35 protein-coding genes are annotated in these 45,559 nt (G+C 74.8%); 13 read left to right on the top strand and 22 right to left on the bottom strand.

What is annotated here, in order from left to right; all coding sequences use genetic code 11:
- The 3 genes from ABT106_RS13605 to ABT106_RS13595 all read left to right on the top strand — a co-directional run.
- On the top strand, window positions 1-1,304 hold a 1,304-nt coding region (locus ABT106_RS13605), incomplete at its 5' end, for a condensation domain-containing protein (RefSeq protein WP_351276222.1).
- A 10-nt stretch (window positions 1,305-1,314) separates the two neighbouring features.
- Window positions 1,315-2,505, top strand: a complete 1,191-nt coding sequence (locus ABT106_RS13600) for an acyl-CoA dehydrogenase family protein (RefSeq protein ID WP_351276220.1) — start codon at window positions 1,315-1,317, stop codon at window positions 2,503-2,505.
- The gene (locus tag ABT106_RS13595) at window positions 2,502-3,647 is read left to right on the top strand and encodes an acyl-CoA dehydrogenase family protein (protein WP_351276218.1); all 1,146 of its coding nucleotides are present in this window, start codon (window positions 2,502-2,504) and stop codon (window positions 3,645-3,647) included. The genes ABT106_RS13600 and ABT106_RS13595 overlap by 4 nt, the downstream gene beginning before the upstream one ends.
- Window positions 3,648-3,766: 119 nt before the next feature.
- On the opposite strand, the gene ABT106_RS13590 is transcribed toward ABT106_RS13595, so the two are convergent.
- The 6 genes from ABT106_RS13590 to ABT106_RS13565 all read right to left on the bottom strand — a co-directional run bounded on the left by ABT106_RS13590 (window position 3,767) and on the right by ABT106_RS13565 (window position 12,896).
- The gene (locus tag ABT106_RS13590) at window positions 3,767-4,348 is read right to left on the bottom strand and encodes a GNAT family N-acetyltransferase (RefSeq protein WP_351276216.1); all 582 of its coding nucleotides are present in this window, start codon (window positions 4,346-4,348) and stop codon (window positions 3,767-3,769) included.
- Between the two features lie 25 nt (window positions 4,349-4,373).
- Window positions 4,374-5,495 carry a threonine aldolase family protein gene (locus ABT106_RS13585; RefSeq protein ID WP_351276214.1) on the bottom strand — a complete coding sequence of 374 codons (1,122 nt, stop codon included), beginning with the start codon at window positions 5,493-5,495 and terminating at the stop codon, window positions 4,374-4,376.
- On the bottom strand, window positions 5,492-6,181 hold the full coding sequence (locus ABT106_RS13580; protein WP_351276212.1) for a DUF2461 domain-containing protein: 690 nt from the start codon (window positions 6,179-6,181) through the stop codon (window positions 5,492-5,494). The genes ABT106_RS13585 and ABT106_RS13580 overlap by 4 nt, the downstream gene beginning before the upstream one ends.
- The gene (gene glyA / locus ABT106_RS13575) at window positions 6,178-7,587 is read right to left on the bottom strand and encodes a serine hydroxymethyltransferase (RefSeq protein ID WP_351276210.1); all 1,410 of its coding nucleotides are present in this window, start codon (window positions 7,585-7,587) and stop codon (window positions 6,178-6,180) included. Before glyA ends, ABT106_RS13580 begins: the two co-directional genes overlap by 4 nt.
- A 46-nt stretch (window positions 7,588-7,633) precedes the next feature.
- Complete coding sequence (locus ABT106_RS13570) at window positions 7,634-10,933, bottom strand: non-ribosomal peptide synthetase (RefSeq protein WP_351276208.1); 3,300 nt, start codon at window positions 10,931-10,933, stop codon at window positions 7,634-7,636.
- A 94-nt stretch (window positions 10,934-11,027) separates the two neighbouring features.
- A complete protein-coding gene (locus ABT106_RS13565) occupies window positions 11,028-12,896 on the bottom strand; it encodes an AfsR/SARP family transcriptional regulator (RefSeq protein ID WP_351276206.1) in 1,869 nt (622 codons plus the stop codon).
- A 210-nt stretch (window positions 12,897-13,106) separates the two neighbouring features.
- On the opposite strand from ABT106_RS13565, the gene ABT106_RS13560 reads away from it, so the two are divergent.
- Window positions 13,107-13,352 carry a hypothetical protein gene (locus tag ABT106_RS13560; protein WP_351276204.1) on the top strand — a complete coding sequence of 82 codons (246 nt, stop codon included), beginning with the start codon at window positions 13,107-13,109 and terminating at the stop codon, window positions 13,350-13,352.
- Window positions 13,353-13,412: 60 nt separating this feature from the next.
- Here the strand turns inward: ABT106_RS13560 and ABT106_RS13555 are convergent, their stop codons facing one another.
- Together ABT106_RS13555 and ABT106_RS13550 are read right to left on the bottom strand one after the other, a co-directional pair.
- Window positions 13,413-16,544, bottom strand: coding sequence for an AfsR/SARP family transcriptional regulator (locus ABT106_RS13555; protein WP_351276202.1), 3,132 nt, complete (start codon window positions 16,542-16,544; stop codon window positions 13,413-13,415).
- 90 nt (window positions 16,545-16,634) lie between these two features.
- The gene (locus ABT106_RS13550; RefSeq protein ID WP_351276200.1) at window positions 16,635-17,171 is read right to left on the bottom strand and encodes a MarR family winged helix-turn-helix transcriptional regulator; all 537 of its coding nucleotides are present in this window, start codon (window positions 17,169-17,171) and stop codon (window positions 16,635-16,637) included.
- Between the two features lie 385 nt (window positions 17,172-17,556).
- On the opposite strand from ABT106_RS13550, the gene ABT106_RS13545 reads away from it, so the two are divergent.
- On the top strand, window positions 17,557-18,165 hold the full coding sequence (locus ABT106_RS13545; RefSeq protein ID WP_351276198.1) for a response regulator transcription factor: 609 nt from the start codon (window positions 17,557-17,559) through the stop codon (window positions 18,163-18,165).
- 102 nt (window positions 18,166-18,267) lie between these two features.
- Here the strand turns inward: ABT106_RS13545 and ABT106_RS13540 are convergent, their stop codons facing one another.
- From ABT106_RS13540 to ABT106_RS13520, 5 genes are all read right to left on the bottom strand, one after another.
- Window positions 18,268-20,109 (bottom strand): ATP-binding cassette domain-containing protein, encoded by a 1,842-nt coding sequence (locus ABT106_RS13540; protein WP_351276196.1) that lies wholly within the window; start codon window positions 20,107-20,109, stop codon window positions 18,268-18,270.
- Entirely contained in the window at window positions 20,106-21,947 is a 1,842-nt protein-coding gene (locus ABT106_RS13535; RefSeq protein WP_351276194.1) for an ATP-binding cassette domain-containing protein, read from the bottom strand. The genes ABT106_RS13540 and ABT106_RS13535 overlap by 4 nt, the downstream gene beginning before the upstream one ends.
- 156 nt (window positions 21,948-22,103) lie before the next feature.
- A complete protein-coding gene (locus tag ABT106_RS13530; RefSeq protein ID WP_351276192.1) occupies window positions 22,104-22,235 on the bottom strand; it encodes a SapB/AmfS family lanthipeptide in 132 nt (43 codons plus the stop codon).
- Window positions 22,232-24,886 (bottom strand): class III lanthionine synthetase LanKC, encoded by a 2,655-nt coding sequence (lanKC, locus tag ABT106_RS13525; RefSeq protein WP_351276190.1) that lies wholly within the window; start codon window positions 24,884-24,886, stop codon window positions 22,232-22,234. Before lanKC ends, ABT106_RS13530 begins: the two co-directional genes overlap by 4 nt.
- A 212-nt stretch (window positions 24,887-25,098) precedes the next feature.
- Entirely contained in the window at window positions 25,099-25,608 is a 510-nt protein-coding gene (locus ABT106_RS13520) for an NUDIX hydrolase (RefSeq protein WP_351276188.1), read from the bottom strand.
- Window positions 25,609-26,015: 407 nt separating this feature from the next.
- Between ABT106_RS13520 and ABT106_RS13515 the strand changes: the two genes are divergently transcribed.
- Complete coding sequence (locus ABT106_RS13515; RefSeq protein ID WP_351276226.1) at window positions 26,016-27,503, top strand: FUSC family protein; 1,488 nt, start codon at window positions 26,016-26,018, stop codon at window positions 27,501-27,503.
- A 24-nt stretch (window positions 27,504-27,527) separates the two neighbouring features.
- Here the strand turns inward: ABT106_RS13515 and ABT106_RS13510 are convergent, their stop codons facing one another.
- Window positions 27,528-29,846 carry a HelD family protein gene (locus ABT106_RS13510; RefSeq protein ID WP_502979347.1) on the bottom strand — a complete coding sequence of 773 codons (2,319 nt, stop codon included), beginning with the start codon at window positions 29,844-29,846 and terminating at the stop codon, window positions 27,528-27,530.
- Window positions 29,847-30,000: 154 nt separating this feature from the next.
- On the opposite strand from ABT106_RS13510, the gene ABT106_RS13500 reads away from it, so the two are divergent.
- The 3 genes from ABT106_RS13500 (at window position 30,001) to ABT106_RS13490 (ending at window position 33,068) form a co-directional block, all read left to right on the top strand.
- Complete coding sequence (locus tag ABT106_RS13500; protein WP_351276182.1) at window positions 30,001-30,579, top strand: GNAT family N-acetyltransferase; 579 nt, start codon at window positions 30,001-30,003, stop codon at window positions 30,577-30,579.
- A 209-nt stretch (window positions 30,580-30,788) separates the two neighbouring features.
- A complete protein-coding gene (locus tag ABT106_RS13495; RefSeq protein ID WP_351276181.1) occupies window positions 30,789-31,925 on the top strand; it encodes a nitric oxide synthase oxygenase in 1,137 nt (378 codons plus the stop codon).
- Between the two features lie 57 nt (window positions 31,926-31,982).
- Window positions 31,983-33,068, top strand: coding sequence for a lactonase family protein (locus tag ABT106_RS13490; protein WP_351276179.1), 1,086 nt, complete (start codon window positions 31,983-31,985; stop codon window positions 33,066-33,068).
- A gap of 90 nt (window positions 33,069-33,158) precedes the next feature.
- On the opposite strand, the gene ABT106_RS13485 is transcribed toward ABT106_RS13490, so the two are convergent.
- From ABT106_RS13485 to ABT106_RS13475, 3 genes are all read right to left on the bottom strand, one after another.
- Window positions 33,159-34,073 carry a sirohydrochlorin chelatase gene (locus tag ABT106_RS13485; protein WP_351276177.1) on the bottom strand — a complete coding sequence of 305 codons (915 nt, stop codon included), beginning with the start codon at window positions 34,071-34,073 and terminating at the stop codon, window positions 33,159-33,161.
- Window positions 34,074-34,169: 96 nt separating this feature from the next.
- Window positions 34,170-34,856: a uracil-DNA glycosylase gene (locus ABT106_RS13480; protein ID WP_351276175.1), complete on the bottom strand. Its 687-nt coding sequence runs from the start codon at window positions 34,854-34,856 to the stop codon at window positions 34,170-34,172.
- 11 nt (window positions 34,857-34,867) lie between these two features.
- The gene (locus tag ABT106_RS13475; protein WP_351276173.1) at window positions 34,868-35,959 is read right to left on the bottom strand and encodes a WD40/YVTN/BNR-like repeat-containing protein; all 1,092 of its coding nucleotides are present in this window, start codon (window positions 35,957-35,959) and stop codon (window positions 34,868-34,870) included.
- Window positions 35,960-36,226: 267 nt separating this feature from the next.
- Between ABT106_RS13475 and ABT106_RS13470 the strand changes: the two genes are divergently transcribed.
- The 3 genes from ABT106_RS13470 to ABT106_RS13460 all read left to right on the top strand — a co-directional run bounded on the left by ABT106_RS13470 (window position 36,227) and on the right by ABT106_RS13460 (window position 39,227).
- Window positions 36,227-37,549 (top strand): wax ester/triacylglycerol synthase family O-acyltransferase, encoded by a 1,323-nt coding sequence (locus ABT106_RS13470; RefSeq protein WP_351276171.1) that lies wholly within the window; start codon window positions 36,227-36,229, stop codon window positions 37,547-37,549.
- An 80-nt stretch (window positions 37,550-37,629) separates the two neighbouring features.
- Window positions 37,630-38,730, top strand: a complete 1,101-nt coding sequence (locus tag ABT106_RS13465) for an NADH:flavin oxidoreductase/NADH oxidase (RefSeq protein ID WP_351276169.1) — start codon at window positions 37,630-37,632, stop codon at window positions 38,728-38,730.
- 152 nt (window positions 38,731-38,882) lie between these two features.
- On the top strand, window positions 38,883-39,227 hold the full coding sequence (locus ABT106_RS13460) for an ArsR/SmtB family transcription factor (protein ID WP_351276167.1): 345 nt from the start codon (window positions 38,883-38,885) through the stop codon (window positions 39,225-39,227).
- 45 nt (window positions 39,228-39,272) lie between these two features.
- On the opposite strand, the gene ABT106_RS13455 is transcribed toward ABT106_RS13460, so the two are convergent.
- Complete coding sequence (locus tag ABT106_RS13455; protein ID WP_351276165.1) at window positions 39,273-40,631, bottom strand: FAD-dependent oxidoreductase; 1,359 nt, start codon at window positions 40,629-40,631, stop codon at window positions 39,273-39,275.
- 53 nt (window positions 40,632-40,684) lie between these two features.
- A complete protein-coding gene (locus ABT106_RS13450; protein WP_351276163.1) occupies window positions 40,685-41,344 on the bottom strand; it encodes a DUF305 domain-containing protein in 660 nt (219 codons plus the stop codon).
- Between the two features lie 76 nt (window positions 41,345-41,420).
- On the opposite strand from ABT106_RS13450, the gene ABT106_RS13445 reads away from it, so the two are divergent.
- The gene (locus ABT106_RS13445) at window positions 41,421-42,902 is read left to right on the top strand and encodes an LVIVD repeat-containing protein (protein ID WP_351276224.1); all 1,482 of its coding nucleotides are present in this window, start codon (window positions 41,421-41,423) and stop codon (window positions 42,900-42,902) included.
- Between the two features lie 31 nt (window positions 42,903-42,933).
- Here ABT106_RS13445 and ABT106_RS13440 read toward each other — a convergent pair whose 3' ends face one another.
- From ABT106_RS13440 to ABT106_RS13430, 3 genes are all read right to left on the bottom strand, one after another.
- On the bottom strand, window positions 42,934-43,566 hold the full coding sequence (locus ABT106_RS13440; protein ID WP_351276161.1) for a TetR/AcrR family transcriptional regulator: 633 nt from the start codon (window positions 43,564-43,566) through the stop codon (window positions 42,934-42,936).
- Between the two features lie 40 nt (window positions 43,567-43,606).
- Window positions 43,607-44,293: a phosphatase PAP2 family protein gene (locus tag ABT106_RS13435; RefSeq protein ID WP_351276159.1), complete on the bottom strand. Its 687-nt coding sequence runs from the start codon at window positions 44,291-44,293 to the stop codon at window positions 43,607-43,609.
- A 79-nt stretch (window positions 44,294-44,372) separates the two neighbouring features.
- Window positions 44,373-45,311 carry a M56 family metallopeptidase gene (locus tag ABT106_RS13430; RefSeq protein WP_351276157.1) on the bottom strand — a complete coding sequence of 313 codons (939 nt, stop codon included), beginning with the start codon at window positions 45,309-45,311 and terminating at the stop codon, window positions 44,373-44,375.
- Window positions 45,312-45,559: the final 248 nt, after the last annotated feature.

Raw genomic sequence — 45,559 nt, 5'->3', positions numbered from 1 at the left:
TGCGGTACGTGCTCGGCGTGCCGGCCGGCGAGGGCGGCGTGGCAGCGCTCCTCCAGGCCGGGCCGGTCCTCCGGCGCACCCACCCCGCCGTCGCGACCGGCTCGCACGCGCTCCGGCTGACGGGACCGCTCGACACCCGGCGGCTGCGGGACGCCCTGACCGGGGTGCTCCGCCGCCACGAGGCGCTGCGCACCCGGCTGACCGGGGCCGCCGCCGGGCGGCCGCTGCTGGAGGTGGATGAGGAGCCGGTCCTGCGGTTCACCGAGGCCGACCTCAGCGGTTTCACCCCGGAGGCCGCGGCCGCCCGTACCGCCCTGCAGATCACCGAGAGCGCCTCCACCGTCCTGGACCTGGAGAGCGGCCGCACCAGCGCGTTCCGGCTGCTGCGGACCGCCCCCGACGAGCACGTCCTGATCCTCGCCTCGCACCTCGCCGTCTTCGACGGCTGGTCCTCGGGGGTCTTCCTCGCGGACCTGGCCGCCGGCTACCGCGAAGGCGCCGGTCATCTCCCGCCGCCCGAACTCCAGTTCCCCGACTACGCGGCCTGGCAGCACCGCTGGCTCGACGGCCCCGACGGCTCCGCCGAACTCGCGCGCCGCCGGGCGGTGTTCGCGTCCGACCCGCGCGCCCGCCGGGCCGCCGGCGGGTTCGAGCGCGGCCACCTGCCGGTACGCCTGGCCCGCGGGCCGGTCGCCCGGGGGCTGGAGCTCGGCGCGGCCGAGGGTGCCACCCCGTTCATGACCCTGCTGGCCGCGCTGGCCGTCGTACTGGCCCGCCGGGAGGGCCGTACCGCGGTGGTGATCGGCACCCCGGCCGCGGGGCGGTTCGCCGGCGCGCTCGAAGGCGCCGTCGGGCAGTTCACCACCGTCGTGCCGATCCGGCTCGACCTGACGGGCGGGCCCGTCTTCCGGGAGCTGCTGCACCGCACCCGGGCCGCCGTCGCCGACGCCCTCGGCCACCAGCGCCTGCCCGTGGACGTCCTGTTCTCGGACGGCACGCCGCCGCCCTACGACGTGCTGTTCGCCCTCCACAACTATCCGGCCGTCCCCCTGGACCTGCCCGGCATCGAGGTGGGCCAGCTGCCCGGGCCGCCCGCCCGCCACCTGGAGCTCTACAGTCCCGACCCGTCCGCCGCCCTCGCCTGCGTCGGCCTCGTCGAACGGGACGGCGAGATCGGCGGCACCGCCGAGTACAACCGGCACGCGGCCGCGCCCGAGGACGTGCGGGGCCTGCTCACCGGAATCGAGGAGGTGCTGGACCGGGCCCACACCGCCCCCGCATCCCCGCTCACCCCCCGGCACTAGGGAGTTGCCCGTGCTCACCACCGAGTTCTACCGCGCGCCCGCGGACTGCGGGCTCGTACGGAGCGGGGCCGACGTGCCCCGCACCCCCATGCGGGCCCTGCGCGAGGACGTCCACGACATCCTGGTCGCCGCGCCCGTCGCCGAGGCCCGCCGCACCCGCGACCCGAGACCCGTCCACCGGGCCCTGGGAGAGCGGGGCCTGCTCGCCCCCCAGTGGCCGCTGGAGTACGGGGGGCGCGGCGTCAGCCAGGTCGCGGCCGCCGTGCTGGTCGAGGAACTGGCCATGCACGACGTGCCCGACCTGCTGCACACCCTCACCGTGCAGATCGTCGGCTCCACCCTGCTCAACGTCGCCAGCCCGGCGATGAAGGCCCGCCACCTGCCGGGCTTCGCCGCCGGCACCGCCTTCGGCTGCGTGCTGTTCAGCGAACCCCAGGCCGGCTCGGACCTCAACATCCTCTCCACCCGCGCCGTCTCCGACGGGAAGGGCGGCTACAAGCTGTACGGCACCAAGGTCCACTCGCTCTTCGCCCGGATGGCCGACTACGGGCTGTGCCTGGCCCGCGGCGAGGACGACGCCTTCAGCCTGTTCCTCGTCCCCCTGGCCCAGCGGGGCGTCACCATCCGGCAGATCCCGGGCATCATGGACGACGCCTTCCACGAGGTCACCCTGGACGGCGTGGCCGTGACCGCCGACGACGTGGTCGGCGAGAGCGGCCAGGGCTGGGCGATCGTCGTCAAGACCCTCGCCTTCGAGCGCACCGGCCTGGACTACTACGTCAAGGCGCTGCGCTGGTACCGGGCCGCCGTGGAACGCCTGGAGGCCCACACCGACCGGCTGGAGGCCGGCCAGCACGACCAGATCGGCCTGGCCAAGCTCAACGCCCGGCTGCTCGCGGCGGGCACGCTGGTCCGCCGCGTCCTCACCCGCCTGGACCGGGGGGAGCTGAACGAGGACGAGGCCGCCGCGGCCAAGTGGTACACCACCGAACTCGCCGCCGAGGTGGCCTGGTGGGCCGCGGAACTCGACGGCGACCGCAGCATGACCCTCGACGACCCCGAGGTCGACGGGGTGGCACACCCACTCGATTCGGCGATGCGCGAAGCCCCGGGAATGCGCATATCCGGCGGCACCGCCGAAATGATGCTGGAGACGCTGGCCCGGCTGCGTCTCGACTCAGGGGCGGAGGTACGGCCGTGACACCACAGGCGGTCAACGGGAACGGGACGGGCGGCGGAGCGCCGGCGGCGCCCGAACGCTGGCGCGAGCGGGAGGACGAGGACTCCCTCTTCCGGCAGCTCCGGCTCACCGTGCGCCAGGGCCTGGAGGTCGACGGGGACACCCCCGGCGGCGCCTGGGAGGCGCTGACGCAGGTCGGCGCGTGGGAGTTCGCGCTGCCCATCGAGAAGGACGGCCTCGACCTCGGCCAGGCGGTCCTGGCCATGGTCTGCGAGGAGGCGGGCAACTCCATGCAGCCCGTACCACTGCCCGACACCCTGCTCGCCCTGGACCTGGTCTCCGGGCTCGGCCCGCTCGCACCGGAGTCGGCCGACGCCCTGCTCGACCGGGTGCGGACCGGGGAACTGCCCCTCGCCGTCCCCGGCCGGCTGCCCGACCCGCGCGGCGTCGTACCGCCGGGCATCACCTGGAAGCCCGACGGGGACACCGGCGGCGTCGTGCTCACCGGCGCGGGCGGCCCCTTCGCCGCGGGCGTCGGCGCGGGCGCCCTGCTGGTCCTGGCGAGCGGCCCCGACGGCCCGTGCGTGGTGCTCGTCGAGCTGCCCGCGGCGGGCGTGCAGGTACGCCCGCTGCGCGACCACGGCGGCGGCGCCGTCTCCAGCGCCGTCTTCGACGAGACCCGGATCCCGGCGGAGTCGGTGCTGCTGCGCGGCCTCGCCGCCGAGCACGCCCTCGCCCGCGTGGGGCTGCGGGCGGCGGTGCACCAGGCGTCCCTGCTGGCGGGGATCACGGCGGCCGCGCTCACCGCGGTCGTCTCCCGGATCCGGGGCCGGCAGCAGTTCGGCCAGGCCCTCGTCAAGCACCAGGGGCCGCGGCTGCGCGTCGCGGGACTGCTGGCCCGGCTGGACGCCGTCCGCTGGGCCGTGGGCGACGCCGCCCGCGACCTCGACGAGGGGCGCCTCACCCCGGGGGAGGCCGCCGGACTGATCGCGCTCACGGCGGAGACCACCCTCGACGTGACGCGCGACGCGGTCCACCTCCACGGCGCCTCCGGCCTGGTCCGCGACGGCCTGGTGGCCGGCTGCTACCGGCGCGCGGCATGGGAGGCCATGCGCTGCGGGCGCCCGGCCCAGCTGTGGGACACCGCGGCGCACACCCCCTGAGGACCGGCCCCGTACGGGACGCCGTGCGGCCGTACGGGAAAGGGGCCCCCGCCCAGCGGGAACCCCTGCCCCTGCGCCTCCCGGGCGGGGCCGGATCCGCCGGCCCCGCCCGGGACACCTCACTCCAGGTCGCGGCGCATGACCCAGCGGTGCCGCTTGTCGCTCTTGGCCTCGGTCCGCGTGATCCGGCGGAAACCGGCCCGCTCGAACATGTCCATCGTCCCGACGTAGGCGAGCGTGGGATTGACCCGGCCGCCCTCCGGGTCGACCGGATACCCCTCCACGGCCGGCGCGCCGTGCGAGCGCGCGTGTTCGACGGCCCCCTCCAGCAGACCGGAGGCGACCCCCTTCCCGCGGAACTCCTTGCGCACGACGAAGCAGGTCACCGACCACACGGGCAGGTCGTCCACCGGTGTGATGGTCTTGGAGGCGGTGAGCCGGTCGAGCTGGCGGCGCGGCGCCACGTTGCACCAGCCGGCCACCTCGCCGCCCACGAAGCCGAGGACCCCGGGCGGGGGATCGGCCTTCTCGGCGAGGGTGCGCAGGTGTTCGCCCCGCTCGTCCGCCGTCATCCGGCCGTAGTCGCCGGTGGACAGCCGCCACGCCATGCACCAGCACGTGTGCGCGCTCTTCTTCGGCTGGAGCACCTTGCGGACGTCGTCCCACAGATCCGCCGTGGCGGGCCGTACTTCTAAACTCATGGCGCTACTTCACTCTCTTCCGCTCTTACAAGTGCCCCGCGGGTGCGAAGTTGCGCACCCCGGGGACGACTTCGATCCTGACCGCGGCCAGGACCTCCAGGGCACGCTGACACGCTTCCCGTCCTACATCCAGATGGGTGACCAGCCGGATCACGTCCGGTCCGGGCGCGGTCACCAGCACTCCCTTCCGTGCGGCGCGTGCGACGACCGCCTCGGCGCCGGGCGCCTCGACGAGGACGATGTTGGTCTCGGGCGGGCGGCGCACCGCGAACCCCGCGTCCCGCAGACCCGCCGCCAGCAGGCTCGCGTGGGCGTGGTCCTCGGCGATCCGCTCCACGTGGTGGTCCAGGGCGTACAGTCCGGCGGCCGCCAGGATGCCCGACTGCCGCATGCCGCCGCCCAGGCCGTGCCGCAGCCTGCGCGCCCGCGGCAGGTGTTCGGCCGCCAGCAGCAGGACGGAGCCGACCGGTGCGCCCAGCCCCTTCGACAGGCAGACGGCGAGCGAGTCGGCCGTCGCGCCGTACGCCGCCGCCGACGTCCCGCTCGCGGCCATGGCGTTCCAGATCCGGGCGCCGTCCATGTGGACCGACACCCCGGCCCGCGCCGTCAGCTCCCGCACCGCGCGCAGCGTCTCCAGCGGATGGACCGTACCGCCGGCCCGCGTGTGGGTCTGCTCGACCTCCACCGCGCGGGTGCCCAGGGTGTACGGGTTCCCGCGCCGGACCACCCCGGCCAGCGCGGCCGCGGTGATCACCCCGCGGTCCGCCGCCACCGTCCGCGTCTGGATCCCGCCGTAGCGGGCCGGGGAAGCCTCCTCGTGCGCCAGGATGTGCGCCTCGGCGTCGCACACCAGCTCCTCGCCCGGGCCCACGAGCAGCTGGAGCCCGATCTGGTTGGCCATCACCCCCGACGGCACGAACAGGGCGGCGCCGAAGCCGAAGAGCCCGGCGAGCCGGTCCTCCAGGGCGCGCACCGTCGGATCCTCGCCGAACAGGTCGTCACCGACCTCGGCGGCCGCCATGGCGGCCCGCATCCGAGGGCCCGGCCGGGTCACGGTGTCGCTGCGCAGGTCGACCGCCGGGGGGGCCGCGGCCCCCGCGCCGGGGTGGGGCCCGGAGTGGGGCCCGGGGTGGTTCGGGTTCGTCATGACGGTAGGTCAGCTCCTCGTTCGCGTGGGCGTGGGGTCAGGTCGCGGGCCGCCACCCAGTCCAGCAGGGGGCGCACCAGCAGCCACGTCTCCCGCACCAGGTCCGCGGCGCGGGCCGTGTGCAGGCCGGCGTCCGGCCCGAAGCGGCGGCCCGCGTCGATCTTGCGGTGGCGCAGCAGGTCCAGCCTCGGGTGGTCCGCCGGGACGCCCCGTGGACGGGACTTGAGCCGGTCGCCGCCGATGGTGAACCCGTGGGTCTCCAGCCGGGCCGTGACGGCCGCCAGCTCCGCGCCGCCGCCCTCCTCCTCGACGGCGGCGCGGTAGCGGGCGACCTCGGCGCCGCCGTACGGGTAGTAGCGCCCGGAGGCGTACAGTCCGTGCCGGTCCAGGTGCACCCACAGGCCCAGACAGGGCAGCAGGTCCAGGTAGGCGCCCTGATAGGTCTTGTACGGCGACTTGTCGTGCGACATCCGGGTGTCGCGGACCGGGCCGAGCACCCGCACGCCGCCCGGCCCGGACGACTCCCCGAAGGTTCCGTTCAGTTCGGCGGCCAGTTCGTCCATCGGCCCGCGCACGTCGCGCTCGTACCGTTCGCGGTGGCGCAGCCGCCAGGAGTCCCTGTCGTTGTCGTCCGCGAGGTCCTCGTACAGGCGCAGTGCCGAGGGCGGGAAGCCGCCGAAGGTCACGGAAGGTACCCCGGCAGGGGGTGACGGGCGCACAGCTCGCTGACCCTGGCGCGCACCCGGTCCCGCACCGCGTCCGGCAGGACGCCGCCCGGCTCGCGCAGTTCCTCCAGGACGTCGGCGACCAGGTCGGCGCACTCGGCGGCCACGGTGCGGTCCATCCCGCGGGCGGCGAGGGTGTTGGTGCCGAGGCGCAGCCCGCCGGTCACCCTTACGGGGGTGGTGTCACCGGGCACCCGGTTGCGGTTGACGACGATCCCGCAGGACTCCAGGGCCTGTTCGGCCACGTCACCGGTGACCCCGGTGCCCCGCAGGTCGAGCAGGACCATGTGGGTGTCGGTGCCGCCGGTGACCAGGCGCAGACCCCGGTCGGTCAGCCGCTCGGCGATGGCCTGAGCCCCGTCGGCGAGGCGCTTGGCGATCTCGGCGAAGTCGGGGCTGGCCACGAAGTCCAGCGCCCGCGCCTTCGCCGCCACCGAGGCCAGGTCGGGGGTGCCCTGGGTGAAGGGGAACACGGCGCGCCGCAGCGTCGCGGCCAGGGTGCCGCGCTCCGGACCGGAGGTGCGGGCGTCGCGGCCCAGCAGGATCAGCCCGCCGCGGGGGCCGTACAACTGCTTGTAAGTGCTGGTCGTCGTCACGTGGGCGTGGTCGACGGGGCTCTGGTGCAGCCCGGCCGCGACCAGGCCGGCGATGTGCGAGATGTCGGCGAGGAGGTAGGCGTTGGCCTCGTCGGCGATCTCCCGGAAGCGGGCGAAGTCGATGCTGCGGGGGTAGGCGCTCGCCCCGCACACGATCAGCTTCGGGCGGTGCTCCAGGGCCAGTTCGCGGATCTGGTCGTAGTCGAGCAGCCCGTCCGGCGTCACCCGGTAGCCGTGGGCCCGGTAGTAGCGGCCGGTCACCGAGGCGGGCGAGCCGTGGGTGAGGTGGCCGCCGCAGTCCAGGTCGAGGCCGAGGAGGCTGTCGCCGGGGCTGAGCAGCGCCGTGATCACGGCCAGGTTCGCGGAGGAACCGGAGTGCGGCTGCACGATCGCGTCCTGCGCGCCGAAGGCCGCGCACGCCCGCTCGATCGCCAGGCGCTCGATGTCGTCGGCGACCCCGCACCCGGCGTGGTACCGGTTCCCCGGGAATCCCTCGGCGGTCAGGTTGCCGAGGGCGCTGCCCTCGCAGGCCAGGACGGAGGGGTCGGCGACGCTGGACGCCGCGACCATCATCAGGGTGTCGCGCTGGCGGGCCGACTCCCGGGCCAGCAGCGCGTACAGGACGGAATCGCGCTCTCTCAGTCTGCGCGTGGCGTGGCCGGCGAAGTCGACCAGGTCGGGATCGGCTCCGGGAACGGGCGGCGCCACCGCGACGGGCGGCGCCTCCTCGTCCGCGGGACCGGTGACGGGCGCGGGCAGGGTGAGACTCATGACTGTCCCCTCTCGGATGGGTCGTGATGACCGTGCGGGCTGTGCTCTACGGGGCGACGGCGGCGCCCCCCGCGGCCTCGTCCGCCTCGTCCGCCTCCAGTTCGCCGAAGACCTCGGCGGCCGTGACGGCCTCCGCGCCGTGCTGCTCGTCCGCGGCGATCTTCCCGGCCAGCTCGGAGATCAGCGGGTTCTGGAACACGGTCTTGACGGGTACCGGAACCCCGAGGAGCTCCTTGAGGAGGCCCGCCAGCCGGGTGCCGCTGAGCGAATCGCCGCCCAGGCTGAAGAAGTTGTCGCCGGGCGTCACCCGGTCCAGGCCGAGGATGTCGGCGACCGCCGCGCAGAGCACGAGTTCCAGGGCGCTGCCCGTTCCGGCCGGCGCCTCGTCGGCGGCCGAGTCCGAGGCGGACTGCTGCCGACCGGCGGACTCCGCCAGCCGCAGCCGGTCGACCTTGCCGTTGCGGGTCAGGGGCAGCTCCGCCAGCACGGTGAGCGCGGACGGCACCATGTACGCGGGGAGCTGCGCGGCGAGCCGCTCCAGCACCGGCCCGGCCGCCCCGGGGCCCGATTCCGACACGACGAACGCGTGCAGCCGGCGCACCCCGTGGGCACTGGCCGGGGCCACCACCACGGCCGCCTCGACGTCGGCGTCCTGGCGCAGCACGGACTCGATCTCGCCGAGCTCGATCCGGTGGCCCTGGATCTTCACCTGGAAGTCGTCGCGGCCCAGGATCTCGATGGCGCCGTCGGGCAGGTAGCGGCCCAGGTCGCCCGTCAGGTAGGCCCGTTCCCCGGTCTCGGGCAGGTTCACGAAGCGGCTGCCGGTGCGCTCCGGGTCGTTCCAGTAGCCGAGCGCGAGCCCGACATCGCTGGCCACGGCCATCTCGCCGACCACGCCGAGGGGGCGTTCGTACGCGGTGGCGTCGACGATGTAGTACCGCTGGTTCGTGATGGGCCTGCCGTACGGGATGCTCGTCCAGGACGGGTCGACCTCGCCGATCGGCTGGAACAGCGACCAGCAGATCGTCTCGGTCGGACCGCCCGAGCCCACCACCTCGATCCGCGGGCTCTGTGCCCTCAGCCGGTCGGGCAGGGTCAGCGGGATCCAGTCGCCGGACAGCACCGACAGCCGCAGGGACTCCAGGGGCCGGGCGCCGTCTCGCCGCTCGCGCACCTCGGCCTCTCCGACGAGCAGCTCCATCAGGACCGGCACCGAGTTCCACAGCGTGACCCGCTCCGCCCGCACCAGGTCGGCCCAGACGTCGGGCTCCGCGTGCTCGAACGGCGGCGGGACCACCACGGTCCCGCCCTGGGTCAGCACCCCGAACACGTCGTAGATCGACGCGTCGAAGTGCAGCCCCGAGATGGCCAGCAGCCGGTCCCGTTCCCCGACGCCGAAGCGGGCGGCGACGTCCTGGACCAGGTTGACCACGCCGATGTGGTCGACCATCACGCCCTTGGGCTCACCGGTGGAGCCCGAGGTGAAGATCGTGTACGCGAGGTCCGCCGGCGTCTGCGCCGTGTCGGGCCGGGTGGCGTCGCCGGACTCGAAGTCGCGGTCCACGCGGTAGCGGCGGGCCGTGGGCGGCCAGCTGACCCGGGACTCCAGGGACGACTGCGTGAGGATCCGGTCGACGCCGGCCTCGGTGAGCAGCCGGCGCAGCCGCTCCGGCGGCACCGACGGGTCCAGCGGCAGGTAGGCGGCGCCGGAGGCGAGGACGCCGTAGACGGCGGCGTACTGCTCCCAGCCCTTCTCCATCACCACGGCCACCAGCTCGCCGGGGGCCGCCCCGTGGTCGCGCAGGGTGCGCCCGATCCGCCAGGCGTACGCGGCCAGTTCGGCGTAGCTCAGGCGCCGGTCGCCGTCGACGACGGCCTCGGCTTCGGGCGTGCGCTCGGCCTGCGCGGCGAACAGCTCGTGCAGGGTGGTGTACGGGATCCGCCCGGCGGTGTCGTTGACCTCGCGGCGCAGGGTGCGCTCGGCCGGCGGGATCAGGTCGAAGCGTTTGGTGTGCAGGCTGTCCGGGTCCTCGGTCAGCCGCCCGAGGAGGTCCACGTACACGCCGAAGGCCGCGTCGACGAAGCCGGGGGAGAAGGCCCCGTCGACGAAGTCCCAGATGACGCGCAGTTCGCCGTCGAGTTCGCGCAGCTGTACGTCGAGCGAGACCTGCGGGGTCTGCGAGATCGAGTACACCTCGCGGCCCAGGTCGGTGACCGGTCTGCGCACCGGGTAGTCGAGCAGGCTCGTGACGACGACCGGCATCCCGGCCTGCGCGCCCATGCCGTGCAGCCGGGTCAGCTCCCGCAGGACCCGGACGCCGTTGAAGGAGCCGTGTTCCACGTCGCGGGAGAGCTGGTCGCGCAGGGCGTGCGCCCGGTCCAGGAAGGTCGCGCCCGAGCCGTCGGCGGCGAGCATCACCGCGTTGGTGAAGTCGCCGAGCACGCCGGTGATGTCCGGGTGCACGGCGGGCCGCTGGAACACCGGGTAGTTGAGGGTGAAGTCGGTCTCCTCCGCCCAGCAGCGGACGACTTCGGCGAACGCGGCGGTGAGCAGGACCGACGGCGTCAGGCCCGCCCCGTGCGCCCGCGCCGCGAACCGCTGCCAGTCGGCGGGGGAGAGGCGGTGCTCGCGCCGGTCGAAGCGGACCTCGTGGCCGTCCCCGCCCTCCGCGGCGCCGGCGGTGGGCAGCGAGGGGGCGGGCGGCAGGGTGGGGATCCGCTCGACCCAGTACTCCCGCGCGGCGCGGAACGCCTCGGTGTGCGGGAGGGCGTCGGCGCGCCAGCGGGCGTACTCGGGAAAGGAGATCCCGGGCTCCGGGAGCACGGCGTCCGGGTTCTCGTACAGGTCGACCAGTTCCGGGAAGAGCACCTGGAAGGCGCTGGAGGCGTCCAGCACCTGGAGGTCGATGCCCAGGTGGATCCGGCCGGGGCCGTCCGGGCCGCCCAGCCGGATGATCCGCAGGTCGAACAGCGGCCAGCTGCCGACGGGGAAGACCACGTGGCTCATCTCGTCGCGCAGCGCGGCCAGCCGCCCGGACGCCTCGTCCTCGGACAGGTCGCGCAGGTCGACGACCGGTATGTCGAAGGGGAGCGGGTCGGACGGGACCCACGAGGTGCCGTCCGGCCCGCCGATGGCGCGCAGCATGTCGTGGCGGGCGACCACCGTGCGCCAGGCGTGCGCGAAGCGCTCCGGATCGAGGTCCGGGCGCTCCCACTCGAAGTACCCGTAGCAGCCGATACCGCCCAGGTCGACGGCTTCGCTCCGCCCGATCATCAGCGCCTGCTGCGTCTCGGTCATCGGGAAGGACACGGCACTGTCCGCGCGAGCGGGCAGGAGCTCGGTCATGGTCCAACTCCATTCGGTGTTACGGGTACGGATACGGGCCGGCGGCCCCGGGACCGGTGCGGCCCGGGGTGTCGTGCTGCGGGGCAGGGCGAGGCTAGGGGCGGTGAGTTAGCCGCCGGTTATGCTCCGCGCGGTCGGCGGGCTCGGCGGGGGCCGCGGCGTCCGCGCCGAGGGAGAGCGCGAAGAGCCGTACGAGCGGGTGGAACAGATAGCAGGGCTGGCCCCGTTCGTCCGCGCCGCTGACCTCCAGCAGCGCGGCGTCGGCGAGCGCCTCGAGCAGCCGCTCCGCCTCGGCCTCCGGCCGGTTCAGCGCGAGCGCGGCGTCCGCGGCGGGGAACGGCTGGGGCCCGAGGCCGGCCAGGACCGGGAACACCTCGCGCACCTCGGGGACCAGCGCCCGCCAGGACGGCAGCAGCGAGGTGTGCACGTCCAGGTCGCCGGAGTGCAGCTCCCGCAGCCGGGTCGCCGGATCGGCGAGGCGGCCCGCCAGCCGGTCGGGACTGCACCGCGGCCGGGCGGCGATCCGCGTCCCGACGATCCGCAGGGCCAGGGGGAGGCCGGCGCAGTGTTCGACGATCGCCGAGGCCGCGCGGGGTGCGGCGGCCAGCCGGTCGGGTCCGGCCGCGGCGGCGAGCAGCTCCAGCGAGTCCCGCGCCTCCAGGGGCGCGAGGGCCACGGTGTGCGCCCCGGCCACGGTGGGCAGGGCCGTACGCCCGGTGACCAGCACGGCCGGCTCCGGGGTGTTGGGCAGCAGCGGGCCCAGCTGGGCGGCCCCGGAGGCGTTGTCCAGCACGATCAGCAGCTGCCGGCCCCTGGTCCGCTCGCGGTAGAGGCGTACGAGGTGGTCCTGGTCCGCGGTGACCGGTACGTCGTCCATCGGGCCCAGCGCGCGCAGCAGGTGCAGCAGGACCCGGGTGGGGTGCCGCGGCGTGCCGTCGGGGGAGCGGAGGTCGGCGTACAGCTGCCCGTCGGGGAAGTCCCGCTGGCAGCGGTGGGCCGCGTGCACGGCCAAGGCCGTCTTGCCGAGCCCGGCCATACCGGTCACCAGGACTCGCCGCGGCCGCCCGGCGCTCTGTCTCTCGGGGGCCAGCGCCCGGCACAGCAGGCCCAGTTCGCGCTCCCGGCCGGTGAAGTCGACGGTGTCCGGGGGCAGCATGGCGGGCGCGGGCGCCGGATGGCCGGAACCGTCCGGCCCGCTCGGCCGGGTCGGCGAGAGCAGGGCCGGGGAGGGGCGCGGACGCCGGTCCAGCGTGCCGTCGAGCAGGGCCCGGTAGGTCGACTGGAGCCCTTCGCCGGGGTTCACGCCCAGCTCCTCGGAGAGCACCGCGCGGCCGTGGTGGTAGAGGTGGATGGCGTCCGCCTGGCGCCCGGACCTGTACAGAGCCGTCATCAGCTGGCAGCGGATGCGCTCGCGCAGGGGGAACTCGGCCACCAGGCCGGTCAGTTCGCCCGTGATCTGCTCGTGCCGGCCGAGCGCCAGGTCCGCGGTGATGCGGAGTTCCAGGGCCACGGCCCGGGCTTCTATCAGACGCGGTGCCTCCGCGTCGGCGAGATATTCCGTCGCGTTGGCGAAAGGCAGGCCGTTCCACTGGGCGAGGGCGTCGCGCAGCAGGTCTCCGGCCTTATCGAAGTCCTCGCGGAGCAGTGCTTCCCGGCCATCGCGCGCCAGGCCCTCGAATTCCCGCAGATCCAGCGTGGAATTTCCAATGCTCATGGCATATCCAGGCGGCCTGCGGTCGATGAGGACGTCGGTGCCCAGGATCTTGCGCAAGCGCGAAATGTAGGTGTAGAGCTGTGCGCTGACGGTGGCCGGGGGAGCCCAGCCCCACAGCAGGCGGCACAGCCGTTCGTCGGAGACCACCTCTTCGCGGGCCACGAGGAGCGCCGCGAGCACGGTGTGAAGCTTCGCCCCGGAGAACGGCGCCCGCCGGCCGTCCCGCCGTACCTCGACTGGCCCGAGCACTCGGAATTCCATCTACCGCCCCATCCGTGATTCATGGGAAGAATCTCTGAACGAAGCTAGAGGAGTCCGTTGTTCCCTCGATATCGTGGCGATTTCGTGGGCGGCGCGCGTCATGAAATCGATGGAACATTGAACGAAAAGGAGGCGTCCCTACTGTTCCATTCATGCCGCAGCGAGCGGCGCAGATGCTCCACCGAGAGGGGATTCCCGATGCGTAGCACCCACGCGGCGAAGACGGCGAAGACGACCAAGACGGCGGCGGCCTGCCTGGTGGTACTCGCAGGAGTGTTCGTGGGATCGGGGGGCGCGCTGGCCGCCACGGAGGGGAGGGGCACCACCGTTCTGGCGGACGACATGCCCTGGGGCGTCGTCAAGCCGCTGGACCCGCCGCGCCACGGCGGCGCCGGCCACCACGCCCGGCACGGCGACCGCACCCAGGACATGCCCTGGGGCTGACCCCGCCCGGCAGATCCCCCCGGGTCGACCGGACCGCGACCGCCGCGGAACGCCGCGGACTCAGTTCGCGGGGTCGACCAGCAGCCGGGTCAGCTCCTCCGGAGTGAAGGAACGATGCGCCCGCCCTTCCAGGGCCCGGCTCCCCGCATCGCCCCGGCCCCCCGCACCACCGGCACCCCCCGGGCCACCGGCACCGTCCCGGCTCCCGGCACCGTCCCGGCCCCCCGCGCCGCCCGTCCCCGAACCGTCACCCGGTTCCCCGGCCGCGCCGCGCACCGCCGCCAGCAGCCGGCCCGCCTGGGCCCGCCAGGGCTGAGCCCCGACCTCGCCGAACGCGGCACACGCACGCCGGAACCGCTCCGCCGCCTCCGCGGTACGGCCGCCGAGCGCCTCGACGCACCCGAGATCGGTCTCCACCCGTGCGTAAAGGAAACGGTCCGCCAGCTCCCCCGTGATCTCCAGGGCCTGTTGCAGCGTCACCCCCGCCGCTGACAGCAGGCCCTGGCTCCACTGGGCCTGGCCGATGCCGCGCAGGGCGTGCGCCTCCCCGACCCGGTCGCCCTCGCCCCGGGTCAGCCGCAGCACCGCGCGGAACGACTCGGAGGCCTCGTCGAAGTCCCCGCCGCGCAGCCGCACCTCGGCCAGCCGGTACAGGGACTGAGCCTCCGCCCGCACCGACCCGGTGCGCCGGCTCAGCGCCAACGCCCGTTCCGCGAGCGGCAGCGCGGCCCCGGCGTTGCCCCGGTCCAGCTCGATCTGGGCCTGGAAGCCGAGCAGGTGCGCCTCGTTGCCCGTGTCTCCGGACGCGTGGAAGCCACCGAGGGCCGCCTCGCAGAACTCCAGGGCCCGTTCCCAGTCCCCCTGGAACCGGGCGCACATCGCCAGGTTCCGCTGCGCGAGCGCCGCGCCGCCCGTGTCCCCGGTGCTGCGCAGCAGCCGCAGGGCGGCCATGTTCCAGCCCTCCGCCTGCTCGTAGCGCCGCTGGTAGATCGCCAGGGACCCCAGCAGCCGCAGCATCGTCGCCTCGCCGGGCACGTCACCGGTGCGCCGCGCCGACGCCAGGGCCTGTTCGGCGCACCGCTGCCAGTCCTCCAGGTAGTTCTTCGTCTCGAAGTGCGGTACGGCGCTCTCCGTCAGCATCCACGCGTACCGCATCCGGTCCGTCTCCGCCGCGTGCGCCACCAGGTCCGTCACGGCGGTGCGCTCCGACTCGAACCAGTCCATCGGCGAGGCCAGCAGCTCGTCGGCGAGTTCGGGAAGGTTGCGGGGGGCGGTCGCCGCCGCCCGCCCGACCGGGAACTCCCGCCCGTCCATCCGCCGGTGCGCCTCCTCGGCCAGCCACAGCCAGGCCGCGAACGCCCGCTCCAGGGCGGCGTCGATCTCGCCCGGCGGCTCGTCCGATTCCGCCCGCTCCCGGGCGAACAGCTTCAGCAGGTCCTGGAACCGGTAGCGCGCGGCCCGCCCGGGCTCCGTCTCGGCGACCTCGAGCAGCTGCGCGTCGACCAGCTGGTCGATCAGCTCCTCCGCGTGCCATACGTCGGTGTCCAGTACGGCCGCCCCCGCCCAGGAGGCGAAGTCCGCCGTACGCAGCAGCCCGAGCCGCCGGTACATGCGGGCCGCCTCCGGTGGCAGGTCCCGGTAGGTGAGCCGGAACCCGGCCCGGACCCCGCCCTGCCCCGGGCTCAGCACGTCGAGCCGGCGGCGCTGGTCGCGCAGCCGGTCCACGAGGTTGCGTACGCTCAGGCCCGGTTTGGCCGCCAGCCGGGCTCCCGCGATCCGCAGCGCCAGCGGAAGGCAGTCGCACAGCGCGCCCAGCTGCTCCACCGCCACCGGGTCGCTGCCGAAGCGCTCGGCGCCCGCGAGCTTGGTGAGCAGGGCCGTCGCCTCGCTCGGATCCAGCATCGGCAGCCGGATGCGCAGCGCGGTGTAGTCCCCGGTCAGGTCGCCCAGGCTCTCCCGGCTGGTCGCCAGCACCACGCTGCGGCCGCCGCCGGGGAGCAGGGGTCTGAGCTGGGGGAAGGAGCGGACGTTGTCCAGGACGATCAGCGTCTTGCGGGTACTGAGGAGGCTGCGGAGCAGGGAGGAGCGCTCGTCGGGGTCCGCCGGGATCTGCGGCGCGCCGATCCCGAGGGCGCGCAGGAACCGGTCGAGCACGGCGGCGGGGGAGACCGGGGCGTTCTCCTCGTCGTAGCCGCGCAGGTCCGCGAAGAGCTGGCCGTCGGGGAACCGGTCGGCGACCTGGCTGGCCCAGTGGACGGCCAGCGCGGTCTTGCCCACCCCGCCCACCCCGACGATCGTCGCCAGGGCCGGAGTGTGCGGGGTGTACGGTTCGCGCAACAGCCGGTCCAGGGCGGCCATTTCCCGCTGCCGTCCCGTGAACGCCATGACGTCCGGGGGCAACTGGGCCGGAATGGTGTGCAGGGCGGTCGGCGCGGCGGGCTCGGCGGTCGTGGGCCGGGTCAGCTCGGGGGAGTCCCGCAGGATCAGGTCGTGCAACTGCCGCAGGCCCGGACCGGGTTCGATCCCGAGTTCCTCGATCAGCAGCCGCCGTCCGTGCAGGAACGCGTCGAGCGCCTCGGCGCGCTGCCCCGAGCGGTACAGGGCCAGCATGAGGTGCTCGCGGGACTGCTCGCGCAGCGGGTGTCGTGCCACCAGCTCGGCGAGTTCACCGGTGAGGGCCCGGTGCCGGCCCAGCTGGAGCATCAGCCCGGCCCGCTCCTCGATCAGCGCGAGCCGCATCTGTTCGAGCCGGGTCGCCTCCGCCTCGAGCCGGGAACCCGCGGGTTCGTCCAGCGCGGCGCCCCGCCAGATGCTCAGCGCCTCCTCGAAGAGCGCGCAGGCCTCCTCCGCCCTTCCGTGCCGGGCGGCGTCGCGCCCCTGCTCGGACCGCTCCGCGAACTCCTGTACGTCGACCCGGTGTTCGCCCTTGGCCAGCAGGTAGCCGGGGGGAGACGTGATCAGCAGGTCGGACACCCCGGCCTGCTTGAAGGACTTGCGCAGGGTCGCGACGCAGATGGCGATCTGGTTGCGGGCCGTCGCGGGGGGTGTTTCGGGCCAGACGGCGTCCACGAGGGTGTCCACCGACACGACGCGGTCGGCGTTCAGTACGAGCATGGCGAGGACGGTGGCCTGGCGTCGTCCGTTGATCCGCAACGGTCCCTCATCGGTCTGGACGACCAGCGGTCCCAGCACTCTGAAGACAAACCGATTCAAAAGGTCCCCCGGCAGTGAAGCCCCCGCTTCAGGCCGGAACGCTACCGCAAAGAAGAATCCCCGGTGCAGTCAACAGTTGGGAAAAATAAGGGTGTTTTCCGGCCTACTCTTCCGACGCCGGGAGCTCCCCTCCGGGCGGGGTGCCTCCGTGGCGGGGAGCGAGGACAGCGTGTCCGACAGGCCCCGCAGCACCTCGGAGAAACGGCGCGTCTCCTCCGCTCCGCCGAGCCGCTCGGACAGCTGCCGGGTCAGTTCGGCGAGGGAGGAATCGACTTCCCGCTTCGCCGCCAAGCCCTGTTCGGTGGCACCGAGCAGCTTGGCGCGCCGGTGGGCCGGGTTGTCCGAGTAGGCCGCCAGACCCTGCGCCACCAGTAGGTCCGCTATGCGCTGGACGCTCTGCCGGGACGTACCCACCCGCCGGGCCACATCCGACACCGAGAGCTGTTCGGCCGCGACCGAGCTGAGTATCTGCCAGCGGGCGGCGCTGAGTCCGCTGGGGAGCGCGAGCCGGTCGAGCGCCGCGGTGAAACGCCCGTTCAGCCGGAACACCGCCACCGCGGCACGGCTGAACGCCTCCGCCGCCCCTGGTTCCCCCGTGCGCGTCACCTTTGGTCCCCCTCCGTAGGTCGTGCGGGCGCTGCACGATAACAGCGCGTGGTCACGCGGACGAGAGCTGTGCCGCACCGCCGTCCAGAGCGGTGCCGTGGCGCCGTCCGGCACGGCGAGGCGGCGCCGTGATGGCTCGAAATGAGCCGGTCGAGGAGCATCGGCACGCCCTGTGCGCGCAGGTGTGCCCGCGCGGGGAAGGGACGGACCCGCGCCGGGGCGATCGTGGAGCGCCCCGTGGGCACGGCGGCGCACGGCTGCATTCGAGGGGCGCCCCATTCCGGCCATGCGCCCCCGCACGCCCCCCGCGGCCACGTTCCGTCCGCCCGGTACCGGGGCAGCCGCTTGATGCCGCTCAGGAGTCAGTCCCCAAGGAGAGTCAGTGATGACGAAAGTGCTCGTCCTGCACAGTGTCAGTCTCGTCGGGTCCGCCCTCGCCGCCCTGCTGAGATCCGAAGGGGACTTCGACGTCACGTCGACGGGGTGGCATACGGCGGCACGGCGCGCGGAGACCTTATGTCCGGACGTGACGGTCGTCGACGTCGACTGTCCGGGGGCGACGGCGGTCCTGGCGGGGGACGGCCGTTCCCGTCGCCGCGTCCTGGCGCCGCCCACCCCGCTCCTCGTGCTGGCCACGGCCGGCACCCCGGGCACGCTCGGCCGGGCCTTCCAGGCCGAGGCCCGCGGATACGTGGACAAGGACGGCTCCCCCGGCCGGCTCGTCCGCGCCGTGCGCAAGCTCGCCGCGGGCGAGCGGTTCATCGACGCGTCCCTGGCCTCGGCGTTCATGGAGGCCGACCCCGTGCCGCTCAGTCCCCGCGAGCTGAGCGTGCTGGTCCGCGCCGCCGAGGGCGACTCGGTCGCCGAGATCGCCCGCGCCCTGCACCTGGCCAGCGGAACGGTGCGCAACTACATGGCCGCCGTGACCCGCAAGACCGGCGCCCGCAACCGCATAGACGCCATACGGATATCCCGCAGGCAGGGCTGGGTGTAGACCCCGAGCCCGGCGCACGCGGGCGGTCCGGCCCCACGAGACCCGGCCGCCCCCGCTCCGGCGCACGCCACCCGCTCCGGGCCGGCGTGATCCGGCCGTCTTTCACCCCGGCGCGACCCCGCCGTCCGCGCCCCACATTCCGACGAGATCCCGGTACAGGGGCGACCTGGCCGGGAGTTCCGCATGCGTGCCGCACACCGCCCGGGTCCCGTCGAGTACGAGGACCCGGTCGGCCCGTACCGCCGACGAGATCCGGTGGGCCACCACGACCAGGGTGCCGGGGCGGGCCGCGAGCGCCCGCTCGGCCCGTTCCTCGGTCCGCGGGTCGAGGTGGCACGTGGCCTCGTCGAGCAGGAGCAGCGGGGCGGGGGAGAGATGGGCGGCGGTCAGGGCCAGCAACTGCCGCTCGCCCTGGGAGAGCGCGCCGGGGTCGACGACCGCGTCGAGGCCGCCGAGCCGCTCCAGCAGTTCCGCCGTCCCCAGCGCCTCCGCGGCCCGTCGCAGCCGGTCCCGCGGCACGTCGTCCGGCTCGGGACACAAGTGGGTCAGGTTCTCGTGGACCGTGCCGGTGAACACGTACGCCTGCTGCGGCAGCAGCGTCCGCCGCGGGTCCGGGGGGCCGCCCGGCCGCCGCCGCGCGGGAGCACCGGCCACCAGCACGCTGCCCCGGTCGGGGGCGAGCATCCCGGCGAGCAGGGCGGTCAGGGTGGACTTGCCGATGCCGCTCGGCCCGACCACCGCGAGGTGCTCTCCGGGACGCAGGGACAGGTCGAGCGCGTCCAGTACGGGATGCGCGTGCGGCCCGTACGCGAAGCCCACCCCCCGCAGTTCCGCGGCCGGCGCGCCCGGCCGCGCGGGACCGGGCACCGGCGCGGGAGCGACGGCGGGTCCGCGGGCGTGAGCGCTGCCCCTGCCGGGGGCCGCCTCCGCCGTCTGCGGTGGCGGTTGCGGTTGCGGTGGCGTGGGCGGCGCGGCGGCCGGCGGCGGGCAGAACCGCTCCAGCACCACCACCAGCCGGGTCCCGGCGGAACCGAGCGCGGCCATCAGGGTGTTGAGCGCGGGCAGCAGCGACTGCACCAGATAGGTCAGCGCGCCGGCGAGGGTCCCGGCGGTGACGCCCTGGCCGAGCAGCCAGGGCGTGGCCGCCAGCAGGGCGACGACGGGTGCCCGCCCCGCGCAGCCGAGGGCCAGCGTGCGGACGGCCCCCCAGCGGGCGAGCCGGCCGGTGAGCTTCGCCTGGGCGGCGATCAGCGGTTCCACGCCGGCGGCCGCCGCCCGCCCGGCTCCGCAGGCCACCACGTCGCGCAGTCCCGCGGCCAGTTCGCCCACCCGCGCGGCGAGGGCCTCGTCGGTGTCCAGGGCCTCGCGCTGCACGGCCGCCATGGGCCGCAGCGTGGCGAGGAACGCCGCCAGCCCCAGCAGCAGCGGGGGGATCACGACCAGCAGCAGGACGGGCGCGAGCGCGGCCATGCCGGCCAGTGCGCCCACGGTGGTGAACAGGAACGAGCGGGCCGTCAGCACCAGCCCGGCGAAGGAGTCGCGCGCCATCTCGGTCTGCTGTGTCAGCCGGGACACCGCGCTCGCGTCGGCGGCGCGGGCCGGATCGCCCACCGCCCGGTCCAGGGCGTGGCGCACCGCCCGGCGCACCAGCCCGTCCCGCAGTGGTTCGACGAGGTCCGCGAGCCCGGCGAACACCCCGCGCAGCGCGAGCCCGCCGAGCAGCGCGCCCGCCCCGGCGACGCCGAGCCAGGCGAGCCCGGTTCCGGTCCGCCCCGCCAGGAAGCCGTCGTCGAGCGCGCGGGCCACGCCGTATCCGCCGAGGAAGGTGTGCGCGGACTCCAGCAGCGACCAGAGCGCGAGCGTGCCGAGCGTGCGGGTGCGGCCGCGCAGGAACCGGCGGGCCTCCGGGGCCACCCGGCCCCAGGCGCCTTCGCCGCCGCTCATACGGCGCGCTCCCCGACAGCTCGCTCCCCGGTGGCGGGCTCCGCGGCGGCGGGCCGTGGCCCGGCCTCCGGCGCGGCTCCCGGAGCCCCCTCCGCCTTCCGTACGGACGGCCCGGCCGGGGCGGCGAACACCGCCCGGTACGCCGGGTCCCGCCACAGGGCGGCGTGGGTACCCGTGCCCCGGACCCGGCCGTCCTCCAGCCAGAGCACCAGATCGGCCCGGGCCGCCGAGGAGATCCGGTGGGCCACCACGATCCGGGTGCCCGGCCGGACCGCGTGCGTCAGCGCCCGCTCGACCTCGCGCGCTGTGACGGTGTCGAGGCCGGAGGTGGCGTCGTCGAGCACGAGCAGCCGGCCCGCGTTCAGGAACGCCCGCGCCAGGCCCAGGCGTTGGAACTCACCGCCCGACAGCGGGGCGTCGGCCAGCGGGGTGTCGCAGCCGTCGGGCAGGCGCCGGACGAACGGCTCGGCTCCGGCCGCCCGGACCGCGGCCCCGACCGCGCCGGGCGCCGGCGGCGGCTCCGCGCCGAAGGACACCGCGCCGGTGACGGTCCCGCCCAGCAGGGCCGGCCGGTCGAAGGCGTGGCCCACCTCGGCCCGCAGCGCCCGCGCCGACAGCCGCGCCAGCGGCACCCCGTCGAGGAGCACCTCGCCGGCGTCGGGGTCGGTGAGGCGCCCCGCCACGGCCGCGAGCAGGGTCTTACCCGCTCCGGACCGGCCCACGACGGCGACGGTGGCGCCGCCGGGCACCAACAGGCTGACGTCGTCCAGGACCGCCTTCCCGGCGCGCACCACCCGTACGCCGCGCAGCTCCAGGGCGCCCGGTCCGTCCTCGGGCAACTCGGCTGTGCCGTAGGTCAGTTCGGGGAGGACGAAGAGGGCGGCGGTGCGCCGGGCCGCGGCCCGGCCGCGCACCACGGCCGCCAGCCGGCCGGTGACGGCACCGACCCCGGCCGCCAGGCCCGCGTACCGTACGGCGGCGAGCAGCGCGCCGACTCCCAGGGCTCCGGCCGCCAGGCGCATGCCGCCCACGGCGAGGACCGCGTACAGCAGCAGCGGCATCAGGGCCGAGGTCCGGGCGGTCGTGCCGCCGTAGACGCGCCACATCTGCCGCCCCTCGACGCCGAGTTCGGGCAGTCCCGCCAGGATCCGGGCGCGTTCCCGGCCCACGGTCCCGGCGGCGGCGATGGTCCGGGCCCCGGCGAGCGCCTCGACGAGCCGGCCCGCCATGACGAGCTGCACCCGCTGGTAGCGGGAGACGCTGGCGGCCGAGTCCCGGGCGAAGGCGCGCAGCAGGACGACCAGCAGCGGGATGCCGACGACGAAGGCGAGCGCCGTCCACACGTCGATGAGGAACAGGGCCACGAGCCCGCCGACCGGCGGCAGGAGCGAGGCGACCGCGCCGGCCGCGGCGGCCGGCGTGGTACCCGCCTCGGTGGCGTGGGCGGTCAGCCGCGCGGCGAGCTCCCCGGGCGCGTACCGCTGCGCGTGGTGCGGGGCGGTCCCCAGCAGCCGGGCCAGCCCGAGCCGCCGCAGCCAGGCCGTGGAACGGCCGTCGACCTGCCCGGTCAGCCGGGTCGTCAGGGCGTCCAGCAGGACTTCGGCGAGGATGATCGCGGCGCACCACAGGGTCCACGTGGGACCGGCCGGGTCACGCCGGAGCAGCAGGTCGAGGGTGTGGCCGAGTACGGCCGGTTCGGCGAGGGCCGCCACGGCGGCGGCGACCGAGCACGCGCCGACGGCCGCGGTCCGCCCCGCGGTGTGCCGGGCGGCGGCCACCAGAGCCCGGTCACCGCTGTGCGCGAGCGCCGCCTCGCCGGTGGGATCGGGCGGGGTCATCGGCGGATGCTCCAGACGTGTGGTGCGGAACGTGTGGTGCGGACGTGCGGTGCGGACGTGTGTGGAACGTGCCGCACGGAACCGTGTGGACCGGTGCCGTGCGGAACGTGGTGCGGGCCCGGGCGGCGAACCGCCCGGGCCCGGGAAAGACCTGGGTCAGTTACAGGTCGTGATGCTCAGGCTGCTGTCTCCGCAGAGGAGCAGGCTGGCGCGGCTGCCGCCGCCGGTTGCGGCCTCGGTGATCTCTTCCTTGGGGGTTTCCATCGACTGCAGGTCGAGAAGGGTCATGTCGTTTTCCTCTTCTTCGAAGGAGTGTTCCGATGGGTCACGGCCCCGGGGTTCGGGACCGGCTCTGGGGCCACCGCGGCGCGCCGCGGCGGCGGGAGGAACGGCAGCTGCGCGCGCCCGCCGGGCGCGGCGCCGCCGAGGGCGAGCAGGGCGCCCGCGGTGCCCGTGGACAGGTCCATGGACAGGCGCATCAACTGCTCGCCGGGGAAGGCCAGACGGCCCCGGTACGGCACCGCGTGCCGGGCCAGCGCGTCGATCTGGCGGGCGATGTCGGCATCCCGGGTGCCGGGCCCCGGCGTGGTGGTCCGGGCCAGGTGGAGGATCATTCCGGCGGCGCCGCGGAAGAGCCCGGGCTGCGCGTAGAAGGTCGCCTGGGCGGCCCGTACGATCTCCAGCCGGGCCTGCTCGAACCGCGGGTCCGCGGCGTGCCCCAGCCAGTCGTCGAGCACCATGCCGATGCCCACGCTGCCGGCGCCCAGATAGGGCATCGTGCGCCGGCCCTCGTCCACCTGGAGCGTGCCGAACACGCTGGTCACGCAGCGGTCGAGGTCGCGGTGCAGGGCGTCGCCGGCGTGCGACAGGTACTCCCGGTCGCCGGTGCGCTCGTACAGCCGCAGGAAGAGCAGCGCCGGTCCCGATCCGCCGTGCAGCAGGCCCGCGCGGGTCAGCTCCGGGACCGCCCGGGCGGCCAGTTCGGCGCAGCGCACCGCCGCGTCGTGCAGGGCGCCCTCCCCGGTGGACGTGCCGAGCGCGTCCAGGGCCAGTCCGATGCCGGCGAGCCCGCCGTGCAGGTCCGGTCCGACGTGCTGCCAGGGCTGGCGGAGCAGTTGTTCGGCGAGGGAGAGCGCCCGGTCCCGGTGGCCGAGCCGCTCCAGGGTCCACGCGGTTCCGGCGAGCCCGTCGTAGAAGCCGAGCGGGGTCCCGGAGCCGGGTTCCTTGGTCCGGGCCAGCAGCCATTCCTCGGCCTCGGGCCACGGCGCCGCCCCGGTCTCGGCCAGGGCGTACAGCACCCCGGCCGCGCCGTACCCGAAGCCGATGCCGCCACCCTCCGCCGCGAACTGGGCGATGTCGCCGGGGAAGAGCCGGTCCTCGCGGCCGGGCGTGGCCGAGGCGCGGATCGCCGCCGTCATCGAGTCCCGGGCGGCCGGCCAGTCGCCGGGCTCCACGGGGAGATAGGGCCCGTCCGGAGCGGGTATCCGCCCGCCGCCGGCCACGGCCGCGGGGGTGGCCCCGTCCGGCCCGGCGAGGATCTCCTCGACGGCCTCGTCGAGGAACCGGCGCGGTACGGGGAACTGCTCGGCGGCGATGTCGGCCAGGTGCACGGCCTTCGCCCGGTCCAGTACGAGCAGGCTCGTCAGCGGCAGGAACAGGGCGAGCCGCAGGCAGGCGAGGGCGTAGCGGTCCACGGCGAAGCCGCGCCGCCCGGGCGGCGCGACGAACGCCGGATTGGCGACCGTCTGCCGCAGCCCCTCGCCGATGTGCGCGGCGGCCTCGAAGTCCAGGAGGGCGACGGACGGTTCGCCCGCCTCGTCCTCCGCGACCATGATGTTGAAGAGGTGCAGGTCGTTGAAGACCACCCCCCGGGCGTGCACGGCGTCGACGGCCTCCGTCACGAGGCGGTGGATCTTCAGCGCCCAGTCCGTGTAGGCGGCGAGTTCCGCGGGGTCCGGGTCCGCCTCGATGAGCGGGTGCCGGTGGGCGAAGTAGGTGTTGAGCGGCTTGCCCTCCAGGTACTGCATGACCAGGAAGTGGTGCTCGCCGACCGTGAAGGTGCCGCGGACCTCCGGTACGCGGTCCAGCCCGGCCAGCCGTTCGAGGGCCGTGCGCTCCCGGTGCAGCCGCTTCACGGCGTCGGCGCCGTCGGCGGCGAGACCCGCGTACGGCCGGGCCTCCTTGAGCACCACCGGCTCGCCGGTGCGGGTGTCGCGGCCGGCGTACACCCCGCCGCCGTTGGAGAAGTGCAGGGCCCGCTCGACCGTGTAGGGAACCCCGGCGAGGGTGACCGCGGAGCGGGCGTCGAGGTGCGGCTTCAGGAAGCCGGGCAGGTCGAGCCACGCCGGCGGCTGGAACACCGGTCCGCGCGGGTCCGGCACCAGCACGCCGTCCGGGTCCTCGATCGCGGGGACCAGCTCGCCGTTCTCGTCGTAGCAGTGCCGCAGCGTGAAGCTGCCGTAGCGCAGGTGGACGGGACCGGCGCCCCAGCGCAGGTCGCTCAGGATGTACGGGCCGGGTTCGCCGCCGATCAGGGCGTCGAGGTCCTCGGCGATGCGCCGGCACTGCTCGTCGTCCGCCGGGTACACGGTCAGGAACTTCCCGCTGGCCGCGCGGTCGGCGTACTTGGCATTGCGCAGGTGCAGCAGGTAGCGGCTCGGCACGAACTTGAAGGCGATGTGCCGCGCCGTGCAGTAGTCGTACACCCGCTCCAGCACGGATTCGGCGTTGTCCAGGCAGGCCGAGACGTGGATCTTCCAGCCCTGGGAGGGCAGTTCGCATCCGAGGGGCCGCAAGGCGTACCAGTCCCCGCTGCGGTGCGACTGCCACCCCTGCGGTACGGGGGCGAGCGCGGCCCGGTAGTTCTCCTCGGCCCGCCGGTACGGCGCGTCGTAGAACCACTGGTCGGCGTCGCAGAAGGCGGCGTACCCCTTGTTCACTCCTGCTCCCTCGGTCGGCTGCGGACTTACCGTGTCACCCGCGGCGGGCACCGCGACAGTCACGGCTGTCACCGATGGGGTGTGCAGTACGCATGCGTCACTTGGCACGGAAACGCTCAGGAAGCGGTCAGGGGGGAAACGTTCCGATCATCGGTAGGCGTGCGGGCCGACCTGGTCCACCGGGCCACCTGGCCCACCGGGGACGCGGCGTCTCAGTGCTCGACCAGCCCCGCGACCGGGACCGGGGCGACGTGCCCGGTCACCGGGAGGCTCCGCGCCAGGGCGAGACCGACGTCGACCAGGGACGACCGGCGCAGGGAGGCGACCTCGGGGAACGGGGTCCAGACCGACCCGACGGTCTCGCCGTTCGGCTCGGGCCGGAGCACGCCGCCGGTGATGCGGACCCCGTAGAAGACGCCCACGTTCTGGTGGGCGATGCCCGCGTGCGCCTCGGACGCGGGGATCACCCGGGAGTCCACGCCCAGCAGGCGTTCGACCACCGCGTCGCAGCCGGTCTCCTCGGAGACCTCCCGGACCACCGCGTCGAACGGGTCCTCCGCGTGCTCGACCCGGCCGCCCGGAAGGGTCCAGCACCCCGACGCGTGATGGACGAGCAGGACCCGCCCGTCCTCGACGCACACGGCGTACGCCGCCAGCCGGAAGCCGCCCCGCTCCGGCCCGTCCGCGAGCGCCCCGGCCCCACGGCCCGTCTCCTGGTTCATCCGGTCATCTTCACCCACGGGGACCGGCCTTCCGCAACCCGCTCCCGGACGGCGCACCGGATCTCCCGCGCGAGCTCCGCCACGCTCCGGTGGCTCCCCGCCACCCGGCCCGACGCGGACACGGAGGCGGGGCGTCGAGCCGGTCCGATGGTCCGCTCATGGCCGCGGACCGCGGCTCCCGGGTGTGCCATTGGCCCAGTCCCGGCGAGTCCATTTGAGCCATTGCCCCATGAGGTGGTTATCTGTGGCGTATCCATGTACTTACGGCGCCGCGCGGCGCCGGACGGCAACGAAGCCGATCCGGAGCGCGGCGCCTTCGCCGTGCCCGTACGCCGCCCACCACCCCCGGGCGGACCGCGCGCCGGCGTGCGCCATCGCGAGGGGGGCGGCACACCGCCGTGAAGAGGATGTTCGTGGCTCCGGATCCGGGGCGTCTGAGGCTGAGGAACTCGTCCCGCGCCGTCGTCGGCGTCGCGCTCGCCGTGCTGACGGCCGAGCTCGCCGGGCTCTCCCTGACCGCCTCCATCACCGGGGGACTGGCGGCCCTGCTCGCCCTGTTCACCGTGCTCGACCCCACCGTGCGCGCCCAGCGGATCACCACCGCCCTGCTCCCGGTCGCCGGATTCCCGGTGCTGGCGCTGGCCACCACGCTGCACGGGGTGCCGCTCGCCCGGGACGGCGCGTTCCTCGCCGTCGTCTTCGCCGGGGTCTACGCCCGCCGCTTCGGCCCGCGCGGGCACGCCCTCGGCATCTTCGGCTTCATGATGTTCTTCGTGACGCAGTTCCTGCACGCCGTACCGGCCCAGCTCCCCGAGCTGTTCGCCGCCGTCGGGCTGGCGCTGCTGGCGTCCGCCGCCGTGCGCTTCGTGCTGTGGCCCATCGAGCGCCGCACCCCGCCCGCCGCCGCCCCGCCCGGGCTGCCGGGCGCGGGGATCGCCCGGCCCACCACCCGGCAGGCCGTCCAGGCCACCCTGGCCTGCTCCTTCGCCCTCGGCATCGGTCAGGCGCTCTCCGAGGACCGCTGGTACTGGGCCGTCGGCACCGCCTGGTGGATCTTCGTGAACACCGCCTCCCGGGGCGAGACCCTGGTCCGCGGCTTCCGCCGCGTCGTCGGCACCGTCGCCGGCATCGCCGCGGGGCTGCTGATCGCCGTACCGCTGCACGGGGCGCCCGCTCCGACCGCCGCGCTGGTCGCCGTGTGCGTCTTCGGGATCTTCTACACCGCGGCCCCCTCGTACTCCTGGATGATGTTCTTCGTCACCGTCATGGCCGGACTGCTCTACGGGCTCCTCGGGGTCCTGCACCCCGGCCTGCTGCTCCTGCGGTTCCAGGAGACCGCCATCGGCGCCGTCGGAGCCGCCCTCGCCGTGGTCCTCGTGCTCCCGGTCACCACTCACGCCACCAACCACGCCTGGATCCAGCGCGCCCTGCGCTGTGTGCACGCGGCCACCGCGGAAGCCGCGGCCCGTCTCGCCCACACGGCTGGGGCCGACCCCGCCCCGCACGCCGCCGAGCTGGAGCTGCTGCTCGCGCGGGTACGGATGGCCCTCGCCCCGCTGGTGCACCCGCTCAGCCCGTTCCGCGCCCGCAAGGCCCGGGCCCGGCAGGTCGTCGCCCTGCTGGACGAGTGCGCGCGCGAGGTGCGCGGCCTGGCGGCGGTCGCCGCCGACCCGGCGGCCTCGCACGACGCCCGGCTGGCGGCCGCCTGCTGGCGCGTCGAGGCCGCGGTCGAGGCGCTCACCGCCGGCGAACGGGAGCTGGAGCGGCCCACCCAGGCCCGCCCCGCCGCCACCGAACCGGCCGCCCTGGTCCACCTGCACGGCCTGGAGCGGGCCCTCGCCGAGCTGGCGGCGCCCCTGCGCAGCGACCCCCGCAGCCCCCTGGTCCGCGCCTGAGCCACACCCGCGCCCGCGGGGGCCTCAGCAGCGTCGCAGCAGCTCCGCCGGCGCCCCTTCCAGCCCCGCCGGCAGCCGGCCCGCCGTGTGCACCATGCCGAGCGACTGCGTCGCGCGGGTCAGCGCCACGTACAGGTCGCTCGGCCGCAGGGCACCCGGCTCCACCACGACCACCGTGTCGAACTCCAGCCCCTTCGCCTGCCGGGGGCCGAGGAGGACCACCTCGCGGGTCAGGTCCGGCTCGGCGTCCGCCCGGACCCCGGGCAGCACCGCGGCCAGCCCGGCGTGCAGCGCGCGCGGCGCGATCACCGCGAGCCGCCCCCGCTCCGGCCGGTCCCGCTCCCGCAGCTCCCGTTCCACGGCCTGCGCGACGGCTCCCGCCAGGTCGGCGCCGGCGGCGCGCGCCCACGGCCGCACCCCGGTCGACCGTACCGAGCGCGGCGGCTCGAACGCGGGGTCGCGCGCCCGCAGCACCGCCGCCGCCACCTCCATCACCTCGGCGGGCGTCCGGTAGTTCACGTCCAGCCGGACCAGCTCCCAGCGGTCGCCCACGTACGGGTCGAGGGCGCGCTCCCACGCACCGCAGCCCGCCTCCTCCGCCGTCTGCGCCGGGTCGCCGACCAGGGTCATCGACCGGGTCGGGCAGCGCCGCATCAGCAGCCGCCACGCCATCGCCGACAGCTCCTGCGCCTCGTCCACGATGACGTGCCCGAAGGCCCAGGTCCGGTCCGCCGCGGCCCGCTCCGCGGTGCTCCGGTGGTCTGCCTCCTCGTACCGTTCGGCCATCCGCTCGGCGTCGATGACGTCGTGCGCCGCGAGGAACTCGTTCTCCTCGTCCTCGAACTCGTACGAGTCCGAGCCCTGCGACAGGTCCAGCACCCCCTGCGCGTACGCGACGCGCCGCGCCCGCTCCCGCTCCTCGGCGGCCCGCCGGGCGCCGTCGTCCTCCCCGAGCAGCTCGGCCGCCTCGTCCAGCAGCGGTACGTCCGCCGGCGTCCAGTCCGGGGCGCCGGTGTCCGCGCGCCGGATCAGGGCCGCCTCGTGGGCGGGCAGGTGGGTGGGAGCGGCCAGGAAGTCGCGGACCAGCCGCTCGGGGGTGAGGCAGGGCCACAGCGTGTCGATCGCCGCGTGCACGGCGGGGCTCATGGCGATCTCCTTGCCGATCTGGGCGACGTCGTCCGGCCCCAGCAGGTTCGGCCCGCCGTACGGATCGGCGCCGAGCCGGTCCACGAGCCGGTCCGTGAGGGCGTCGACCACCCGGAAGGCGAACGCGGGCCGCGCCCGGTTGTGCGGCAGCCCGGTGGCGCGGGCGTGGTCCCGGGCCGCGTGGGCGATGGTGCGGTCCAGCAGCAGGACCCCGTAGTCGTCGTGGTCGATCTCCAGGGCGGGCTCGGGGACGGTGTCGTACTCCTCGCCGCTGTCCGCCGGCAGGGTCTGCGGCAGGCACTGCCGGTCGGCGACCACCCGGGCCAGCACCTCGGCCATCCCGGCCCGGCCCTTGACCGCGGCGGCTCCGGGACGGTCGGTTCCGGTGGCGCGGACCCCGGGGAACAGCTCGCCCGGCGCCGCGAGCAGCACGCCCGTCTCGCCGAGCGCGGGGAGGACCCCGCCGATGTAGCCGAGGAAGGCGGGGCCGGGGCCGACGATCAGCACCCCGCGCTTGGCCAGCAGCTCGCGGTGGGCGTACAGCAGGTAGGCGGCGCGGTGCAGCGCGACGGCGGTCTTCCCGGTGCCCGGACCGCCCTCGACGACCAGCACCCCGCGGGGGGTGGAGCGGATCACCCGGTCCTGCTCCGCCTGGATGGTGCGCACGATGTCGTGCATGCGGCCCGTCCGGGCGGCGTCGAGCGCGGCGAGCAGCACCGCGTCCGCGTCGGCGGCCTCGTGGCCCGTGCGCTCCGCGTCGGCGAGGTCGAGGATCTCATCGTGGAGGGCGGTGACCTCCCGCCCCCGGCTGCCGATGTGCCGGCGGCGGCGCAGCCCCATCGGGGTGTGGCCGGTGGCCAGGTAGAACGGGCGGGCCACCTCGGCCCGCCAGTCGAGGACAAGGGGGGTTCGGTCCGCGTCGTCCGCGCGGATTCCGATCCGGCCGATGTGCGGATCGCGGCCGTCGGAGAACTCCAGACGGCCGAAACACAGACCGTTCTCCCCGGCATTGAGAGCGGAAAGCAGCCCCGACTGTTCGGCGACCAGGACATCCCGTTCCAGGCGGGCCTGGAATCCGGTGCCGACCTCCCGCAAGGCCCCTGCGACCGCACGTTCGGCCTGGTCACGAAGATCGTCGAGGCGCCGATAGAGATCGGTGACGAATCGCTGCTCTTTCCGGAATTCCTCGGTTGACAATTGCACTCCTGCCGCGTTACAGTGTCGTCGTAAGGTTCTTCACGACTTCGCCTCAGGTAAAGTCGTGAACTGACAAATATACGCTCATCAATCCCTCGGCAGTCAATTGGCCCAGCCAATTCGACCGGGGGATTTTTTGCGTACCGTGGTTCCCATGACCACCGCACCCGGCTCCGCCGACGGCATCGTCTACCGGCTCGCCCGCCCCGAGGACGCCGGCGCCATCGAGGCCCTGGACAGCTCCTTCACCACCGCCACCGTCTTCGAGGTGACGGCGTCCGACACCGGATTCGCCCTCCGCGAGGTGCCCGTGGACCCGCCGGTGCGCAAGGTGTTCCCGCCCGAGGAGCACGACGAGCAGGCGCTCGGCGGCGGCGGGAGGGACAGCGCGGGGGACGCGCGGACCTACGTCGCCCTCCACGGCGGCCGGGTCCGCGGGTTCGCCGCCGTCGGCTACGGCGCCTGGAACCGGCGGCTGACGGTCGAGGACATCGAGGTCGCGCCGGACGACCGGGGGCGGGGCATCGGCCGCGGGCTCATGGAGTGCGCGGCGGACTTCGCCCGCGAACGGGGCGCCGACCACCTGTGGCTGGAGGTCAGCACCGTCAACGCCCCCGCCGTGCACGCCTACCGGCGGATGGGATTCGCCTTCTGCGGCCTCGACACGAGCCTGTACGGCGGCACGCCCGCCGCCGGGGAGCAGGCGCTCTACATGAGCCGGCCCTGCCACTGACCACCCGTACGGCCAACTGCCGGACGGGGGCGGATGATACGCCCCAGTCCGGCCCTCCCGCAGCCCGTCGGCCGAGGAGCACTCGGAGGTGTGTTCCGCACGCGCTTGCGGCACGGCGCTGACCTGCGACACGTACAACGGGTGTGGGGGCATTGCACGTTCATCCGGCACGTCAGGGTGGATCCGGTCGACAGGGGGGATCGCCCGAAATGGAAATACCTCCACAACGTTTCGCCACCGCGCGGGTGTGGGAGGCGGCCGAGGAGTTCATCCGGCTCTTCCACCGGGAGAATCCGGAGGCCGGCGCTCCGGGTGCCCGGCTCGTCGCCGTGCGGGAAGAGCTCGCGCGGACGGGAACCTACCGGCACACCCCGGAGGAGCTGGTCCACGGGGCGCGCGTGGCCTGGCGCAACAGCAACCGCTGCATAGGCAGGCTCTACTGGAACTCCTTGCGGGTCCGCGACCGCCGGGAGCTCGTCGCGTCGGACGAGATCGCCGACGAGTGCTTCGCGCACCTGCGGGAGGCGACCCACCACGGCCGCGTCCGGCCCACCGTCACGGTCTTCGCCCCGGACGCCCCGGACCGCCCCGGCCCGCTGATCTGGAGCGAGCAGCTGGTCCGCTACGCCGGCTACGGCGACCACCCCTCCGTGACCGTCGGGGACGCCCGCAACGCCCCGCTCACCGAAGCCCTGCTCCGGCTCGGCTGGGCCGGCGGCGCCGGCACCCCCTTCGACCTGCTCCCGCTGGTCGTACAAGGGGTGAACGACAAGCCCCGCTGGTTCGACACCCCCGCGGACGCCGTCCTCGAAGTCCCGATCCGCCACCCCGACGACCCCGGCTGGGGAGCGTGGGGCCTGCGCTGGCACGCCGTACCGGCCATCTCCAACATGTGCCTCGAGATCGGCGGCGTCCACTATCCGGCCGCCCCGTTCAATGGCTGGTACATGGGCACCGAGATCGGCGCCCGCAACCTCGCCGACACCGACCGCTACAACCTCCTCCCGGCCGTCGCCCGCAGGCTGGGCCTGGACACCTCCAGCGACCGCTCACTCTGGAAGGACCGCGCGCTCGTCGAACTGAACCGGGCGGTCCTGGACTCCTTCGACCGGGCCGGCGTGACCATCGCCGACCACCACACCGAGTCCCGCCGGTTCCTGACCCACGTCGAGCGCGAGGAGCGCAAGGGCCGGCCCGTGGGCGCGGACTGGTCCTGGATCGTGCCGCCGATCTCCGGCTCGGCCACCCCGGTCTTCCACCGCACGTACGAGGACCGGCCGAGCAGCACCGCGTACGTGCACCACCCCGGCGCTCAGGAACGGGCCCAGGGGCGGGATTTGGTCTAGACCTTCTGTTACCGTCGGCTCCGAACGGATCCGAGAGCGGCGGAGAGGGCGAACCCCGTGGACAGCGACGACATCGTTGACGGCGTGGACGGTACGGACCGGGGCGGCGGACAGCGGGCCCACATCGGCTCGTTCACCTCGGGGGGCGGCCGCGGTGTCACCACCGCGGCCGTCGATCCGGCGACCGGGGCCCTCACCGTGCTCTCGGCCGTCCGGGCCGTCGAGGACCCCTCGTACCTCGCCGTCGCGCGGGACACCGGCGTGCTCTACGCGGTGAGCGAGGCGGAGCCGGGCGCGGTGGCCGCCTTCCGGCCCACGGCCGGGGGCCTGGAGCCGCTCGGCCCGGCCGTCCGCGTCGGCGGCTCCGGCCCCACGCACCTGAGCGTCGCCGGGCGGCGGCTGTTCACCGCGAACTACACGTCCGGAAGCGTCAGCAGCCTGCCGCTCGACGCCGACGGACGTCCGGGCGGCCCCGCCTCGGTCCTCGCGCACCGGGGCTCCGGCCCTGACAGCGGCCGTCAGGAACGCCCCCACGCCCATCAGGTGCTGACCGACCCGACGGGCCGCTGGGTGCTCAGCGTGGACCTCGGCACCGACTCCGTACGGGTCTGCGCGCTCGACCCGGCCACCGGCGCGCTGCGGGTGCACGCCGAGACAGTGCTCCGGGCCGGTACCGGGCCGCGGCACCTCGCGTTCCACCCGGACGGCGCGGTGGTGTACGTCCTGCACGAGCTGGAGCCGCAGCTGACCGTCTGCCGCTGGGACCCGGCGTCCGGGCGGCTGGACCCGGTGGCGGAGGTCCCGGTCGCCTCCGGGGCCGGTGGAGGGGCCGTGGGGCCCTACCCCTCGGCGGTCGTCGTCTCGCCCGACGGGCGCTTCGTCTGGGTCGCCGTCCGGGGCGCCGACACGATCGCCACCCTCTCGCTCGCCGGAGGAGCCGAGAAGCCGCAGCTCACGGGCACCGTCGCCTGCGGCGGCAGCTGGCCGCGCGACCTCGTCGCGGACCCCTCGGGGCGCAGGCTGTACGCGGCCAACGAGCACTCGGGGGACGTCACCTGGTTCGACGTGGACCCGCTGACCGGCCGGCCGCGCCGCGCCGGATCGGTGGCCGTCCCCGCGGCCACCTGTGTGGTCTTCGCCTGACACGCGCCGAAGGGACCGTACCCGGCGCGGGTACGGTCCCTTTCGGTGTGCGGGCCCTTCCAAGGTGTGCGGGCCCTGCCGGGGCGCGGTTCAGTGGGCGGCGGCGCCCTGCGTGATCCCGAGGGCCGCCGAGTACTGCGCGACGGCCAGCTTGCCCAGCGCCGGGTAGGAGCCGAGGACCTCGGCGGTGGCGCAGTCCGCCTCCTTGCACGCGGTGTCCAGGAGGCCCCCGGCCGCTTCCGGGCCGATCACGTACGGGGCGAGGGCCAGCTGCGTCGACCCCTCGCGGCGCAGCTGCTCGGCGACCGCGGCCACCGAACCCTCCTCGTCGAGCGCGGCGGCCTTCACCGGTACGGCGAGACGGGCGGCGAGCAGCATGCCGGTGATCCCGGCGGCCTGCACGGCCTCCTCGCCGCCGGTGGTGGCCAGCACGATGCCGTCGGCGGCGGTGGTCACGGTGAAGAGCCGGGCGCGGTCGGCGCGGGCCAGGCCCGCCTCGGACAGGCGCACGTGCAGACCCTCGGCGAGCAGCGGGTGCGGGCCGAGCACGTCGGCCAGCTCGGCGGCGGCCGAGGACTCCATCAGGGCCTGGCGGATCCGGCGCAGCAGGCCGCCGTCGGGACCGGCCAGCAGGGGCACGACCACGGCGTCCGGGCCGTTCTGCGCGGGCACCTCGTGCCCGGCGGCGCGGGCGAACTCCGCCCGCGCCGCGCGCTCGGCCGCGACGGTGTCCAGCGCACCGGACAGGGACGGGAACTCGGAGGCGTCGTCACCCTCGAGGAAGCCGATCCGGGCGTCGAGGCCCGGCAGCTCGGAGCGGCCGATGCTGATGATCTCTTCCGCGAGACTCCGCGAGGAGGCCGAGGGGGCACCGGGCACGGCGAGCACCAGCGCGGGCGCGCCCTCGGGCGCCGCCGCGGGCTCGGGCCGGCGGTGCCGTCCGGTCTGGCGGGGTCGCGGCATTCGTACGGGCAGGCCATTTGCGGGCCCAGTGGGGGAGCTCATGGCGCCGCATGCTACTGGCTTATCGGAACCGGGTGTTCGGGCAGGGCCTTCTCGGGTGGCATCTGTCCGTATTTATCCGGTGAATGTCAGATACGATCAACTGACGGACGGCAAGCGCCAGTCGACAGGCTGTGACCCCAGGCCCGTGAGCAGGTCGTTCGTCCTGCTGAACGGCCGGGAGCCGAAGAAACCGTAGTCCGCCGACCTGGGGGAGGGGTGCGAGGACTCCACCACCGGGAGTTCGCCGAGCAGCGGCCGCAGATTGCGCGCCGCACGGCCCCACAGGATGGACACCAGCGGCGTGCCGCGCGCGGCGAGCGCGCGGATGGCCTGGTCGGTGACGGCCTCCCAGCCCTTGTCCTGGTGGGCGTTGGGCCGGCGGGGCGCGGTCGTCAGGGCGCGGTTGAGCAGCAGGACGCCCTGCCGGGTCCACGGGGTGAGGTCGCCGTTGGCGGGGCGGCCCGTGCCGAGGTCGCGGTGGAGTTCCAGGAAGATGTTGTCCAGGCTCGGCGGTACGGGACTCACCTCGGGCGCCACCGAGAAGGACAGCCCCACGGCGTGCCCCGGGGTGGGGTAGGGGTCCTGGCCGACGATGAGGACCTTGACCTCGTCGAAGGGCTGCTGGAAAGCGCGCAGCACGTGGGGCCCGGCGGGTAGGTAGCTCCTCCCCGCCGCGATCTCGGCGCGCAGGAAGTCGCCCATGGCGGTGATCTGCCCCGCCACGGGCTCCAGAGCACGGGCCCAGCCCGGCTCGACGATCTCGTTCAACGGTCGTGCTGCCACAGTCGATCACTCTACTGGCCCAGCGTGGCCGCCCGTACACACAGGACGTCGGGAAGGTGCCCGGCCAGCAGCTGCCAGGTGTCGCCGTCGTCGTGGCTCGCGTACAGCTCGCCGTTGCGGTTGCCGAAGTAGACGCCCGCCGGGTCCGCGTCGTCCGTGCACAGCGCGTCGCGGAGCACGGTGCCGTAGTGGTCCCCGTCGGGCAGTCCCTTCGAGAGCGGCTCCCAGGTGGCGCCCGCGTCCCGGGTGCGGAAGACCCGGCACCGGTGCCCGGCCGGCACCCGGTCGGAGTCCGCGTTGAGCGGGAAGAGGTACGCGGTGTCCGCCCGGTGCGGGTGCGCGGCGACCGCGAAGCCGAAGTCGGAGGGGAGGCCGCCGCCGATGTCGGTCCACCGGGCCCCCGCGTCGTCGCTGCGGTAGACCCCCCAGTGGTTCTGCAGGTACAGCCGGCCGTTGTCCGCGGCGTCCTGGGCGATCTTGTGCACGCACTGGCCGAACTCGGGGTGCGGATCGGGCAGGAAGACCGCGGAGACCCCGTCGTTCGACGGCGACCAGCTGGCCCCGCCGTCCGCGCTGCGGAACACCCCGGCCGTGGAGACGGCCACCGTCAGCGCCTCCGGGTCGCGCGGGTCGGTGATCACCGTGTGCAGTCCCTCGCCGCCGCCCCCGGGCTCCCATTTCGACCGGCTCGGGTGCTCCCACAGCGGCCGGACCAGCTCGAAGGAGTCGCCGCGGTCCGTGGAGCGGAACAGGGCGGCCGGCTCGGTCCCCGCGTAGACCACGTCCGGGGCCTCGGGGCCCGCGGGGTGCAACTGCCAGACCCGCTCCAGGGAGGCGCCGGTGTCCTTGGGGAACTTCACGGCCGCCGCGGCCGGCTCCCGCCAGGTCGCCCCGAGGTCGTCGGAGCTGAAGACGGACGGCCCCCAGTGCAGGCTGTCCGCGCCGGCCAGCAGCCGTGGCGCGGGCCCCCGCCGGTCGACGGCTACCGCGTAGACGGCCTGGGCGTTGAAGTGGGGCCCGTCGAACTCCCACCCGCCGCCGCCCCGCCGACGGCCGACGAAGAGTCCTTTGCGGGTTCCCACGAGCAGTAGTACGTCGGCCATGGCCGGCACCTCCGGACGTCGTTCACTGGCGTTGGCTTCCTGCGGGAACCGCCCGGGAGCCCGTGCGGCGCCCGCCGTGCGGGTCTTTCCGGCCAGTCTGCACCCGCCCACCGACAGGGGCCCGGCGGGCGGCACGGTGGGTCTCGCGACTGATCGGTGCAGATCATTTACCCGATCATTTACCCGACAGAAATGACTGCTGCTTGCATGTAGGTGTTCGGAATGGATTGACTTCAGGCCACTGCCGCCACACGCGAGAGGACCCACGTGGCCACCGAGCAACTTTCGCCGCTCGACCTCGCCTTCTGGCGGATCGAATCCAGCGCCCACCCCATGCACCTGGGCGCCCTCGCGGTCCTCCGGGCCGCCGGACCCGGCGCCGCCGAGCGCGCCGCGGAACTGCTCGCCGCGCGCTGCGCCGCCGTACCGGGCCTGCGCCGCCGGATCCACGACGTACTCCTGCCGGTCGGAGCGGCCGCCTGGTCACCGGATCCGGACTTCGACGCGGCCCGGCACGTGTTCCTCGTACGGACCGGGAACGCCACCGCGCACGAGGCGGCGGGCCCGCTCATGGCCCGGCCGCTCGACCGGGACCTGCCGCCCTGGGAGGCGCACGTGCTCGCCGGGCCGGAACCGGACTCCTTCGCGGTGCTGTTCAAGTTCCACCACGCGCTCGCCGACGGCCTCGGCGCCCTCGCGCTCGCGGCCTCGCTCTTCGACGAGGGCCCGGCCCCGCGCACCCCCGCCGCCGCCCGGCCGGTCCCCGCCCAGAGGGACGCCGGCTCCGCCCTGCGCCGACTGCCCGGTGTCCTGGCCGCCCGGGTCCAGGACGTCGGCCAGGCCCTGGAGATCGGGGCCGCCGTGGCCCGCTCCGGGCTCCCGCTCGGCGTGCCCGGGGCGCTGGTCGCCGGCCCGGACGGGTCCGCCCGCGCGGTCGCCGGTCTCGCCCTCGGCCTGGACGAGGTCAACCTGGTGCGCAAGGCCGCCGGAGGGACCGTCAACGACGTGCTGATCGCCATGGTCGCGGGCGCGCTGCGCCGCTGGCTGGAGGAGCGCGGCGACCCCGCGCCCCGCGGACCGGGCCCGCGCGCGCTGATCCCCGTCTCCCGCCGCGGCCGGGCCGGGGCCGGCGGCGGGAACCGGCTCTCCGGCTACCTGCTGCGGCTGCCCCTCGCCGAGCGGGACCCGCTGCTGCGCCTGGACCGGGTCCGGGCCGCCATGGACCGCAACAAGGACGCCGGGCCCGCCCGCGGCGCCGGAGCCGTCGCCCTGCTCGCCGACCACGTCCACCCGCTCGGTCACCGCCTCGGCGGCCCGCTCGTCGCCCAGGCCGCCCGGTTGCTCTTCGACATCCTGGTCACCAGCGTTCCGCTGCCCGGTCTGACCTTCTCGCTCGGCGGCAGCACGGTCCGCGAGGTCTACCCCCTCGCCCCGCTGGCGCGCGGCCAGTCCCTGGCCGTCGCCGTCTCCACGTACAAGGGGACGGTCCACTACGGGCTGGTCGCCGACGCGGCCGCCGTCCCTGATCTGGCCGCCCTGACGGGGGCGCTGCGCGCGGAGCTGGACGCGCTTGTACGAGAGGTCTCGTAGTACGAGGGGATTCGTAGTACGGTGGTTCTCGTACTTAGCCGCCGATCCCCGGCGCGCCCGGTGACGTCTGGAGAGTCCTGATGAGTGCTGCCCCCATCGCCTTCGCCGCCCTGTTCGCGCCGTACACCCTGCGGTCGGTCACCGTCCCGAACCGCGTGTGGATGGCGGCGATGTGCCAGTACAGCGCCGAGCCCTCCGGGCCGAACGCCGGCGTGGCCGGCGACTGGCACTTCGCGCACTACGCCGCCCGCGCCGTCGGGGGCGCCGGCCTCATCGTCCAGGAGGCCACCGCGGTCTCTCCGGAAGGCCGGATCTCCCCCTACGACCTCGGCATCTGGAACGACACCCAGGTCGAGGCGCTGCGCCGGATCACCGCCTTCGTGAAGTCCCAGGGCGCGGTCCCCGCGATCCAGCTCGCCCACGCCGGCCGCAAGGCGTCGACCGACCGGACCTGGAAGGGCGGCGCCCCCGTCGGCCCCGAGGCCCACGGCTGGCAGCCGGTCGCCCCCAGCGCCGTGCCGTTCCACGAAGGCCGCCCGGTGCCCCACGAACTGACCGTCGATCAGATCCACGAGATCACCGCGCAGTTCGCGGCCGCCGCCGAACGGTCGCTGGCCGCGGGATACGAGGTCGTGGAGGTGCACGGCGCCCACGGCTACCTGATCGGGGAGTTCCTCTCCCCGCACAGCAACCGGCGCACCGACGCGTACGGCGGCTCCTTCGGGAACCGCACCCGCTTCGCGCTCGAAGTGGTCGACGCCGTACGGGCGGTGTGGCCCGTGGAACTCCCGCTGTTCTTCCGGATCTCCGCCACCGACTGGCTGGAGGAGGACGGCTGGACCGCGGACGAGACGGTCCGGCTGGCCGGCCTGCTCCAGGAGCACGGGGTGGACCTCCTCGACGTCTCCACCGGCGGGCTCGCCCCCGGGGTGACGATCCCGGTCGGCCCCGGCTACCAGGTGCCGTTCGCGGCCCGGGTCAAGGCCGAGACCTCGCTCCCGGTGGCCGCCGTCGGCCTGATCACCGAGCCGGAGCAGGCCGAGAAGATCCTCGCCAACGGCGAGGCGGACGCCGTGCTGCTCGGCCGCGAGCTGCTGCGCGACCCCTACTGGGCCCGCCGCGCGGCCGCCGAACTCGGCGGGGAGCTCCGTACCCCGGAGCCGTACCACCTCTCCTGGTGAACCGGACGCGGCGCGGACGCCCCCGTCCGCGCCGCGCGCCACCGGTCCTACGACGGCTCTCGTACGATGGTGCCGGGCACGACGGGCCCCGGGCGAGTGGTGGTTCGGGCGAACCGTGCGCGCCGAGTGAGTCGAGCGAGTGGAGCAGGGACATGACGGAACGCGACACGGCCCGCGCCCTCGCCCACCCCGAGGCCGCCGAGATCCGGCTGGAGGGCGTGCTCCACGCGCTCTCCGACCCGGTCCGGCTCTCCATCACCCGGGACCTCGCCGTCTCCGCCGCCGACCTGGCCTGCTCGCACTTCGACCTGCCGGTCACCAAGTCGACCACCACGCACCACTTCCGCGTGCTGCGGGAGAGCGGCGTCGTACGCCAGACCTACCGCGGCACCACCAAGCTCAACGCCCTGCGCCGCGAGGAGCTGGAGGCCCTCTTCCCGGGTCTCCTCGACTCCGTCCTCACGGCCGCGGCGGCCGAGGAAGCCCGCCTGGCGTAGCCGCGCGGCCGCCACGGCCCGGCGGCCCCCGTCCGGCAGTCCGGCCTACGTCCGGCCGGCCGCGCCCAGCAGGCCGTCCCAGTCCGGGATCTTCACCGAGCGGCGCCCCAGCGACCGGCCCAGTTCCGCCTCGGCCGCCTCGACCGCCAGCCACCCCGGCCACTCCACCGGACGCAGGCCCGCCGACCGCATCGCGTCCAGCGGGTCGCCGGGCAGCTCGCGCAGGGCCAGCCGCCCCGCGTCCTGGAGCAGCGAGGACGCCGTCTCCTTCGCGCAGGGGCGGTTGGTGCCGATCACCCCCGTCGGGCCGCGCTTGATCCACCCCGCCACGTACTCGCCCACCGAGGCCCGGCCCCCGCGCAGCACCCGGCCCGCCGCGTGCGGGACCGTGCCCCGCACCGGGTCGAAGGGCAGACCGGCCAGGGGGACGCCCCGGTACCCCACCGAGCGCAGCACCAGCTGCGCCGGGACGACCTCGTACGCCCCCGTCCCCGTCACTCCGCCGTGCCCGTCCGGGGCGGTCCGCTCGAAGCGCACCCCGGTGACCCGGCCGTCCGGGCCGCCCAGCACCTCCGACGGGCGCAGGTAGAACCGCAGCGTGATCGCGCGCGGCCCGCCGGTCGCGCCGCCCTCGGCCCAGCCGCGCAGCGCCTCCACGTTCCGCCGGGCCACCGCGGGCAGCGCGGCGGCCGCGACCGGATCGGCGTACGCGGGGTCCAGGGCCAGCTCGGCGGGATCCACGCGGGCGTCCACCCCCGGCAGCGTGCCCAGTTCCCGCAGTTCCTTGGTGGTGAACCTCGCCTGTGAGGGGCCGCGTCGGGCGACCATCGCCACCGCGCGCACCCCGCTGTCCGCGAGCGCGCCGAGCGCCGGCTGCGGCATGTCCGTCGGGGCCAGTTCGGCCGCGCCCCGGGCCAGGATCCGGGTGACGTCCACGGCGACGTTGCCCGCCCCGACGACCACGGCCGACTCCACCCCGGCCAGGCCGAAGGCGGCCGTCGCGGCGTCCGGGTGCCCGCTGTACCAGGCCACGAAGTCCGTCGCGGAGCGCACCCCCGCCAGGTCCTCGCCGGGGATGCCGAGCAGCCGGTCCCGCGCCGCCCCCACGCAGTACACGACCGCGTGGTACAGCTCCAGCAGCCGCCCCGGGGGCAGTGCCTCCCCGCCGACCTCGACGTTCCCGAGGAAACGGATCCGCTCGTCCTCCAGCACGGCGCGCAGGCTGCCCTGCAGCGATTTGATCTTCTCGTGGTCGGGGGCGACCCCGTAGCGCACCAGTCCGTACGGGGCCGGCAGCCGGTCCAGGACGTCGACCCGGACGCCGGGCACCTCGCGCTGCTGTACCAGGGTCTGCGCGGCGTAGACCCCGCTGGGGCCCGATCCGACGACGGCGATGTGAAGCACGGCGGAGCTCCTCACGCGGGTGGTCACCAGCATGACACCGGGTGCCGGGGCCGTCAGCCCATGGCGCGCATCCGGTGGATCTCGGCGCTCTGCGTGGCCACGACCTCGTTGGCCATCTCCTCGACCGCCACGTTGTTGCCGCCGGCCAGCGCCTCGCCGGCCATCTTCACGGCGCCCTCGTGGTGGGCGGTCATCAGCTTCAGGAAGAGCCGGTCGAAGTCGGCCCCCGAGGCCGCGGCCAGGTCCGTCAGCTGCCGCTCGGTGGCCATGCCCGGCATCGTGCCGTGGTCGTGCGGGTGCGCGCCGGAGTCCGCCTGCGGCGCGGGGTGCAGGGCCGACCACTTCTCCATCGCCCCGATCTCGGGCCGCTGGGCGGCCTCGATCCGCTCCGCCAGGCGTCGGACGCCGTCCGCCGCGGCCCGCGCCGGCGCCAGCGCGCTCATCGTCAGGGCCTGCCGGTGGTGCTCGGTCATGTTCCGCACGTAGGTCCGGTCGGCGGCGTTGGCGCTGTCGTCGGGCTTCTCCCGCGCGGCCTGTTCGGGTGTGAGCGTGCGCGCCTGCTCGCCGGGCCTGCCGGGCGCGACGATCACGGCCCGGCCGTCGTCGGCGCGGTCCCGCGGCCGGTCCGCCTGGCAGCCGGCGAGTGCCGACAGGAGGCCGGCGGCCACAACCGCTCCGGAGAATCGGCCGAGTGGCCCTTTTGCCATGTCCATGAAAGGAAGATACTGCCGGGGTCCTGGTTCCGCGCCCACCCGGCGAGGAACCGATCGGACTCCCATGGGAGGCACAGTGACCTCGTTGCACACCATCAGAGTGCGGAAAAGGAGTCTGGGAGCGGTCGTCGCGGCGGCCGGCCTCGCCACGCTCCTGGCCGCCGGCCCCGCGGCCGCCACACCGGATCCGGGTGAGATGTCGCCGGGAACGGCCGGACAGCAGGAGTCGGGCCTCGTCGAGGGCCGGGCGCTCGCCCCGGGCGAGATACCCGGCCAGGACGAGATCGTGCACAGTGCCAACATCAAGCCGCTGGCCAACATCCCGAGCGCCGACCCCACCGTGATCAACTCCGACCTGGCGTTCCAGGGCAGGTACGCGTACGCGGGCAACTACAACGGCTTCACGATCTACGACATCGGGAACCCGAAGGCACCGAAGACGGTCACCCAGGTGCTCTGCCCGGGCGGCCAGAACGACATCTCCGTCCACGGCGACCTGCTCTTCCTCTCCACCGACTCCTCGCGCAGCGACGACTCCTGCAACAGCGTCTCGCAGCCCGCCACGGAGAAGTCCTCGTGGGAGGGCATCAAGATCTTCGACATCAAGGACAAGAAGAACCCCAAGTACATCAAGTCCGTGGAGACCGCCTGCGGTTCCCACACCCACACCCTGGTGCCGGGCAGCCGCGACCTCTACCTCTACGTCGCCTCCTACTCGCCGAACGAGGCCTTCCCCGACTGCAAGCCGCCGCACGACGGCATCTCCGTGGTGAAGGTCCCGAAGAAGGCGCCGACGAAGGCCGCCGTCGTCGCCTTCCCGATCCTCTTCCCGGACGGCGGCAACCCGGGCGGGCCCGCCAACCCGGGCGTCTCCAAGACCACCGGCTGCCACGACATCACCGTGCTGCCCTCGAAGAACCTCGCCGCCGGAGCCTGCATGGGTGACGGCATCCTCTTCGACATCAGCAGGCCCGAGCAGCCACGGGTCATCGACCGGGTCCAGGACAACGTGAACTTCGCGTTCTGGCACTCGGCGACCTTCAACGAGCGGGCGAACAAGGTGGTGTTCACCGACGAGCTCGGCGGCGGTGGCGGCGCCACCTGCAACGAGGCCACCGGCCCCCACCGGGGCGCCGACGGGATCTACGACATCACCGGCCGCGGGGACCAGCGCAAGCTCGCCTTCCGCAGCTACTTCAAGATCCCGCGCCACCAGGCCGACACCGAGAACTGCGTGGCCCACAACGGCTCGCTGGTCCCGGTCGGCGGCGGCCGCGACATCATGGTCCAGGCCTGGTACCAGGGCGGCATCTCGGTCTGGGACTTCACCGACTCCTCCAGGCCCAAGGAGATCGGCTACTTCGAGCGCGGCCCGCTCACCACGGACGTGCTCGGGCTCGGCGGCTCCTGGTCGGCGTACTACTACAACGGTCACATCTACTCGAACGACATCACCAAGGGCCTCGACGTGCTCAGGCTCGACGACTGGCGGACGGTGAGCGCCAAGTGGGTGCGGATGGACCGGCTCAACGTCCAGACCCAGCCCGAGTACCACTAGCGACCGGCCGGCGGCCCGCGGGCCGCCGCTCCTAGCGGGGAAAGGTTCCGCCGGGTGGTCCTCCGTCCGGCGGGACGCCCAGCTCCCAGTCCAGCCCGTACCGCTGGAACAGCTCCGCCCGCAGCCGGGACGCCGGCATCGGCGCCCCCGGCAGCAGCACCGCCACCACCGCGCCCATCAGCAGCGCCCGCAGCAGTGGATAGTCGGCGTCCACGTCCGCCGAGCCGTACCGGGCCATCGTGTCCCGCAGCAGCTCGGCGAGCCGCTGCTGCTCCTGGCACCGGATGAAGCCCTCCGCCTGCAGGATGCCCGCCATGTGCGTCCGCATCAGCCGCGGATGGTCCCGCGCCAGTCCCAGCGTCGCGTCGATGGCGCGGGCGAGGCGCTCGCGGCCCTCGTCCGCACCGCGGGGGCGCGGCTCGCGCTCCAGCGCCGCGGACAAGGTCAGGTGCATCAGCCGGTGCACCGCCGACTGCAGCAACTGCCGCTTGCCCGGGAAGTAGTACGAGACCAGACCCCGTGCCGCGCCCGCCCGGTCGGCGATGTCGCCGAGTCGCGTGGCCTCGTAGCCGCGCTCGGCGACGAGGTCGACCGTGGCCTGCAGCAGCCGTTCCCTGGAACGTCTGCGCAATTCTTCATTGACCGATGCGCTGCGCGGGACCATGCTTGCTCCTGCTGCGTTGACTGGCTCTGAGCCAATATACTCAGCGCGCGGAGTCGCCTGCTCTGGGTGACACGGGGGATCGCCCAGAGCAGGCACGCCCGTGGCAGCCGTACGCGGACGTCGCGACAGCCACCAGGGCCACGCCCAGGAGCCAGCCCGCGAGGACGTCCGAGGTCCAGTGCACCCCGAGGTAGAGCCGGGTGAAGCCGACCCCGAGCACCGAGACGACGGCCACCGCCCAGGCGGCGGCGACCGCCCACCGCGGTGTCGCACCGGGCAGCAGCCACAGCAGCATCCCGCACACCACCGTCGCGGTCATGGCGTGGCCGGACGGGTAGGCCGCGTAGTGCGCCGAGTCGACCGGGTCCGGCCACTGAGGACGCTCCCGCCCCACCAGGGCCTTGAGTCCCTGCTGCACCACCGACGCCACCACCGTGGCCAGGGCCACCCGCAGCGCCCGCCGACGCTCGCCCCGCCACCACAGCGCGACGCAGGCCACGGCGGCCAGGGCGCGCATCGTCCAGGGGTCCCACACCCAGTCGGAGAGCACCCGCATCAGGCGGGTGGTGCCCGGACCGGCGACCGCGCGGGCGTGCAGGTCGCGGGCGATCCGGCCGTCGAGAGAGAGCAGCGGCTCCCACCGCGCCACCACCAGCACGGTCAGGGCGACCGCCAGCAGCGCGCAGCCGATGCCGGTCCAGCGCAGGTGTCGGTCGTCGTTCCGCATGCGCCCGATCGTCGCACCGGCGGCCCCCGAAGGGCTCCGGGCGCGCCCGGGACCGTCCGGCGGCGGGCACCCGGGCCGGCTAGGACAGCGCGCTCAGGCCCGGTACGAACGCCACCAGCAGCGGCACCGCCGGCACCAGCGCGGCCAGCGCCGTCAGCCGCAGCCGCCGGCCGGCCGACAGCCGGGGCGCGGCGGACAGCAGCCGCCGTACCCGCTGCGGGACGTGGGCCTGCGGCGCCGGGGACGGCCCGAACACCCCGCGGTCCTCGTTGAGCCCGACCAGGGCCAGCGCGGTCGTCAGCCGCCCGAAGCGGCGCGAGGCCACGTCGTCGGCGGCCAGTTCGACCAGGCGGTGCATCTGCGCCTCGAACGCCGCGAAGACCGGCACCTGCGGGAACCCCCGGGACAGCGCGCGCGAGCAGTGCAGCAGCCAGTCGTGCCGGGCCGCCGCGTGGCCCTGCTCGTGGGCCAGTACGGCGTCCAGCTGGCTCCCCTTCAGCCGCGCCAGGGCCGCCGTCGTGACCACCAGCTGCGGGGCCGCGCCGGGCAGCCACCAGGCGTCCGGCCGCGGGCCCTCCAGGACGACCAGCCGTGCGCCCGCCGGTTCCTCGCCGGGCAACAGCGGTGCGCGCAGGCGCAGTTCGGTGTCCTGGACCCGGCGCCGGGTGCGTGCCCGGAGCACCTCGCGGCCCAGCATCGCCCCGGTCCACAGCGCTCCGGCCCCCAGCAGCAGCGCGGTGCCGGTGGCCCAGGTGCCTCCGGAGGCGCCGAGGGCGTAGGCGTCGACCACACCGTGCGGGGCGGCGGCGAAGAGCCGGCCGCGGACCACCTGCCAGGCGGCCGCCGCGCTCAGCAGCATCGACAGGCCGAAGCACAGGAGCACCGCGGCCACCACGCACTGCCACACCCACAGGGCGACCACGGGTTCGCGCTCCGGCCACCGGGCCCGTCGCAGCAGGCGGGGGGCGAGCACCGCGGTCAGGGCGCCGAGCAGCAGGAGAACGGCGGGGACCATCATGTCCGCCAGCCTATGAGCGCGGGCCTGCCTGCGGGTACGGCCCCGGGGCTTTGGTGACGCAGGACACGTCTCCGGCGGAGGTCACATCGGGAGCCGCGCGGAGGTCACATCGGGAGCAGCATCGCCAGCATGCCGATCCCCATGGCGAGCCGGCAGGCCCGGAGCAGCTCGGCCGGCTTCGGCTGGGCCGTCGCCGCGGACGCCGCCCCGCGCCCCCCGGCCGCCGCCGAGCCGCCCCCCCCCCCCCC

The organism is Streptomyces sp. NPDC002044, from assembly GCF_040296725.1.
Classification (GTDB): domain Bacteria; phylum Actinomycetota; class Actinomycetes; order Streptomycetales; family Streptomycetaceae; genus Streptomyces; species Streptomyces antarcticus.
Note: the sequence above shows the minus strand (reverse complement) of the source record. Positions and strands in the feature narration are given on the sequence as shown.

Excerpts from the sequence above, each read along its gene's own strand:
- ABT106_RS13590 (WP_351276216.1), bottom strand. The coding sequence starts at position 4,348 with ATGAGTTTAGAAGTACGGCCCGCCACGGCGGATCTGTGGGACGACGTC.
- ABT106_RS13585 (WP_351276214.1), bottom strand. The coding sequence starts at position 5,495 with ATGACGAACCCGAACCACCCCGGGCCCCACTCCGGGCCCCACCCCGGC.
- glyA (WP_351276210.1), bottom strand. The coding sequence starts at position 7,587 with ATGAGTCTCACCCTGCCCGCGCCCGTCACCGGTCCCGCGGACGAGGAG.
- ABT106_RS13570 (WP_351276208.1), bottom strand. The coding sequence starts at position 10,933 with ATGACCGAGCTCCTGCCCGCTCGCGCGGACAGTGCCGTGTCCTTCCCG.
- ABT106_RS13560 (WP_351276204.1), top strand. The coding sequence starts at position 13,107 with ATGCGTAGCACCCACGCGGCGAAGACGGCGAAGACGACCAAGACGGCG.
- ABT106_RS13545 (WP_351276198.1), top strand. The coding sequence starts at position 17,557 with ATGACGAAAGTGCTCGTCCTGCACAGTGTCAGTCTCGTCGGGTCCGCC.
- ABT106_RS13540 (WP_351276196.1), bottom strand. The coding sequence starts at position 20,109 with ATGAGCGGCGGCGAAGGCGCCTGGGGCCGGGTGGCCCCGGAGGCCCGC.
- ABT106_RS13535 (WP_351276194.1), bottom strand. The coding sequence starts at position 21,947 with ATGACCCCGCCCGATCCCACCGGCGAGGCGGCGCTCGCGCACAGCGGT.
- ABT106_RS13530 (WP_351276192.1), bottom strand. The coding sequence starts at position 22,235 with ATGACCCTTCTCGACCTGCAGTCGATGGAAACCCCCAAGGAAGAGATC.
- ABT106_RS13520 (WP_351276188.1), bottom strand. The coding sequence starts at position 25,608 with ATGAACCAGGAGACGGGCCGTGGGGCCGGGGCGCTCGCGGACGGGCCG.
- ABT106_RS13515 (WP_351276226.1), top strand. The coding sequence starts at position 26,016 with ATGTTCGTGGCTCCGGATCCGGGGCGTCTGAGGCTGAGGAACTCGTCC.
- ABT106_RS13500 (WP_351276182.1), top strand. The coding sequence starts at position 30,001 with ATGACCACCGCACCCGGCTCCGCCGACGGCATCGTCTACCGGCTCGCC.
- ABT106_RS13495 (WP_351276181.1), top strand. The coding sequence starts at position 30,789 with ATGGAAATACCTCCACAACGTTTCGCCACCGCGCGGGTGTGGGAGGCG.
- ABT106_RS13485 (WP_351276177.1), bottom strand. The coding sequence starts at position 34,073 with ATGAGCTCCCCCACTGGGCCCGCAAATGGCCTGCCCGTACGAATGCCG.
- ABT106_RS13475 (WP_351276173.1), bottom strand. The coding sequence starts at position 35,959 with ATGGCCGACGTACTACTGCTCGTGGGAACCCGCAAAGGACTCTTCGTC.
- ABT106_RS13465 (WP_351276169.1), top strand. The coding sequence starts at position 37,630 with ATGAGTGCTGCCCCCATCGCCTTCGCCGCCCTGTTCGCGCCGTACACC.
- ABT106_RS13460 (WP_351276167.1), top strand. The coding sequence starts at position 38,883 with ATGACGGAACGCGACACGGCCCGCGCCCTCGCCCACCCCGAGGCCGCC.
- ABT106_RS13450 (WP_351276163.1), bottom strand. The coding sequence starts at position 41,344 with ATGGACATGGCAAAAGGGCCACTCGGCCGATTCTCCGGAGCGGTTGTG.
- ABT106_RS13440 (WP_351276161.1), bottom strand. The coding sequence starts at position 43,566 with ATGGTCCCGCGCAGCGCATCGGTCAATGAAGAATTGCGCAGACGTTCC.
- ABT106_RS13435 (WP_351276159.1), bottom strand. The coding sequence starts at position 44,293 with ATGCGGAACGACGACCGACACCTGCGCTGGACCGGCATCGGCTGCGCG.
- ABT106_RS13430 (WP_351276157.1), bottom strand. The coding sequence starts at position 45,311 with ATGATGGTCCCCGCCGTTCTCCTGCTGCTCGGCGCCCTGACCGCGGTG.